Annotated in this window: 51 protein-coding genes, 1 tRNA gene and 3 pseudogenes (1 of these 55 running past the window's edge); 11 read left to right on the top strand and 44 right to left on the bottom strand. The window is 33.6% G+C overall.

What is annotated here, in order from left to right:
* From IGJ50_RS00275 to IGJ50_RS00265, 3 genes are all read left to right on the top strand, one after another.
* Positions 1-506: the 3' portion of an ABC transporter substrate-binding protein gene (locus IGJ50_RS00275; RefSeq protein WP_069640431.1), read on the top strand. It extends 472 nt beyond the left edge of the window; 506 of the gene's 978 nt are visible here — the last part of the coding sequence; its start codon lies beyond the left edge, outside the window; it ends in the stop codon at positions 504-506.
* Between the two features lie 364 nt (positions 507-870).
* A complete protein-coding gene (locus IGJ50_RS00270) occupies positions 871-1,821 on the top strand; it encodes an ABC transporter permease (RefSeq protein WP_207120484.1) in 951 nt (316 codons plus the stop codon).
* Entirely contained in the window at positions 1,821-2,624 is an 804-nt protein-coding gene (locus IGJ50_RS00265; protein WP_207120485.1) for an ABC transporter ATP-binding protein, read from the top strand. The genes IGJ50_RS00270 and IGJ50_RS00265 overlap by 1 nt, the downstream gene beginning before the upstream one ends.
* 60 nt (positions 2,625-2,684) lie before the next feature.
* Here the strand turns inward: IGJ50_RS00265 and IGJ50_RS00260 are convergent, their stop codons facing one another.
* Positions 2,685-2,897 (bottom strand): zinc ribbon domain-containing protein, encoded by a 213-nt coding sequence (locus tag IGJ50_RS00260; protein WP_069640433.1) that lies wholly within the window; start codon positions 2,895-2,897, stop codon positions 2,685-2,687.
* 185 nt (positions 2,898-3,082) lie between these two features.
* On the opposite strand from IGJ50_RS00260, the gene IGJ50_RS00255 reads away from it, so the two are divergent.
* Both IGJ50_RS00255 and IGJ50_RS00250 read left to right on the top strand, forming a co-directional pair.
* The gene (locus IGJ50_RS00255; RefSeq protein WP_069640434.1) at positions 3,083-4,069 is read left to right on the top strand and encodes a biotin--[acetyl-CoA-carboxylase] ligase; all 987 of its coding nucleotides are present in this window, start codon (positions 3,083-3,085) and stop codon (positions 4,067-4,069) included.
* Positions 4,070-4,201: 132 nt separating this feature from the next.
* Complete coding sequence (locus tag IGJ50_RS00250; RefSeq protein ID WP_429948268.1) at positions 4,202-5,164, top strand: LPXTG cell wall anchor domain-containing protein; 963 nt, start codon at positions 4,202-4,204, stop codon at positions 5,162-5,164.
* 85 nt (positions 5,165-5,249) lie between these two features.
* Here IGJ50_RS00250 and menA read toward each other — a convergent pair whose 3' ends face one another.
* The 3 genes from menA to pplA form a co-directional block, all read right to left on the bottom strand.
* On the bottom strand, positions 5,250-6,203 hold the full coding sequence (menA, locus tag IGJ50_RS00245) for a 1,4-dihydroxy-2-naphthoate polyprenyltransferase (RefSeq protein WP_069640436.1): 954 nt from the start codon (positions 6,201-6,203) through the stop codon (positions 5,250-5,252).
* A gap of 15 nt (positions 6,204-6,218) precedes the next feature.
* Positions 6,219-7,298, bottom strand: coding sequence for an FAD:protein FMN transferase (locus IGJ50_RS00240; protein ID WP_429948266.1), 1,080 nt, complete (start codon positions 7,296-7,298; stop codon positions 6,219-6,221).
* A 497-nt stretch (positions 7,299-7,795) separates the two neighbouring features.
* The gene (gene pplA / locus IGJ50_RS00235) at positions 7,796-8,725 is read right to left on the bottom strand and encodes an extracellular electron transfer flavoprotein PplA (protein ID WP_069639748.1); all 930 of its coding nucleotides are present in this window, start codon (positions 8,723-8,725) and stop codon (positions 7,796-7,798) included.
* A 266-nt stretch (positions 8,726-8,991) separates the two neighbouring features.
* Here pplA and IGJ50_RS00230 point away from each other — a divergent pair, with 266 nt between their 5' ends.
* The 4 genes from IGJ50_RS00230 to IGJ50_RS00215 all read left to right on the top strand — a co-directional run bounded on the left by IGJ50_RS00230 (position 8,992) and on the right by IGJ50_RS00215 (position 13,029).
* Positions 8,992-10,893, top strand: coding sequence for an FAD-dependent oxidoreductase (locus IGJ50_RS00230; protein ID WP_429948264.1), 1,902 nt, complete (start codon positions 8,992-8,994; stop codon positions 10,891-10,893).
* 110 nt (positions 10,894-11,003) lie between these two features.
* Positions 11,004-11,426: a NusG domain II-containing protein gene (locus IGJ50_RS00225; RefSeq protein ID WP_069639746.1), complete on the top strand. Its 423-nt coding sequence runs from the start codon at positions 11,004-11,006 to the stop codon at positions 11,424-11,426.
* 16 nt (positions 11,427-11,442) lie between these two features.
* Positions 11,443-12,003, top strand: coding sequence for a Gx transporter family protein (locus tag IGJ50_RS00220; RefSeq protein ID WP_034683622.1), 561 nt, complete (start codon positions 11,443-11,445; stop codon positions 12,001-12,003).
* A 39-nt stretch (positions 12,004-12,042) separates the two neighbouring features.
* Positions 12,043-13,029 (top strand): polyprenyl synthetase family protein, encoded by a 987-nt coding sequence (locus IGJ50_RS00215; protein WP_429948262.1) that lies wholly within the window; start codon positions 12,043-12,045, stop codon positions 13,027-13,029.
* 87 nt (positions 13,030-13,116) lie between these two features.
* On the opposite strand, the gene IGJ50_RS00210 is transcribed toward IGJ50_RS00215, so the two are convergent.
* The 12 genes from IGJ50_RS00210 to IGJ50_RS00155 form a co-directional block, all read right to left on the bottom strand.
* A complete protein-coding gene (locus tag IGJ50_RS00210; RefSeq protein WP_429948260.1) occupies positions 13,117-13,308 on the bottom strand; it encodes a hypothetical protein in 192 nt (63 codons plus the stop codon).
* 1 nt (position 13,309) lies between these two features.
* Complete coding sequence (locus IGJ50_RS00205) at positions 13,310-14,647, bottom strand: ThiF family adenylyltransferase (protein ID WP_429948259.1); 1,338 nt, start codon at positions 14,645-14,647, stop codon at positions 13,310-13,312.
* Positions 14,648-14,662: 15 nt separating this feature from the next.
* Positions 14,663-15,679 carry a site-2 protease family protein gene (locus IGJ50_RS00200; protein WP_429948258.1) on the bottom strand — a complete coding sequence of 339 codons (1,017 nt, stop codon included), beginning with the start codon at positions 15,677-15,679 and terminating at the stop codon, positions 14,663-14,665.
* Between the two features lie 1,033 nt (positions 15,680-16,712).
* Complete coding sequence (locus IGJ50_RS00195) at positions 16,713-17,474, bottom strand: ABC transporter permease (protein ID WP_429948257.1); 762 nt, start codon at positions 17,472-17,474, stop codon at positions 16,713-16,715.
* Entirely contained in the window at positions 17,464-18,294 is an 831-nt protein-coding gene (locus tag IGJ50_RS00190; RefSeq protein ID WP_429948255.1) for an ABC transporter ATP-binding protein, read from the bottom strand. The genes IGJ50_RS00195 and IGJ50_RS00190 overlap by 11 nt, the downstream gene beginning before the upstream one ends.
* 13 nt (positions 18,295-18,307) lie before the next feature.
* Positions 18,308-18,514: a hypothetical protein gene (locus IGJ50_RS00185; RefSeq protein WP_429948254.1), complete on the bottom strand. Its 207-nt coding sequence runs from the start codon at positions 18,512-18,514 to the stop codon at positions 18,308-18,310.
* A 523-nt stretch (positions 18,515-19,037) separates the two neighbouring features.
* Positions 19,038-19,943, bottom strand: coding sequence for a helix-turn-helix domain-containing protein (locus IGJ50_RS00180; protein ID WP_429948252.1), 906 nt, complete (start codon positions 19,941-19,943; stop codon positions 19,038-19,040).
* Between the two features lie 111 nt (positions 19,944-20,054).
* Complete coding sequence (gor, locus tag IGJ50_RS00175) at positions 20,055-21,407, bottom strand: glutathione-disulfide reductase (protein WP_429948251.1); 1,353 nt, start codon at positions 21,405-21,407, stop codon at positions 20,055-20,057.
* Between the two features lie 64 nt (positions 21,408-21,471).
* Entirely contained in the window at positions 21,472-22,713 is a 1,242-nt protein-coding gene (locus tag IGJ50_RS00170) for a peptidase U32 family protein (protein WP_069639742.1), read from the bottom strand.
* A gap of 13 nt (positions 22,714-22,726) precedes the next feature.
* A complete protein-coding gene (locus IGJ50_RS00165) occupies positions 22,727-23,647 on the bottom strand; it encodes a peptidase U32 family protein (protein WP_429948250.1) in 921 nt (306 codons plus the stop codon).
* Positions 23,648-23,894: 247 nt separating this feature from the next.
* On the bottom strand, positions 23,895-26,384 hold the full coding sequence (locus tag IGJ50_RS00160; protein ID WP_069639740.1) for an ATP-dependent Clp protease ATP-binding subunit: 2,490 nt from the start codon (positions 26,382-26,384) through the stop codon (positions 23,895-23,897).
* Between the two features lie 4 nt (positions 26,385-26,388).
* Complete coding sequence (locus tag IGJ50_RS00155) at positions 26,389-26,856, bottom strand: CtsR family transcriptional regulator (protein WP_069639739.1); 468 nt, start codon at positions 26,854-26,856, stop codon at positions 26,389-26,391.
* Between the two features lie 210 nt (positions 26,857-27,066).
* Between IGJ50_RS00155 and IGJ50_RS00150 the strand changes: the two genes are divergently transcribed.
* The gene (locus tag IGJ50_RS00150) at positions 27,067-27,312 is read left to right on the top strand and encodes a helix-turn-helix domain-containing protein (protein WP_379896171.1); all 246 of its coding nucleotides are present in this window, start codon (positions 27,067-27,069) and stop codon (positions 27,310-27,312) included.
* A 58-nt stretch (positions 27,313-27,370) separates the two neighbouring features.
* On the opposite strand, the pseudogene IGJ50_RS00145 reads toward IGJ50_RS00150, so the two are convergent.
* From IGJ50_RS00145 to IGJ50_RS00015, 27 genes and pseudogenes are all read right to left on the bottom strand, one after another.
* Positions 27,371-27,997: pseudogene (locus IGJ50_RS00145) on the bottom strand (DUF2130 domain-containing protein); the annotation flags it as partial.
* Between the two features lie 161 nt (positions 27,998-28,158).
* Positions 28,159-29,085: a hypothetical protein gene (locus IGJ50_RS00140; protein WP_069639738.1), complete on the bottom strand. Its 927-nt coding sequence runs from the start codon at positions 29,083-29,085 to the stop codon at positions 28,159-28,161.
* Between the two features lie 26 nt (positions 29,086-29,111).
* Positions 29,112-29,639 (bottom strand): hypothetical protein, encoded by a 528-nt coding sequence (locus IGJ50_RS00135; RefSeq protein ID WP_429948247.1) that lies wholly within the window; start codon positions 29,637-29,639, stop codon positions 29,112-29,114.
* Positions 29,640-30,038: 399 nt separating this feature from the next.
* Entirely contained in the window at positions 30,039-30,716 is a 678-nt protein-coding gene (locus IGJ50_RS00130; RefSeq protein ID WP_429948245.1) for an HD domain-containing protein, read from the bottom strand.
* Between the two features lies 1 nt (position 30,717).
* Complete coding sequence (locus IGJ50_RS00125) at positions 30,718-32,439, bottom strand: ABC transporter ATP-binding protein (RefSeq protein WP_069639735.1); 1,722 nt, start codon at positions 32,437-32,439, stop codon at positions 30,718-30,720.
* Positions 32,432-34,174: an ABC transporter ATP-binding protein gene (locus tag IGJ50_RS00120; RefSeq protein ID WP_207120493.1), complete on the bottom strand. Its 1,743-nt coding sequence runs from the start codon at positions 34,172-34,174 to the stop codon at positions 32,432-32,434. Before IGJ50_RS00120 ends, IGJ50_RS00125 begins: the two co-directional genes overlap by 8 nt.
* Entirely contained in the window at positions 34,167-34,556 is a 390-nt protein-coding gene (locus IGJ50_RS00115) for a hypothetical protein (protein ID WP_429948243.1), read from the bottom strand. Before IGJ50_RS00115 ends, IGJ50_RS00120 begins: the two co-directional genes overlap by 8 nt.
* Positions 34,557-34,614: 58 nt before the next feature.
* Positions 34,615-35,577: an aminoglycoside phosphotransferase family protein gene (locus IGJ50_RS00110; protein ID WP_429948241.1), complete on the bottom strand. Its 963-nt coding sequence runs from the start codon at positions 35,575-35,577 to the stop codon at positions 34,615-34,617.
* A complete protein-coding gene (locus IGJ50_RS00105; RefSeq protein ID WP_069639731.1) occupies positions 35,570-36,817 on the bottom strand; it encodes an aminotransferase class III-fold pyridoxal phosphate-dependent enzyme in 1,248 nt (415 codons plus the stop codon). The genes IGJ50_RS00110 and IGJ50_RS00105 overlap by 8 nt, the downstream gene beginning before the upstream one ends.
* Positions 36,818-36,848: 31 nt before the next feature.
* Entirely contained in the window at positions 36,849-38,333 is a 1,485-nt protein-coding gene (locus tag IGJ50_RS00100) for a hypothetical protein (RefSeq protein WP_429948238.1), read from the bottom strand.
* The gene (locus tag IGJ50_RS00095; protein WP_207120495.1) at positions 38,324-39,334 is read right to left on the bottom strand and encodes a nucleotidyltransferase family protein; all 1,011 of its coding nucleotides are present in this window, start codon (positions 39,332-39,334) and stop codon (positions 38,324-38,326) included. Before IGJ50_RS00095 ends, IGJ50_RS00100 begins: the two co-directional genes overlap by 10 nt.
* A gap of 14 nt (positions 39,335-39,348) precedes the next feature.
* A complete protein-coding gene (locus IGJ50_RS00090) occupies positions 39,349-40,506 on the bottom strand; it encodes a hypothetical protein (RefSeq protein WP_069639728.1) in 1,158 nt (385 codons plus the stop codon).
* A gap of 46 nt (positions 40,507-40,552) precedes the next feature.
* A complete protein-coding gene (locus IGJ50_RS00085; RefSeq protein WP_069639727.1) occupies positions 40,553-41,143 on the bottom strand; it encodes an ATP-binding protein in 591 nt (196 codons plus the stop codon).
* A 4-nt stretch (positions 41,144-41,147) separates the two neighbouring features.
* Positions 41,148-41,762, bottom strand: a complete 615-nt coding sequence (locus tag IGJ50_RS00080; RefSeq protein WP_207120496.1) for a hypothetical protein — start codon at positions 41,760-41,762, stop codon at positions 41,148-41,150.
* On the bottom strand, positions 41,759-42,727 hold the full coding sequence (locus tag IGJ50_RS00075) for a radical SAM/SPASM domain-containing protein (RefSeq protein ID WP_069639725.1): 969 nt from the start codon (positions 42,725-42,727) through the stop codon (positions 41,759-41,761). The genes IGJ50_RS00080 and IGJ50_RS00075 overlap by 4 nt, the downstream gene beginning before the upstream one ends.
* Positions 42,715-44,334: a carbamoyltransferase family protein gene (locus IGJ50_RS00070; protein ID WP_069639724.1), complete on the bottom strand. Its 1,620-nt coding sequence runs from the start codon at positions 44,332-44,334 to the stop codon at positions 42,715-42,717. The genes IGJ50_RS00075 and IGJ50_RS00070 overlap by 13 nt, the downstream gene beginning before the upstream one ends.
* A gap of 29 nt (positions 44,335-44,363) precedes the next feature.
* Positions 44,364-45,512: an iron-containing alcohol dehydrogenase family protein gene (locus tag IGJ50_RS00065; RefSeq protein WP_429948234.1), complete on the bottom strand. Its 1,149-nt coding sequence runs from the start codon at positions 45,510-45,512 to the stop codon at positions 44,364-44,366.
* Between the two features lie 6 nt (positions 45,513-45,518).
* Positions 45,519-46,637 (bottom strand): nucleotidyltransferase family protein, encoded by a 1,119-nt coding sequence (locus IGJ50_RS00060; RefSeq protein ID WP_157804674.1) that lies wholly within the window; start codon positions 46,635-46,637, stop codon positions 45,519-45,521.
* Positions 46,638-46,648: 11 nt separating this feature from the next.
* Positions 46,649-47,479, bottom strand: a complete 831-nt coding sequence (locus tag IGJ50_RS00055; RefSeq protein WP_429948233.1) for an HAD hydrolase family protein — start codon at positions 47,477-47,479, stop codon at positions 46,649-46,651.
* Positions 47,480-47,506: 27 nt separating this feature from the next.
* Positions 47,507-47,740, bottom strand: a complete 234-nt coding sequence (locus IGJ50_RS00050) for a phosphopantetheine-binding protein (RefSeq protein WP_069639720.1) — start codon at positions 47,738-47,740, stop codon at positions 47,507-47,509.
* Positions 47,741-48,418: 678 nt separating this feature from the next.
* On the bottom strand, positions 48,419-49,627 hold the full coding sequence (locus tag IGJ50_RS00045) for a hypothetical protein (protein ID WP_069639719.1): 1,209 nt from the start codon (positions 49,625-49,627) through the stop codon (positions 48,419-48,421).
* Positions 49,617-50,549 carry a hypothetical protein gene (locus tag IGJ50_RS00040; protein WP_069639718.1) on the bottom strand — a complete coding sequence of 311 codons (933 nt, stop codon included), beginning with the start codon at positions 50,547-50,549 and terminating at the stop codon, positions 49,617-49,619. Before IGJ50_RS00040 ends, IGJ50_RS00045 begins: the two co-directional genes overlap by 11 nt.
* 19 nt (positions 50,550-50,568) lie before the next feature.
* Complete coding sequence (locus tag IGJ50_RS00035) at positions 50,569-51,096, bottom strand: hypothetical protein (RefSeq protein WP_069639717.1); 528 nt, start codon at positions 51,094-51,096, stop codon at positions 50,569-50,571.
* A complete protein-coding gene (locus tag IGJ50_RS00030; RefSeq protein WP_429948231.1) occupies positions 51,093-52,535 on the bottom strand; it encodes a class I adenylate-forming enzyme family protein in 1,443 nt (480 codons plus the stop codon). Before IGJ50_RS00030 ends, IGJ50_RS00035 begins: the two co-directional genes overlap by 4 nt.
* Before the next feature lie 104 nt (positions 52,536-52,639).
* Positions 52,640-53,674 (bottom strand): hypothetical protein, encoded by a 1,035-nt coding sequence (locus tag IGJ50_RS00025; RefSeq protein WP_429948230.1) that lies wholly within the window; start codon positions 53,672-53,674, stop codon positions 52,640-52,642.
* Between the two features lie 256 nt (positions 53,675-53,930).
* Positions 53,931-54,912 (bottom strand): annotated as a pseudogene (locus tag IGJ50_RS00020) (transposase).
* Between the two features lie 138 nt (positions 54,913-55,050).
* A complete protein-coding gene (locus IGJ50_RS00015; RefSeq protein ID WP_429948228.1) occupies positions 55,051-56,169 on the bottom strand; it encodes an IS110 family transposase in 1,119 nt (372 codons plus the stop codon).
* Positions 56,170-56,596: 427 nt separating this feature from the next.
* On the opposite strand from IGJ50_RS00015, the pseudogene IGJ50_RS00010 reads away from it, so the two are divergent.
* A pseudogene (locus tag IGJ50_RS00010) lies at positions 56,597-56,932 on the top strand (transposase); the annotation flags it as partial.
* 580 nt (positions 56,933-57,512) lie between these two features.
* Here the strand turns inward: IGJ50_RS00010 and IGJ50_RS00005 are convergent.
* Positions 57,513-57,589, bottom strand: a tRNA-Pro gene (locus tag IGJ50_RS00005).
* Positions 57,590-57,671 lie beyond the last annotated feature (82 nt).

Genomic DNA, 57,671 nt, shown 5'->3' with positions numbered 1-57,671 from the left:
TTGCCTTATTGTTGTCAATCGTACCCAATGCAAAAACAGTCGGAATCATGTATAACGCAGGTGAAGCCAATTCTAAAATCCAAGCGGATATGGCTGAAAAAGCGTTGAAAGATGCCGGAGTCAAAACCAAAGTCCTAACTGCTAATTCAACAAATGATGTGCAACAAGTTACTACAAGTCTGGCGAAAGATGTAGATGCAATTTATATCCCAACAGATAATACTTTTGCTTCTGCGGCCGCTGTTATCGGTGAAGTAGCCAAAGAACACAAAACACCTGTTATCGCAGGTTCAATCGAACAAGTAGAAGAAGGTGGTTTAGCAACCGTTGGTATCGATTATAAATCACTAGGAAAACAAACTGGCGCAATGGCAGCAAAAATTCTAAAAGGTGAAGCAAAACCCGCTGATATGCCTGTTGAAAAAGCGAAAGATTTGGAACTCTTCGTAAACAAAGAAATGGCACAAGCACTAGATATCGATCCGGATACCATCAAAGCACCTTAGCGTTTAACAAGTCTGGGACATAACTCTACGAGTTATATCTCAGACTCAAGGAATCCGTATAAACGGCGGGAGCAGAAGCAATCACTACGCTTCGATCACATCAAATTCTAAGTGCTAAAGCACTAAGATTTGAGGGCTTCGGAAATAAGCTGGAATTCACAAAAATTTGAAGATCACCAATTAGGAATCATTCAACATCGAAATTGAAAATTCCGTGTTTCTTGTCATTTCCGTGAATTCCTTCTTATTGCTGTAAAACACAACGAAGTATGAGTTGATGTTGCTCAGTACCTACGTGGTTCTCGGGAGTAAACACTCCTGTCACAACCTTATACATAAAATTTATTGAAAGAAGCTGATTTAATTGATAGACATATTACTCTCTTCAACCTCACAAGGTCTTCTTTGGTCCTTATTAGCCATTGGAGTCTTTCTAACGTACCGAATTTTGGATATTGCAGATTTGACCACAGAAGGTAGTTTCCCTCTAGGGGGCGCTGTAGCTGCGGTCATTCTAGCCAAAGACCCAGCAACCTGGCCAGCACCATTCCAGTCATTATTCGACCTTCATTATATGATTGCACCAGTTATAGCATTGATTCTTGCTTTTATCGCTGGTATGCTAGCAGGACTTGTCTCAGGTCTTTTGCACACTAAACTAAAAATACCTGCATTATTAGCTGGCATCATCACAATGACAGGACTTTATAGTATCAATTCTCGCATCATGGGCGCACCAAATATCTCTTTGATCGGCACCGATTCGATTTTCTCTCATGCGCAATCATTAGGACTGACTAAAATTAACAGCGCGATTCTTGTTGGTTTGATCATCGTTCTTTTAGTCATTATCCTACTGGTCTTATTCTTTAAAACAGAAATTGGATTGGCTACACGGGCAACTGGTGATAACCTTGATATGAGTGAAGCTAACGGGATCAAAACTGACAATATGAAAATTATCGGCTATATGCTTTCTAATGGTTGTATTGCTTTAGCTGGCGCTTTACTTGTTCAAAATAACAACTTTGCTGATCTAAATTCTGGTATTGGAACAATCGTTATCGGCCTTGCTTCGATCATCATTGCAGAAGTTCTTTTCAAAAACAAATCACTTGGTTTACGCCTTATTACAATTGTCATCGGTGCTATTTTATACCGCTTTATTCTTGCCTGTGTCTTGGAACTCCGGGTCGATCCAGCTGATTTAAAACTATTTTCAGCAATCATTTTAGTTATCTGTCTGTCTTCACCACTAATTCAAAAAAAATTAGGCTTCTCTAAACTAGGAAAACGTAAAGGAGGTACAAATTGATGCAGCCTGTCTTAACGATCAAAAACTTACATCAATATTTCGAACGCGGTACAGTCAACGAAAATCATGTACTAAAAGGCATTGATTTGACAATCAACCAAGGGGAATTTATTACGATCATCGGTGGCAATGGCGCTGGAAAATCAACCTTACTTAATAGTATCGCCGGAACTTTGCCTATTGAAGAAGGTCACTTAACTTTAAATAACAAAGATATCACCAAGCAACGAGTGGTCGCTCGTTCCAAACAAATCAGTCGCGTGTTTCAAGACCCTAAAATGGGTACAGCTGTCCGCCTAACCGTTGAAGAAAATATGGCCCTTGCGATGAAACGCGGAAAAAAACGTGGCTTAGGAAATGGGGTTCGTAAAAATGACCGTGATTTCTTTAAGGAACAGTTAGCTAGCTTGAATTTAGGCTTAGAAAATCGACTAACTACTGAAATTGGATTGTTATCTGGAGGTCAACGTCAAGCAATTACTTTATTAATGGCTACCTTAATTCGTCCAGAACTGATTTTACTAGATGAACATACCGCAGCACTGGATCCTAAAACATCGATCACTGTAATGGAGCTAACGGAAAAACTGATTAGAGAACAAGAGTTGACCGCCTTCATGGTTACACACGACATGGAAGATGCTATTCGCTACGGCAATCGATTAATCATGCTCCATCAAGGTCAAGTCGTTGTCGATGTTCCTGCTGAACAGAAAAAAGAATTAACTGTTAACGAATTGATGGATATGTTCCACAAAAATAGTGGCAGTGAATTAAAAGACGATCAGTTATTGTTGATTTAAACAAAAAGAGGTTGAGTATGATACCCCTCAACCTCTTTTTTTCATGTGTTTTAATGGTTATCAACCACCCATTAAAAAGTCTAAAATATTCCAACCATCAGATGTTTGTCCGCGATATAATTCTGTAAAACCACATCTCGAACAGCTGACTGTGATAAATTTTTTATTTTGTACATCAAAAATTTTTGAAAAGTTACCGCCTGTTGCTTGAAACTGATCAGACACATAATGCGCATTACCACACTTATCACAAACATATTGTTGCTTTTCCATAGTTCCCCACTCCATCTCTATCATTTTAACTCTCGTTTTTCGTTCCTGCCACATAAGTATAGCAAGTTCTTCAAGAGAAATCATACATCTTAAGAAGGATTTTCTCGTCCTCTTTCAGCCCTATTGTAGTTGACCCTTACTCTATCCATCAGCTACAATAAAATTACTATAAAGGAGCGAATTCTATGTCTACAAAAAGCCAGGTATTAACTTTATTAATGAAACAAGCCCCAGCGTTTATTTCAGGTGAAGAAATGGCCCAACAACTTTCTTTATCACGAACAGCAATTTGGAAATCAATCAATGAATTAAAAAAAGAAGGGCACGTTATTTCCAGCAGTCGTAACAAAGGATACCGCTATGATAAATCAGATGTTTTATCCGCAGAGGGGATCCGCTTAGCTTTAGATCCTGCAATTCCAGAACTATCAATTACGGTTCTAAACTCCTCAGAGTCTACAATGAAAGATGCTAAGTTAGCAGCAATTAATGGCGAACCAAATAACACATTGATCGTAGCGGATATCCAAGAAGCACCTAAAGGACGATTTGGCCGTCCGTTCTTTTCAAAAGCTGGCAGCGGTATCTACATGAGCATGCTATTAAGACCAAATCAAAATTTCGAGGAAATGGCACAGTATACTGTGATCATGGCTGTCGCAATTGCTCGTGCAATGGATAATTTGATCAACACCCACACAGAGATTAAATGGGTCAACGATATCTATATCAACGGAAAAAAAGTTTGTGGTATTTTATCAGAAGCCATGAGCGATGTTGAATCTGGACAAATCTCAAACGTTATTATTGGCATGGGGATTAATTTTTCTTTGAAGCAAAATGAATTTCCAACAGAATTAAGAGAAAAAGCAAGCTCCCTATTTCCTGAAACTGAACCGACTGTTACAAGAAACGAATTGATTGCAGAGATTTGGAATCAATTTTATACCATATTAAATCAATTACCTGAACAAGATTTCTTAGAAGAGTACCGTCAAAAATCATTTGTTCTTGGCAAAACTGTATCATTTACGCAAGCGGGAACTAATTATGAAGGGGTCGCCACAGCAATCAGCGATCAGGGGGAATTGGTCGTCCAACTTCATGATAAAACAGAAAAGGTGCTTTCTTCTGGAGAAATCAGTTTAAGCAGTATAAACCCATCATCTTAGTAAAAACATCTGGCGAATATATTAAGAATTCCTTAAGAAGCTAAAATGCTTTCTTACAACCATTTTCCTTACATTTCATTTATGTTACATTTATATTGCGAACAATACGAATGTTACAAAAGGAGAATACTTATGAAAAAAGCAGTTTTTTGGTTGGTTGCACTATCTTTTGCTCTACCTCTTACCAGTTTTGCAGACGATGAGCTTTCAACTTCTGGGGAAGTTGAAAGCTCATCGTCTGCCACAGTCACACAAAATTCTAAAAAAGAGCGCCTAAAAATTTCTACCTCAGACTCGAGCTCCACAGAAACTTCCAGCAGTCCAGTTTTGAACGCTTATAGTGATCTTATTCAAACGACTTTAGTTGTATTTCAAGGAGAAACAATTACTCCAGAAATGCTTGTCCAAGACGGCGCCTATCATGGTGACACATTCAGAGATCTTACGCTTTTGGAAGAAGCTTCAACAGAGAAAATAGGAACCTATTTAGTCAAGGTTAGCTTTATGCTCTATCCTTTAGAGGAAAGCCAAGAGGAAAAGCAAGAAGTTACTCTAAACATGGAGTACACTGTGATAAAACCTACATCAACTTATGATATCCAATTTATTTTCTATGACTCAGATAACAAGCAAGTAAAAGGTAGGGTCTTGTCTACAGATGGAAGTTCCATCAGCAACGTGACCATTTATGGTGAAAACACTGCTAACAATGAAGTAACACCTAAAAGTGTAAAAGAGTTTTATCCTTTTGCTAAATCAAACAATTTTGCTTTAACAGATAATGATGGGTACTTCACCCTTCCTTACCAAGATCATTTCAATTTTATGGCGTTTTCTCCACAAGCAGGTAACTACTCGCCCGTTTACACATTGACTGACCAAGCTTTTGCCAGTGCATCAGGAACAACTGATAGCTCTATACTAGCTAAAAACACTGAATCCTCTTCTGCTACTGCTAAAAAAGAAGAAAAGAAGAAAGCCTCATTCCCAAACACAGGAGAAAAGAGAACGGTTTATCTTTCAATTGGTGGCATTGCCATTATTTTATTTGCTATACTCTTCCTATTTATCAAAAGCAAAAAAAATAATCAGTAGTTTGTAAACAAGGGGTGTTAAAAATAAAACGTAAAAAAGAAGAAAGCAGCGTCGTTGTTGATTTCATACTGCTTCCTTCTTTTATTTATATTTTTTTCAAAATAATCGTCAACAACAAACCTAATAAATAACTACCATTGAAAACCATTAGATTTTTTATCGAATAACCAAAACTTTTGGGATGAGGTAGTTCTTCTTTGAACAATTGAAGATTTTTCCACACCACCGGCAATGATAGAAATACAGCCAAAATTGGCCAATGATACACGCCAAATGGTAAGCCAATCAAAATCACTGCATAACATGCCAGCATCAATAACTGGAATAAAATCACACCCTGTTTCCGTCCGATATAATAAACCAACGTATAACGATGATTCTCAATATCTGTATCTAAATCCCTCAAATTATTTGCTAGCATAATGTTGGCAATCGTAAAAACCATCGGTAACGAAGCCCAAATAATAGTTAAAACTGCCCAGATACTCCCATTCAAAGCAAATGTACCCTGACGCCAATCAAGCACTAAATAAAATGGTCGCGACTCCTGAACATTCAAATAAATCGTCATCGCAAAGATCCCTAGGCCCATAGTAAAACCACTAAATACTTCTCCTAAAGGCATGCGGGAAAGTGGTATTGGTCCAAATGTATAAAAAATACCAATAAAACAGCAGATACCACCCATTACTAAAAATAACCAACCGGTTTGAATCGTTAGAAAAATACCGATCACTGCAGAAAAAGCAAGCATGCCAAAGATCATGTTTCGAACAAGCTTCGGAGCAATTCCAGAACTGCCAATAATATTCTCTTCATATTTATACACTTCAGACTTAGCCTTTTTAAAATCCATATAATTATTGATAGCTGTCGTTGCCATATCAAAGACGACCATCCCAATAAAAAATAGTATCGTATATCCTAACTGAAATTGATTAAAATAAGCAATAGAAAATAATATACCAACAGCAAAAGGAAAGAGACTCGCCAATTTTGTCTGGATCTCCACTACTTGTAAAAATACCTTTAACGACATATCTATCCATTCTCCTTATTTCAGATCTTTACGATCTCCCATTGTATAACCTGAATCTTTGCCTAATTCAAACACAGATTCAATATCTTTACTCACATATACTTGGTCCTCTTTTGTAACGAAAATCACATCTACATCTTTCAATCCTTCAGCATATTCCAACCCTTTTTTAACACCCATTGAAAATACTGCTGTTGATAATCCATCACCATCAATTGATTTATTTGTAATGACTGTTACACCGGCAATATCATTATCAAAAGGATAACCTGTTTTAGGATCAAATAAATGATGATACTTCTTACCATCTACTTCCAAAAAGCGTTCATAAATTCCAGAAGTGACTAGCGTTTTATTACTTTCTTGAACGGTTCCGATCACTGTATTGCGCGCTTTATTAGGATCTTGAATTCCAACATTCCAATCCATATCCTTACCGCGTGGGCTATGTCCAAGTACATAAACATTGCCGCCTAAATCAACGATGGCTGTTGTTACGCCATTATCTTTTAAAACTTTCACCACTTCATCTGTAATAAATCCTTTAGCGATTGCACCTAAATCCAGTTGCATACCTTTTTCTTCAAGATAAACTGTTTTGTCTTCATCGTTTAATTTTACTTTATGATAATCAACTAATTTTAATGCTTGGTCAATCTCTTCCTGCGAAGGTTTGCGGGCATCGTCAAAGCCGATACGCCATAATTGCGTGATTGGACCAATAGCCATATCAAAACCACCTGAAGAATCTTCACTATATTCATATGCTCGTTTCAACAATGGATAAATATCATCAGAAACTTTAACTGGTTTGATTCCAGCTTGTTCATTGATTTCATCTATTTCTGATCCTTTTTCGTTAACAGTGATTTTATCCCCTAATTCTTTGACACGGGCAAAAGCTTTTTCTAATACCTCTTCTTTGCCATCATCATAGATTCTAACTTGCACATAGGTTCCAAGCAATGACTGCTGATCTGAATAGGGTTCTTTATTGATTTTCGCGTCTTCAGTTTTTCTTTTTGAATTGCAGCCTGCTAAGATGGCTAAAAATAATACTGCCATTAAAATGATCAGTGATTTTTTGTTTTTCATCATATCCCTCTTTCTACATAGAAAAATTGTCTTATTTATAGTAGCGCTTTTTGGTGATAATGGGAAGGATTTTCTATCTTTTCGTTGGGTAAATGGAGGCAACGCTCCTTGCAGTCGCCTTGTACCAATCATCATCTGCTCGGGCATAGCCAGTCATGGTGATTCATTGCGTCACTGATTACCTCTTGATGTTTTGGATCATAGCATTTGGTGATTCCTAGTAAGGTTACTTCGCTCCCTTTGGTCGCCAAGTACTGTTCATCATCTGCTCTGGCATAGCCAGTCATGGTGATTCATTGCGTCACTGATTACCTCTTGATGTTTTGGATCATAGCATTTGGTGATTCCTAGTAAGGTTACTTCGCTCCCTTTGGTCGCCAAGTACTGTTCATCATCTGCTCTGGCATAGCCAGTCGCAGTGATTCACAGCAAAAAGCAGAATCCAATCTAGTGCTGGATTCTGCCCATAATTATCTTCTAATTTGTACTATGACAAATTATTTTTTCATTACGATATTATCTACAACAATTTCGTTAGTGTCGCCTTTTTCAGCAGCGTTTACTAATTGTTCTGCGTAGATTACGAATGAGTGGGAGCTGTGAGTTGCACCTGTTACGACTTCAACATTTGCAGCTGATCCGTCTTCTTCGTTCATTGCTTTAACTAATTCTTCATTCAACGTTTTGATGTATTCAGCAGGGCCTACGTCTGATTTGTCTTTCATGTTTTTGTTATAGTCAGCATCATCTTTTTTAGATTTGCCTTCATCATTCACGTTATCGTAGTTAGACTCTGTTACTTTACCATCTTTAACAACGATTGAAAATTCTGTGTGGTAGCCGTTTGAGTTATTTTTTTCTTTCAATGCATACGTACCATCTTTAAGGTCAGCACCATTATCGATTTCGATTGTTTTAGTGTCGCCAGCTTGAGCTGCTTGGATCAATTGTTGTGCATAGTTTTGGAATGATTCACTAGAATGAGTCGCACCAGTTACAACTTCTACACCGTCAGCGCTTTGAGCTTTCACGAAAGAATCGTTTAATTCTTTGATATATTCAGCAGGGCCTACGCCTGATTTATCTTTCATATTTTTTTCGTAGTCTTTATCATCCGCTTTTGATTTACCATCAGCGTTGATATTATCGTATTTAGATTCAGTGATTTTACCATCTTTAACAGTCATTTCAAATGTAGCACGGTAACCGTTAGATTCATTTTTTTCTTCTAATTTATACGTACCATCTTGTAAATCTGCGCCAGCTTCTTTTTCTCCTGCTGTAGAAGATTCAACTGTTTTTGAAGTTGCAGTATCTGTTTCAGAAGATTTTGCTGTATCTTTTTTGTCGTCTGATCCACATGCTGCTAATAAAAGAGATGAAAGTGCGATAGCTGTGAAGCCCTTTACAATTTTGTTCATTTTCATTTTTGTTCACCTTTTCCTTTTCTTAAACATTCACAATTTTTGTTTGTGATATAATTTACATTCTATAGAAAATTACAATTATGTCAATTAAAGTTATAAAAGAAAAACAAAATTTTACTCGTTTTTCACGTCTTTTTAATAAAAAAAATTTATTTCCTATATTTAAGAATTGTTATTAGACAAAACCCAAAAATCGCTATATAATGAATTCGATTGTGTAATTATTATCATTTTTTATTTTATTTATCTTAAGGAGCGGATTATCAATGACAAAGCAAAAAATTGTCGTTGTGGGAGCTGGGTATGCTGGAGTTTCAGCAACTAAATTTTTAGCCAAAAAATTAAAAAAAGATTCTGACGTTGAGATTACCTTAATTGATCGTCATTCTTACCACACCATGATGACTGAGTTACACGAAGTAGCCGGAGGGCGTGTTGAACCTTCTGCAATTCAATATGATTTACAACGCCTATTTTCACGTAAAAAGAATGTTACCCTTGTCACAGACACTGTAACTGGTATCGATAAAGACAAAAAAGTGGTTCAAACGAAGTTAGGTTCTTATGAATTTGACCAATTGATCATCGGTATGGGGGGCGAACCAAATGATTTTGGAACTCCTGGAGTGAAAGAACATGGATTTACTTTATGGTCTTTTGAAAACTCTCTGAAAATTCGTGAACATATTTTGGAAACAGTTGAAAAAGCAGCAATCGAACCAGATCCAGAAGTTCGTAAAGCAATGCTGACATTTGTTGTCTGCGGTTCAGGATTTACTGGGATTGAAATGGTCGGCGAACTGATCGACTGGAAAGATCGTCTTGCAAAGGACTTCAAACTTGATCCAAATGAATTTACATTAATGGTCGTTGAAGCAATGCCGACAATCTTAAACATGTTATCTCGCAATGATGCAGCGAAAGCTGAACGTTATTTAGAAAAGAAAAATGTTAAATTACTTCTTAACGCGCCAATCGTTGAAGTCGCTGCAGATCACATCAAATTAAAAGATGGTTCTACAGTTCCAACACATACATTGATCTGGACTGCTGGTGTTAAAGCAACTTCTGATGCTGCTGACTTCGGTTTAGAATCAGCTCGTGGCAATCGTTTGATCGCAAATGAATTCATGCAAGCCAAAGGTTATGAAGACAAAAATATTTATGTTGTTGGTGACTTGGTTTATTACGAAGAGTTCCCTGAAACACCAACACCACAAATTGTTCAAGCTGCCGAACAGACAGGTCATACTGCCGCTGCGAATATTGTGGCTGACATCAAAGGTAGTGAAAAACACAAATTCAAAGGGAATTATCAAGGATTCATGGTTTCTGTCGGCTCTAAATGGGGTGTGGCAAACTTATTTGATAAAATTCACCTTAGCGGTTTCTTAGCAATCATTATGAAACACATCGTTAACTTGAAATATTTCTTTGATATCCGTTCTGGCTATTACATGTTCCAATATATCATGCACGAGTTCTTCCATATTAAAGACGACCGCAATGTAACACGTGGACATTCATCTCGTTATGGTAATGTTTTATGGAGCGTTCCTTTGCGTGTGTTCTATGGTATGGTTTGGTTAGTCGAATCTATGAAGAAAATTGTCGGAACTGGTGATTACTTAAAACCGAGTACTTGGTTTGGTGATGGTTCATGGTTTACCGATAAAGTAGCCTTCCCATTCCCATGGTTACAAGAACAAGTAACAACAGGTGCATCTGCTGCAGGAGCTGAAACAACTGAGACTACAGCAAAAGCTGCTCAATTTGGTTTAAGCTATGCCTATGGTGAAGAACCAATGCAAGTCTTCGAACATATGCCTAAATGGTTTGAAAGTGTGATGAAATTCATGATGCCTAACCAAGAAGTTGCGTTATTCATGCAAAAATTCATGACGATCGTTGAAGTCTTGATTGCTTTAGCCTTGATTGCTGGATTGTTCACTTGGATAAGTAGTGCAGCTACAATCGGTTTAACAATTGCCTTCTGTCTATCAGGTATGTTCTATTGGGTAAACATCTGGTTTATCTTTGTAGCCTTCGCTTTAATGAATGGCTCTGGACGCGCACTTGGTTTAGACCGCTGGGTTATCCCTTGGGTACAACGTACACTAGGTAAATGGTGGTATGGAACACCTAAATCCAGATATAGCAGTAAATAATTACTTTTTTATAGTAAAAGTCTAAGAGAGTTCTAGGTTTACTCCTAGAACTTTCTTTTCTCATTATGATAGAATACAGAACAATAAAAACTATAAGGGAGAGGAAAGAGTTGGATTTAAAAGAATTTATTCAGAAAAGTTATTTACGTCCTTGGGATATTGCCATTATTTTACTTTTAACAATTAGCTCTTTCTTGCCTCTTGTTGTTTTTGGTATACAAAATACTGGAACAGATGATGCAACAAAACAAGCAGTCTTAAAAGTGGATGGAGAAGTCATCAAAGTCTTTGAATTGAAAGAAGATGGTCCCACCTATACATATAAATATGAAGCAGCTGATGGTGATTATAATGTAATAGAAGTGAGCGGTGACAGAATTCGTATGGTTGAAACAAATTGCGGAGATCAAATTTGCGTACAGCGAGGGTGGATATCTAAAGCTGGCGAAACACCGATCGCGTGTTTACCCCACAACTTATTCATTACAGTTGAGGCTTCTGACGGGAGTGAGGATGGCAGTTTGATTTATTAAACATCGCCAGTATACTATGAGCAAATTACAAAAAAATATCTATATTTCCATGTTAGTCGCTCAAGGCGTGATAATTGGATTGATAGAAAATATGATTCCCTATCCTTTTGCTTTCGCTCCAGGTGCAAAATTAGGGCTAGCAAACTTGATTACGATCATTGCTATTTTCACGATGCGCAAAAGAGATAGTTTCTTTTTAGTTTGTATGCGCCTGATTTTAACAACCTTACTTGGTGGTACAATTTCTACCTTCTTTTACAGTGCTAGTGGTGCATTACTTAGTTATTTAGGTATGCTCATCATCATGCAGTTAGGCCCAAAACGTGTCAGTATTATCGGAATCAGTGCAGCCGGCGGTTTTTTACATAATGTTGGACAACTATTGACCACTTGTTTCTTTGCTCAATCGTGGGCTCCGATGCTTTATCTACCGTTTCTTTCATTTATCGGCTTACTATCCGGAATCGCGATAGGAATAGCAGCAAATTACCTATTACGCCATGTTCAAACCTTACGGCAATTTCAATTAAATTACGAATCGACAACGAAACATAAATGGAGCCAATATTTCCAATAACATTTTGGCTTGACTGAGTACAATCGAAGGAGTCATCTTATGAACATTCATCCTATGTGGAAAACATATCCTGAACTAGCTAAAGAATTAAATACTACACTGAAGCTGATGGAAAATAGCGTTAATTTAAAAAATAAAGAGGTCGAAAATGCTGTTATGTCCATGATCCACTCTGGCGGCAAACTATTACGACCAGCATACCAACTTTTATTTTCACAATTTGGCGAGAATAGAGAGAGCAAAAAAGCTATTGCTTTAGCTGCAGCTATCGAGTTACTGCACACTGCAACGCTGATTCACGATGATATTGTAGATGATTCAGATATCAGACGCAGCTTGCCAACTATACGTTCTCAATTCGGTAATAGTACAGCCGTTTATGCTGGTGATTATTTATTTGTCAGCTGTTTTAAACTACTTGCTGACTATTCATCTTCTTTAAAGAGTATTCAACTGAATTCTAGAAGTATGGAAAAAATATTGAGCGGTGAATTGGGCCAAATGGATAATCGTTACAATATTGATATGACGATCAAGCAATATCTAGAGAATATTTCTGGTAAAACAGCTGAACTTTTTTCACTAAGCTGTTTTGTCGGTGCATATGAAAGTGGGACCTCAGAACGTTTTGCTAAAAATTGCGGGACCATCGGGGAAAATATCGGGATTGCCTTTCAAATTATCGATGATGTTTTGGATTATACCCAAAGCCCTGAACAAATTGGCAAGCCAGTACTGGAAGATGTCCGCCAAGGAATCTATTCATTGCCACTTTTATATGCTTTACAAAAAGATTCAAAAGCTTTATTGCCACTACTTGAGAAAAAGGAGCAGCTGACTGAAGACGAAACAAAGCAAATTTACTCATTAGTTCACAGCCGAGATGGTGTTGCTAAGGCACAAGAATTAGCAACAAAATATACTGAAAAAGCGTTAAGCAGTATTGAAAAGCTACCAGATACAGAGTCTGACGCTAAAAATACGTTGCTAACGATAACTAAGTTTATTTTGAACCGAACGAATTAAGAATGAGATAACTCAAAAGTTGAGACTGTATTAGGGTTCGTATCTCTAATGTAGTCTCAACTTTTTATATACATTCACACTAACATTTTATCTTCTGCATTTCCCTTTAATACCATTTTTTCTTAAATAGTAAACTGATACTGAGGATACACTGATCCCTGCTACTGAAACGTAAAACAGCTTTCCTGATTCCTCTTTAGTAGACAATGTTATTCCTAACCCTAAAAACGAGAGTAGCATAATGCCGACTAAACTGTAAATCGCAATCTTTTTTTTCATCTTAAATCCTTCCTTTCCAATTATTCATTTTGTTATTCCCGTATAAAAAAATTCCACTTACAAAACAAAACAAGACAACGTTCAAGCAAATAGCTGATACTATCGAAAATAATGTAAATCCTAAATTACTAGCAATAGATAATGGCTTTTCAAGATTAGTTCCTATCAGTGAAACCAACAAATTAAGACCTATTGCACCACCAGACACTGCTCCACAAGCAAACGCATATTTGAAAACATTTACTGGTTTCTTTCTATAAAGAATCATGACTAAAAATGAGATAAAGAATAGCACCAAATAATTGGTTCCTGGTATGGCAAAAGACACTACTGTTAAAATTAATGAAAGTAGTAATACCATACTGTTTCTTCCACGCTTTCTTATTTTTGCTTCTCTTATCTGGTTGGTCAAAGCTTGTTCCAAAACAATTTTATTATTATATATTAGTAACTCATTTAAACCTAGTAATATTTTCAATGATTCTTGCAATATCTTGGCTGAAACTGTCCCGATTGCAAAGTTTGCTGAGACACCTTTCCCAGTAATCAAGGTAGTTTTCATCTCTGAATAAAAGGGTTTCCCTTCAAGATAAATATTTTTGTACGATCCAGAATACCCTGGAATAAAGCTTGGACCGTACATTAAATTAATGCCAATTGTAGCTCCAGATGTGTAGGCCAAGCGATGCTCTTCTGCTGAGTCAAAAACCCATTCTGAAATTTCAGCCGGTGTATCCACACCTTTTACAAGTAAATCGAACTGTTTTGCTTCAATTAGTCTATCTACATCACATTTAGAATCAATCTTTTGATTGATGATCTCTACCTCACAAGAAGGATCAATATCTAATAAATGCTGTTTTAATGCGTTTATTTTCAATTTGCCTATATCTGATTGCTTATATAGCAATTGTCGGTTCAGATTACTAGCTTCAACTTCATCATAATCGACGATCGTTAGTTGCTTAACTCCTGCTGTAACTAATCCCCATGCCAGATACGAGCCTATTGCACCAGCACCTAAAATCAACACGTGTTTCATCTTGATCTCCTCGTACTGTTCTTCTAAATTAAGAGAAGTAAAAAATGCTTTTGTTCTTGAATCTTGTTTGGCGACATCAACTTCATCTGAAATGATACATTTATTTTTGATTAGTTCTGCCCATTCCTCCTCAGAAAATAATTCACTTGCCCACTCCATTCTATAAACATCATTATTGCTCAAATAGTGTTCTTGTTCCTTTGTTAAAAAGAAGTTATAGCCAATTGGAGTATTAATATATGTTTGCCCCTCCCTTTCCAATATAAAGACAAACGGATTCAAATAGTAATTGCTCATTTTATCCTCCTAATGTTATAAAATAATTGAAATGACTCTAGTTATCAATGTCAAAATAAACGTTGGTATATAAATCAATGATACTCCTGCAAAAGTGACCAAAATAATGCTATCTACCAAGCCAAATTTTTTTCTCACTTTTGTCTTAGAAAACAAAGTTTGAATATATTGAAAGGCTTTTTCCCTTATTTGAGGTTCTTCAATCAACACAGTTAAAATATAATATCCATCTAATTTTAAATAGAACATTAAATTAGCAATAATTAAAGAGACGTTAACTAAAATCAACACTAATCCTACTTGATTGTTGAGATTTAAACAGTATAGTAGCAGCCCCACTGCCAGCAGTGTAGTATTCATAAAAATACCACTTAATAAAATATTCAATCGCGGCCATTTTGCTTTCAACGTGTTTAAAGCACTAATATCCACATAACCACACGGAGCAAAACAATAAAACATAATACCTAATTCAGGAACAGGTAAATTATAATATAAGGCCGTGAGCATATGTCCTAATTCATGGATAAAGAGTGATAAAAAGAAAATAAAAATACTTCCCCCTACAAAAGAAATAGAAAAGTCAATTTGGTTTAAATCCTCCAGCAAAGGTTTTCCTGTTAAAAATAATGCTGCCAATCCTAGACCCATCAATAGAACCTGAAGAGCTGTAAATAATTGATAGATTCTTTGAACTCCCTTTGAAGCAGGTTCAATAAATTTGCTAGGATTTATCAATGGAATTTTGTATTTAAAAAAATTATTTGTATTCTTACACTCGCTACTTTTTAAAAAGCCATTGTCTTTCAGAACTTGTAAAAAACGCTTAATTTGTTCTCCTTGCATAAGAGCTTGATTTTCTGCTACCACACTAGCAAAAGAATTAGGCTTCTCTAACGCTTCTAACAATTTCCCTTCTTTTTCACCAAAGGTATAACTTGTTTTATTCGTGCTATTGAAAACAAAATAGTTAGCGGACTGATGCATCTTTTTCACAAAAATTGCTTTGTTTAATTGGATCGTCCCTTCCATTTCTCCTACCTCCGTTATAGATTTTTTTATTTACTAGTAAAAAATACCCTGCTAATAAATTATGTATATAACTCATAAATTTTTTTAAACAAAGGATGAGTAACCATTTTTGCCCATCCTTTGTTCAGCTATTTAATGCTGCTTCAAAAATCTAGTTAGTCGATTAGCAAATAGCTAATCCTAAGCCAACACCTGCAATAAAAACAAGTGCATAATCCAATGAATCTCTTGCAGCAACTGTTGTGTCAACCATTTCTTCAATATTAAATTCTGTCATCATATTTTCTCCTCCTTTAAAAATTAGCATGCTGCTACTCCAACCAAAATTCCTGCGCCTAAAATCCCCCAACCTAACCAATCTACTGGTGTAGTCACATCTTCCATTTTTTCAATACTAAATTCTGTCATAATAATTTCCTCCTAATTTTTTATTGTTAAATGTGTATAAATAACTGTTAGCTCTTATCTATCATAATTTCAGAGATTCCTTTAATTAACGGCTTCCCAAAATGTAGCCTGCTACAAATGCTCCTGCGATCACTAATCCCATTCTTCTCCCTCCTCTCTTTTTCCTTCATTTTCATTATTTATTGAAATAATACGGCAATGTTGTAATAATAACTGACGGTAAAGTCCCGATAATAAGTTGTATCATCATTCATCCTCCCCTCTATTTAATTAATGTAACTGTTATCTAAATTAACGGCTTCCTAAAATATAGCCTGCTACAAATGCTCCTACGATTACTAGTCCCATTCTTCTTCCTCCTCTCTTTTTCCTTTATTTTCTCTCACACTTTTTTAAAAAAAGAATGGTAATGGCATAATAAGTACTGCTGGTAAAATTGAAATAATTAAATTTGTCATGCTGGATCTCCTTTCCTATCAATTAGTTTATTTTTATTAAACGATGCAAAACACCGTTTTAAAATGACGAACCAAATGCTACTTCAAATCGATTACCTTCTTCTTTCACATCACCTCCTCAAATAGTACAAAAACTAGATTCTAAATTCAGATGCATAAAATTAATTTTATGATTTATTGGTCTTTAAAACCCAGCGGTTCTCAGAATTTTTGGAAATTTTTGAGAAAGATAGCCCACTTTTATTGGTTTTAAACACAATCATGTTTGCAACAAATAAGACTAGAATCCAGACTACTAAAATGACGAAGCTCTTTTCTCCAAAAGGGGAACTTTTTAGGTTAGCAAAGAAACCTGTATAGCTTCCCATGAAACTATATTCATTAATTGTTGCTAATGTTTCATTAGCCGTTGTAAACATAGGTAACAACGTCGTTATGAACATAATTGGTAATGAATTAATCTGTGCTTTGGACTGCGTTTCTGAAAAAATTCCCACTAGTAAATTAATTAAGACAACTGCAATTGCAGTTAGTATACTGATTACAATATAGCTAAAATATTGCTGATCTAAATCTGCTCCTGCTAGTATTGGCAAAATAACAATTGATGTAATACCAAAAACGATTGGATAAAAAAGTGTCGCAAAAATGTATTCTGTACCAGTTACCCCAGATAAAATTAATGTTTTTAGGTTATTCTTTTCTTTTTCCTCTGAAATAGTATTAGAAATCATATTTCCTATTGAGAATGAAAAACTCATAGCCAAGCACATAAATACAATAGAAATACTTCCTTGATCGTCCATATTCATAAATTTTTTATAGCATAGACACAATACATATGGCATCAAAATTTGAATCAACAAATTCTTATTCGTCTGTAACATATTTGTCCTTAACCACACTAAACTTCTGATTTTATTGAACATTTAACTTCACTCCTGTCAATTTAATAAATACATCTTCTAACGTTGGCTCACATGAATGAACTGAAAAAATTTCTTTTCCTTTATTAAGGATCTTCTCCATTGAAAAAGGAACATATTCATTTTCTCCATTCACATAAGTTACTTTCAATTTCTTATCAGTGTTATATTTTTTGATGATTTCTGTAGGTGTCCCTTGTTCAATTAATTTTCCATTATTCAAAAGAACTAGATTATCACATAATAATGTCGCCTCATTCATATCATGCGTTGTCAAAAATATTGTAGTCCCAGCCTGTTTCAATTTCAGTAAAAGCTCATGTATTGTTTTAGAAGTAGAGGGATCTAATCCACTTGTTGGTTCATCTAAAAATAAAATTTTCGGCTGATTAATTAAGGCCCTCGCTAACAACATTCGTTGTCTCATTCCCGTTGACAGCTTTTCTACAGGCTTATCTTTACTTTCAAAGAGTCCAACTTGCTTTATCAATGTCTCAATTCTATTTTTATCTTGTTTGAATATTTTTCCATAAAGTAACAGATTTTTATATAATGATAATTTTTCATAATATCCGCTTTTATCACTTACAATACCGATATTTTCTAAACTATCTCCTTTAAGAGCGTTTACCTTGTTTCCTAAAATACTGGCTTGACCAGAGTCTGCCTGTAGCTGTCCAGTCAAAATATTAATTGTTGTTGTTTTCCCAGCTCCAGAAGGTCCTAAGAATCCAAAGATTTCATCTTTTTTTATATTGAAGCTGACATTTTCCAATGCAATAGTTTGGTTAAAGCGTTTTGATAGATTTCTGACATTAATCATTTTTTCTCCTCCTCTAATGAATTTCTAAAACTTTGATACTTTTTGGTGCATCGTTCTGTAACACATATTCTTTTATTTCTCTTGCATATAAGTGTATTATTTTAAATAATTCATCTTCAAACAATAATTGAAATAGCTTCTCTTTTTCAGAGTTATTGACGATGACAAGCTTTCTTTGAGTAATTTTTTCTTGTTTTATATAATATTCAATTTTCCCCATATTCAACTCACTTCTCTTTCATAATGTTTATCGATGAGTTTAGTATATTTTAGTTATGTATTTTCCAACATGACATTTATGTCCGTTTTTAATTTCTAGTCCGAAAACCATAACACTCTTAAAAAAATAGAGAAGTCCATCTTTTTTCCTCCTTCATTTCTTATCTTTAACTGATGTATTCAGTATAATGTGATCCTGATTTTTTCAACATGACATTCATGTCCATTTTATTTATTTACTATTTAATCCGAAAACCACAATACTTTTAAAAAAATAGAGAAGTCCATCTTTTTTCCTCCTTCATTTCTTATCTCTAACTGATGTATTCAGTATAATGTGATTCTCATTTTTCTAACATGACATCTATGTCCTGAACTGTAGGTTTAGATAAAACCGAAAAAAAATAAGCTGCTGTAATATGCTTCACACACATTACAGCAACTTAAAAATTATAATTAATTATATTTTGAGAATGAATCAGCCTCCATAATCCAATTTGAGAACGATAGATGTAACTGTTACTTTAACTATTGGTAGCCAAATCATTTTCCCACTCTTCTTTTATCTTAGCAGAAAGTAACTGATCACCAAAAAACTCAGCTCCTTGTGCCCCTAAAAGATACTTTTCTTTTGCTTTCTCTACATTTTTCTCAGAGAAAAGCAGATACTTTCCTTCAATCATGTCAATGATTGGTTTTTTATGAAAATCTTTACTTTTTTGCATAATCAAATTAGATATCTTCACAATCTTGTCCAATTCGCTGTAGCTTTGATATTTGATAATAACACTTACAGCGGTTAGCAAGATAGTATTGACTAGAAATAATTCCATATCTACTGAATAGTCAACTTGTGATATCACATCGTTTAAAAGCTTGTCAAAAAGATTTTCATCGTACTCTTTGTAGTAAATACAGTTGAAATATAAGTTAACAACCAACAAATCATTTAAAGAATATTCCTCTTTATGTTGTAGTTGAAAAAAATACTCACTAAGAATCCCTGTTCCAAAGTCAGTGTTTTCTGTTAAATTAACATCCATTGCTGCTTGTTGTACATCAATTGATAACTGTTCATCTTCAGGTAGAGCATCATAGAATTCCTCATAAATTTTGTCGAAGTAAGATTCTTTCAATGTAATTCTATCTTCTTCTTTAAAGGTGCTTGTCTTCAACAATGATGATTTTAATTGTAAATACTTTTTAGGTAGCTCCATATGTTTCTCGTCAATTAAATGGTGTATAGGTACTGCTAAGTTCTGCGAGATAAACGTCAACTTAGGTAATGTCGGTAAAGATTCCCCTGTTTCTATCCTCGACAACTGCCGAACCGTCAACTGAATTTCATCGCCACAAAATGCTTCCCTACTCAAGCCTTTCTGCTCACGTATTAGCCGAATTTTTTTTCCAAGTTCATTTTTTATATCCAACATAAAATTCACCAACCTTAAAAAAATAGCTCCTTAAATTATTTATACCATCATTATACCATTAATATGGCAACACCATTTAATTAAAATTTAACTTTTTGACTTTAATTTTTACCTCATTGTCACGAATTCTTCTGAACCTGTCGGATGAATCGCTACTGTATTGTCAAAGTCTTTCTTCGTAGCACCCATTTTGATTGCAACAGCAAAACCTTGAAGCATTTCATCGACACCTAAGCCAATACCATGTAGTCCAACGATTTTTTCTTCTTCACCTGCACAAACTAATTTCATATTACATTTTTGGCGATACTCCCCTAGTGCAAAATACATTGGTGTAAATGTTGAGCTGTATATTTTGATATTTTCAGTACCATATTTTTCTTTTGCTTGTGCTTCTGTTAGTCCAACAGTCGCAATTGTTGGATGAGTAAAGACAACTGTAGGGATTGTTTCATAATCCAAATATTCATTTTCTTTTCCATTAAATAAACGTTCGGATAATCTTCTTCCTGCAGCAATAGCAACTGGTGTCAAATCTATTTTTCCAATCACATCTCCTACTGCATAAACGCCAGCCTGTGTTGAATTTTGGAACTTATCAACCTTCACATAGCCTTTATCCGACAATTTAATGTGGGTATTTTCTAATCCTAAATTATCTGTATTTGGTTGGCGACCAGTTCCGAAAACAATACTGTCTGCCGTAATTTTAGTCCCATTTTCAAAGGTAATCACTAATTCTCCAGAATTAAGTTTTTCAATTGAATGAGGTATTGAATTCGGATAAATGTGCATTCCATCTTCAAGGTAATGTTCAACTACTTTTTCAGATAGCATATCATCAAAATCTCGCAATGGCCGTTCTTTTCTAAATGCCCAGTGAGTTTCCGCACCTAATCCATGAATGGTTCCAGCAAGTTCAGCTGCGATATAGCCCGCACCAATAAATACAACTCGTTTTGGTAGTTCTTCTAAAGCAAAGAAACCGTTAGAATCTATCGCGTATTCCTCACCAGGAATGCCTAATTTTTTAGGTCGTCCGCCTGTAGCGATCAAAATATGAGGTGCTGTATACTTTTCACCACCGGCTTCAATTGTATGATCATCAATAAATGTAGCGTACTCAGCTAAAACCTCTACTTTGTTGCTATCTAATCCACGGTAATAAGCCGCATGTAAGTTATCAATATACGCTTCACGATTTTCAACAAGCTTCTTAAAGCTGAAGCCTTTTACTTCTACATCCATTCCGTACCCTTGTGTATCGCGTTTTACCATTTCCATCATTGAGCTTGCTTGCCACATGACTTTTTTAGGTACACAGCCCACATTGACACATGTTCCACCGATATCACTAGCTTCAATTAGTAATACTTTAGCGCCATACATACCGGCACGATTAGCAGAAGCAATTCCTCCACTCCCACCACCGATGACGATATAATCATATTCTTTTGACATAGTTACTTATCCTCCTTGCAATGAAAGGGATAAGCTGTAATAGCGAATCCCTCAATCATAGTATTTATTTCTTCTTACGAATCATATCACCAACAGCCACTGGTTTTTCAACCGGCATCGTTAAAATCATCATTGGATTTGGTGCTCGATCGATCGACTCGTCCTCTTCATTATACATAACTTCTACTGTTTGATGGAAGTGATTGAACCCAGGACCATAAAATTCAATTTCATCGCCTACACTGAAATGGTTCCTTTGACGAATCGTTGCAACTTTTGTTTCTGGATCATATGCCATGACTTCTCCAATAAATTTATATTGAGGAATCTTACGACGCGCTCCAAATAGTTGTTCTTCATCTGTCGGTACATGATAATAAAAACCAGTTGAAAGTTCTCTTTGTGCAACTTTCCACAGCTCATCGATCCATTCTTGTTTACATTCATAATTTTCAGGATCTTCCATATAGGTATCGACCGCTTTTTTGTAAACATTGGCTACTGTTGAAACATAATGAATGGACTTCATTCGGCCTTCAATTTTGAAGCTATCTACACCATTTTGAATCAGTTCGGGAATGTGTTGGATCATAGCCATATCGACCGCACTCATAGAAAATTCTTCCTCTACTTCACCTTTATCCGTTAAGCTTGTACGTTCTCCACCAAAAGGCATGTCGTAAAGCTCATATTTCCAACGGCAAGATTGAGAACAACCACCACGGTTCGCATCACGCATTGACATATGATTAGACAACGTACATCTACCTGAATAAGAAATGCACATTGCCCCATGGATAAACGCTTCGATCTCAACATCCGTATTTTTACGGATTTCTGCCACTTCGTCCATCGATACTTCACGTGCCAAAACAACACGCTCTAATCCTTCATTTTTCCAAAATTCCAGTGTTTCATAGTTGGTAGCTGAAGCTTGTGTAGACAAATGGATCGGTAAGCCCGGTGCTTCCGCTGCACAAATTTCAATCAAAGCCGGATCAGATACGATTACTGCAGAAATACCAACATCACGGATTTCTCGGAAAAAGTCCCCTGCTCCTTCTTGATTTCCCTCATGAGTGACCATATTTGCCGCCACGTAAACTTTTGCTCCATGCTCATTAGCAAACGCTACGCCTTCAATCATATCTTCTTTTGTAAAATTGCCGGCACGACTGCGCAAGCCGTATGCGTTACCGCCGATATAAACTGCATCTGCGCCATAATGAATAGCTGTTTTTAGTTTTTCTAGCGTCCCTGCTGGTGCTAAGACCTCAGGACGCTTCAGTGTTCGTTCGTTTGTCATGTGTTTTTTCTCCTTATTTTATCTCGTCTGGATCTAAATCAAAGAAACCAATATCTAACCCACGGTTTTCTGGATGCAGGGCTTTGATTTTTTCAATTGCTTTTTGTGCCTGATTGCTTGACCAAAGACCTACTTTGATTTGTTCTTTTGCATCTGCGAATAATTTCGCTACTTCTACAAAGTTTTCTCCTGGTGCATAGATTCCGTCAAGTTTCCACTTTGTGTAATTATGTTCATGAAGCTTTTCGAGTTCTCCAATTAAATTCACATCGTTATCCGCAAAAATATGTGTACCATGGCTGTCCTCATAAATTGAATAGTGTGTTTCTTCTTTTTTGGGTTCAGATATAAACAAGCCACGCTCTTTACTGGTTGACTCATCATTCTTTGTGAAATTATAGTAGTTTTGCAACAGCGGACGTTTTGATTGATGGATGCATGTAGCACCATATACAAGCACTTCAGCTGGAACTAGCAAATTGTCCTTCATTGCTTTCATTTCTTCAAAAGGAACTTCTCGTGCTAAGACTGCACCTATCGAGCCACGCTTCGCCCAAAAATTAATTTGTCTGGAACTGGTCACTAGAGTTTCACCATCATAAATATATGGAATCTCGATTCCATCACGCTGGATCACAAATACAACGCCAGGATCTCCCACAGTTAATTGATCCGCTTTGACTTCTTGCAAAAAATTCAAATACTCAGGTACCAATTTCATTTTCTCCGGATGCATGATTCCATTCAGTGCAACCGTCACTTTTTTGCCTGCTCTATGAGCCATCTCAATAATGTTTTGCTGCTCTTCACGCGAAAATGATGTCGGCAAGCGTAACCCGAATGTTTCTTCTCCAATATATAAAGTGTCTACCCCAACTGCCAATAACGCCTCTGCTTGTTCTACTGATTCAGCAGTTGCAATAAGTTCAATCATTTTGTATCCTCCCTTAAAAGCTGAATGGACCCGACTAGTATCAATTGAAAAATAAATCTAGTTTCTATATGATTTCATCTCTATTTACCAGCCTTCTAACAACTGTTTCATAGTAGCATAGGTTCACAAACTTTCCAATAGCCTCTAGTAATTTTAACGCTCATTTTTCACAAAAACAATACTCTACAGCCACTTCAATTGAAAAAAGCTGTACAAAACAGATTCGTTTTGCACAGCGAATTATTGATTATATTGTTTGTAAAATTTGTTCAGGTTTAGGTGATTTGACATTCAACGTTATTTTACCTTTACTTGCGCCAATGGTCACCTTATCACCTAGATGGATTTGTCCAGATAGTAAAGCTTCACTCAAACGATCTTCGACCTCTTTTTGCAATGCACGTCGAATCGGTCGCGCTCCATATTCAGGATCAAAACCAACTTTACCGATTACCTCAATTGCAGCTGCCGTAATCTTTACATTCACATCTTGCTCTCGCAAACGTTGAACAATCGATTTACTCATGATCTTCACAATTTCATGAATTTCTGCTTGATCCAATGAACGGAAGACGACTGTTTCATCAACACGATTCAAAAACTCTGGACGGAAAGCTTTTTTCAACTCTTCCATGATCCGTTTTTGCATTGCGCCATAGTCCTTAGTTAAATCCTGGACATTAAAGCCAACATTTTTTTCATCGCGAATTGCTGTTGCGCCAATATTTGAGGTCATGATCAAAATAGTATTCCTAAAATCGACCTTACGCCCTTTAGAATCTGTTAAATGCCCATCATCTAATACTTGTAATAAAATATTGAAAACATCGGGATGTGCCTTTTCAACTTCATCTAGTAAAATGACAGAATATGGTTTTTGACGAATTTTTTCAGTCAACTGACCACCTTCTTCATATCCTACATAACCTGGAGGTGAACCAATTAAACGGCTAGTGCTGTATTTCTCCATAAATTCAGACATATCGACACGAACAAGGGCATCTTCACTGCCAAACATTGTTTCAGCCAACGCTTTTGCAAGCTCAGTTTTACCAACCCCTGTTGGACCTAAGAACATGAATGAGCCAATAGGTCTATCTGGATCTTTTAACCCACTACGAGCTCTGCGAATTGCACGTGACACAGCTTGAACTGCTTCATCTTGACCAACTACTCGGTGATGTAAGATACTTTCTAATTCAAGTAAGCGTTCACTTTCTTTTTTCTCTAATTGTTGTAACGGTACACCCGTCCATTGTGAAACAACGTTCGCTACATCTTCTTCAGTCACACGATTAGCGTAGCCAGAAGCTTCTTTTTGTTCTAATAAGAGAATATTTTCTAGCTTCCGTGTCATTTTTTTCTCTTTTTGGCGTAATCTTGCTGCACTTTCAAATGACTGCGCTTGAATTGCAGCTTCTTTTTCTTGAACTAAATGAGCAATATCAATACGTAAACTATTCACCTCAGAAGGTTCATCAGCCAAATCCAAACGAACTTTGGCGGAGGATTCGTCCATCAAATCAATTGCTTTATCAGGTAATTGACGTGAATTGATATAACGAACAGATAACTGAACAGCCGCATGCAATGCATCATCTGTGATTTCCACCCCATGATGTTCCTCATAGCGCGAACGTAGACCTTTTAAAATTTCTTCAGCTTCTTCTGGTGTCGGCTCGTCCACTTGTACACGAGCAAAACGACGTTCTAAAGCAGAATCTTTTTCGATATATTTTTGATATTCATCTAATGTTGTGGCACCAATTGTCTGTAGCTCTCCTCTTGCAAGAGCTGGCTTTAAGATATTGGATGCATCAATCGCACCTTCCGCACCACCCGCACCAATCAGCGTGTGCAATTCATCAATAAATAAAATCACTTCGCCATCTTGATAAATTTCGTCAATCACCTTTTTCAGTCGATCTTCAAATTCTCCACGATACTTAGTACCTGCTACTAAAGCCCCCATATCTAACATCATTAAACGCTTTTCCTGCATATCCTCTGGAACTTCACCATTGACGATTTTTTGAGCTAATCCTTCCGCAATCGCTGTCTTACCAACACCAGGTTCACCGACTAAAACAGGATTATTCTTTGTCCGGCGACTCAAAATTTGAATCAGACGTCTGACTTCTTGTGAACGCCCAACGACAGGATCCAAGTCTTTTTCACGGGCTAATTTTGTCAAATCACGAGCTAATGAGTCTAGTGTTGGAGTTCCTTTAGGTGCTGCTTTTTGAGCTTGATTGTTACGGCGGCGTCCAACATTACCACTCATTTGCGGGTCAGTTATCCCAATTTTCTTCATTAGTAATTGACGCATTTTAGATAAACTTAAACCTAGATTCAATAATATACGTGACGCTAATATATCTTCATCCCTAAGTAGACCTAGTAAAATATGTTCCGTTCCAATATTCGGTGCACCCAATCGTTTCGCTTCATCACCTGCATAAGCAAAAATTTGTTTTGCACGAGGAGAATATGGTAAATAAGCTCCTTTAGGATATGCTTTGACTGTTCCATATCCTGTTAAATGTTCGATTTCTTCACGAATATCATTCTTATCTGCATTTAATTGGCGCAGTGATTTCCCTGCAATACCGTTGGGTTCTAGAACTAGTGCCAATAATAAATGTTCTGAGCCTACAGATTGATGCCTAAAATATTTTGCCTCTTCTTGTGCAATCGCTAAAACCGCTCGTGCACTTTCTGTAAATAATTCATCCATATTATCATTCCTCCTCGTAACTCAAACGTTCTAAAAACGACTGCATCAATTGAGCACGTAAATATTCTTCACTTTTTCCTGCTTTGCCTAAAACTTGTTTACCCAGGACAGAGAGCATCAGATTTCCTTCTCTTTTGGTGATTACTTCTTCTTCATATAACTTTTGTATAAAAATCAGTGCATCCTTTTCTGAAAGCTCATTTCCTGTAAACTTGGCAATTTGTTTTAGTAATTGATCACTATCAGAAATTTGGACCTTAGCAATCCGAATATATCCTCCACCACCGCGTTTACTTTCTACTGAATAGCCTCTTTGAATCGTAAAGCGTGTATTAATGACATAATTAATCTGGGACGGAACACAATTGAATAAATGAGCCATTTCAGCTCTGCGAATCTCAATCTTGCTGCTTTCTTCAAGTATCTTCTTTAAATATGCTTCTATTAAATCCGAAGTATTTTGATTACTCATCACACTCATCCTTTTCCCTTGACTAATACTGACCTTAATTATACATAATTTCAACTGTTTAATAAAGGAGAATGCCTAATTTGATAAGAAAAGATAAACATTCAAGTAATTCACTGCTAAATCAACTTAAATAGAAAAAAAGAACAGAGTGAAAACTCTGTTCTTTCAATCGCCCTATCGGTCCTTGATATAAACCTTACTGATAGAATAATGGAATATAAGGCTGGTAATTCTTGTAAGAACAATTTGAAGAAATATGACGAGATAATTTGTGATATTAAATCTAGTAAACCTCGTCAGAAGCTATTATCTGATAAGGAGATTTCTGAAATAGTAGCTAAATACAAAGATAGTTGCACCATATATGAACTAGCTGATATATATGGTTGTCATAGACAGACAGTCAGCAGACATCTCAAGAAGAATGGGGTTGAGATGAGGAGTAAGATATTTTAACCTCTCGCGGTTCGATTGTAATAAATGCTTTTTATTATTCAATTTATGTAGTTTCATCTCAAATCACTCCTCTATGAATATTATCAAACTTTTTCTTCACCGTTAAATCCTCAGCATTATTATTTGCCACTCTCAAATTATTCTCAGAAGAGAGGAGCACATCTTGCTCTTATTCAAAATTAGTAATATCTATATTTTGCTCCCGCATAAAAACTACTTCTTGCTTATACTCCAAGAAATTAAGTACAGCATTTCTAAGAAGCGAGATAATCGGAATAAAGAATTGAGGACGAATCATATACATTTTTTCATATTCCTAGGAAACATCTACTATCAAAGCTCATTATCTGCTTCAAGCATAGAAACGAGAATAGCCTATTCACCTTTTTCTCATTTTTATCTTTGTCTAATTCTTTGAAAAAGCGTTCATTTTTCTTTTTAGTTTCAGTCTCATCACCTTCATTTTTCATCTCAAACATAATAAAAATAATCTCAGTTCCATTTTTGTCGTGTTCTCAATAAATTTAGCCATCCTCACTACCAAACTTAACATCATTGACCTTGCCAATCTTAACATTTTGGAATGCCGTCAAAGGCTATTTAACTCTATCTCACACTTTTTTTCTAAGCTTTCACAAACCATCTTAGTAGATTGTTTAGCCTTAAAAGCTTTGTAGAAGCCAATACGAATGTAAATCTAGACCAGCCTCTTGTATAACTTAAACCTAGTATCGCATTTCTTAGGAGAAGACCCTTCCCTCCATCTAGTTTAAGAAATTGATAATAGCACTCAAATAAAATTCCGCTATAACAAAAGTAGCAACAGGTAACTTTCATATATCTGAATTAATCCCTTACCTTACTATCTAATATATCAAATTCTTTTTGTAACATATCAATAATCGCACTCTCCAAGTGAACGATCTCCTTAAATTGCTTCTCAATATCTTTCAAATTTGCTTTTTCTGCTATCACTGCCTTCATAAGTGTTAAAAATATATTCGACCATTTACTATAAGAATTTAAATATTCATTTTCCAAATTTTGTCTTTTTCTTAATCTAAAAAAGTCTGCCGCCTGTTTTCTACTTCTACAGATCTTGTCTATCTCTTCTAACAGGAAGTCAATCGCAATAAAGTTTCTTTCTCTTATTGCACTTACGATATCCGTAGTCATCTCTTTCAACCCAGATAAGCCACAATAAGATAGATAGTTCTCATAGTTCTCATATTGTGCTGCCTCTGTCATTATTTTTAAATTATCCGCTATAGCATCAACAGTACTGATTGTTTTTGAGGTATGTTTTGCTTTTTTCAGATCAATCAGTTTGCAGTTCAAGTGTTTTTGAGATTGATTCCACCATGAAATAAGTAGTTCAGGCTCAACTTCATCTTGATAGTTAAAATAATTATCTTGAACGAAGATCATATTTTTTTTCACTTTAATAATTAACGCATGAACATGATGGTTTTTCTGAAACATATGACAATAATTCAAATAGAAATAGTCTAATTTTATTAAGTATTCTCCTTGATCTCTTATTATCTCTTCTATAGGTGGATTAATGGTTTCAATAAATTGAATGCCAAAATACTTATTAAGATAATAGTCGTAATAATATGGTTGAACGTTGACTATGTTCTTTTCATTATTCTGGCTTTTGTAGTAGTTTAATCCTGCTCTCCAGAAAAAATTTTTGTAATCAATATTTAATTCTATAAGTTTTTCTGCAATGAGTACTTCAAAACAGTTCAGTTGAGGCTCCTGTAACATTCATCTAATTCCTCTCTCTCATTATTTTAGAATAATGTTATTGCAAAAATATGTACCCCTAAGTGCCTTGGAAACTTTATGAAACTAATTTTAGTTTGCTGATACAAGTTGATTTCAATTTCAAAAAGTGATATTCCTTGTTTGACAACACCAGAAAGAGAGCTTTGCGATACAACATATTCAGAAGTATAAAATAATTTTGCTTCCTTTTCAGATAAAGAAGTCCGGTGCATAAATGGGAAGGTTACTTTATACTCTGTCGTTTTATTATCTTCCCCTATAACAACCGATTCGTGATAATCTCCATAAAGACCTAATGCTATTAATCTCACTACTGAAACAGAGTCACTGCAGTGAATATCAACAATATTTCCTTTACATTCAAAATTATCTAAATCATCAGCGTAATGAATATCATAATTGCTTTTTTCAAAAGTATTTGCTGATGGTAGAGGAAACCCAGAACCTAATGGGGTTAGAGTTACTTCTTTGCCATCTTCACTGCATTGAAAAGCTTTATTATTAAACTGATTTTTAATATTTACTTTGATCATTCTGTCATTCCCCCTTATTAGAGAATTTATTGAAATACATTCCCATTTTCTTGTAGCATATTTAAAAGATTTAGATGCTTTTTCGTGGATGTCAGCAGTCAGTTTATTTTTCCTTCAGTCTTCTCCTTGTTTTGATTATTTTATGCTAACCTTTAGTATAGTTAATCACATGAATATTCCTTTGTCTCTATAAAGAATACCTTTCAAAATACGGTCTCTATTTTGGTAATAAAGTTCATTTTAATAATAAAATTTTGATATTTCATTACTACACTACTAATTAAAAGATATAATAAACTAAAAAAACTGAATGATTGATCAAAGTCTCCTCTGATAAATTATTCAGCCTTCATTACTATTTTTATATTTTATCTGGACAATTAAATATGCTCATGCTATTTATTCTCTTAAAGTCAGGATTTTAGTTTCCTCTTTCATTATTTTTACACAATATGCTCTAAACCCAATATAGGTTTTTAAGATTTCCCTCAAGTTTAAAAGACGCTCCTGATCTCCTTGAATATCGAGTTGCATTTCATAGTATCCACCTTCAGAATATTTATTTACTAGATAGAAATAGGCGCGCATAATCTGACTTTCTTCATCATAATGACTGAATACATCTTTCCCATAGCTTAAGGTTCGCCTTATTATCTTCGATGCATCTGTAATATTATCTGCTTGTGATAATATAGTGCCATATAAATTCCGTGGTTTCCCACGATTGGAAGCACGATGGTCTTCAATGGCTTCCATCATTATTGTGATTTCTTTTTCAGAATATTTACGAGAAATAACTGGATCTTGTGCCAATAACTGAGCAGAATAGTAGTGATGATTTCTCCGTCCTTTATTCAACCCAATATCATGAAAATATGCTACTATTTTCACTACCTGTAAATCTACAAATTTAAATAGCTTTGCTATACTCAAAGATCGTTCTAAAACTTCCATGATGTGTTCTGGATCATGTCCCTGATCAAATTCTGAGTAAATCGGTAAAATATGATTCTCCAGATATTCATCCAGGTTGGAACTTTTTAAGTTATTATTTTTTGCGATCATTTCTTGTTCCATACTATTCAACACCTAACAGCGCCTCCTCCCTGTCAAGCTCTATAACTTTGCCATCTACTACTTTTAAGAATCGATTACACTTCTCTATAGTAGACCTACGGTGAGAAATAATGATAAGGGTGCTTATGTGCGTCCAAATAGTATCCAATTCAGACAGAATGCCTCTTTCATTATTTAAATCCAAAGAATTAGTCGCCTCATCAAGAACAAGAACTTCTATTTCTCTAACCACTTGTCGGGCAATCATCAATCTCTGTTTCTGACCACCTGAAAGTTTCATCCCCTTATCACCAATGTTACGCTCATAACCTGCTGAAGATTCCTGCACAAAAGTCAGTAAATTACTTTTTTCTATGTCCATTTGATGCTGCAGCCTACTCTTTTTATCCAAACCAAAAAAGAGATTTTCCTCGATCGTACTTGAAAAAAGATTGGCATCTTGAAAAACAAAGCCAATTCTCTTCAATATGGTACTTTCTCCAATTTCTTTGATAGCATTTCCTGATAAAAGAATTCTGCCTTGATCAGGGAAAACAATTCCTGCAAGTAACTTCATCAATGTTGACTTTCCAGAACCGCTATTTCCAATGATCGCTACTTTATCCCCTCTATTAATAACAAATGAACAGTTATTCAACACAGGTTTATGATTGTATGAAAAAGAAATGTTCTCAAATTCTATAGAATCTATATTCTCAAGTATCCGTTCATTTTGAGGAACTTTTAGTATGGTTTGAATAGTATTCAACTCTGCAGAGATATTAGCGTAGTATGGCTTGTCATTATTCAGGCTGTTGTTTATAGCAGTCAATTGATTAATAGATTGGAGAAAAAAATTGAAGTAGGATATAAAAACCAATAGGGATCCTACCGTCATTTCATTTTGTATAATTAACAATCCGCCAAAAAAATATAAACTAAATTTTGCAATAAATTCATTTTTTACTCTTGGAAGAATTCTATTGCTAATCACCCAAAGATTTGTCCATTTCCGATGATACGATGCGTAATTTTGTACTAATTTACTAAATTTTTCCATCTGAAAGTTCTGCATTCCAAAGGCCTTAATATCTTTCCAACCATAAACAGAATTTTTAATCCAATTTGAAATCGTCCGATCATTTTCCCTGTTCTCCAAATTCATCTTACCTTGCGCTTTTGAAATCATTCCGTCCACTACAATTGAAATCACTGAGACTATTAATGCTAAAAAACCTAGTTTTAGATTAATCAAAAATAATAACAGGATTGCTGCGACCGCTGTAAAAAGCTGAACAATGTATCCTTCAATTTGTTCGGATAAAAAAGTGTATAACGGTCTTGTATCCGCTTCGATATTTATGAATTTATCCTCGATATCCAGCCCATTCAATGCAGATAGACTTTTGGAAATCTCTTTTTTCCATAATAGCTCTTTCACTCCTCTAACTAGAGCAAATGCATTTTTGTAACTCACCTTAAAATAGATCATATTTATCGCACTTTTAACAACATAAGCAACTACATACAGTAACAGTAACTGTGGCAATACTGCAATTTTCTTTTCCAAAATTACTTCATTAATGAAACTTTTATACAGAAGTGGAAATAAGAACTGGGAACCAGACAGCAACAAACACAGAAGTCCACTGAATAATAACAGCTTTCTTTTTATCAGTCCCTTATAATTAAATGTCTTAAATAAACTGACCTTAGTTTTAATTAACCCATTCTCCTTAATCATATCCCCCTCCTGTATTAAATAGTTTCTTTAGCTCAGCTGACCGTATTAATACTTCATTCGGCGCACCTGTTTCAATGATTTCCCCAGCCTTTAGCACAATCACCCTGTCACAATAATTGGTATTACTCAATTTGTGGGTTATCATAATAGCTGTTTTGTTCTGAGTCAAATTCTCCCACGAAGCTAAAACTTTTGCCTCAGATATTTTATCTAATCCCCTCGTTGCCTCATCAAAAATGAGAATGGCTGGATCCTCAAGACAAATTCTGGCAATTCCTAACATTTGTAGTTGTCCCCCAGAAAAAATATTCTCTGTATCACTTATCCAAGTATCCAATTTTTCTGGCTGCATTCGAAGGAAATCATTTAAGCCTGCTCGATTACAGGCATCAAGAATTTTTTCATCGCTAACATCCATTTTGCCCATAGTGATGTTCTCTCTTAATGTTCCTGGAAATACTAATATCTGTTGCTGAACAATCCCAATATTTCTTCTCAAACTTTTTACAGAAAATTTTGTTATATCCTGATTATCGATAAATATGCCACCCGACTGTATCTCCATAAATCTTAATAGTAATAATGCTAGCGTAGATTTTCCACTACCACTTTCACCAACGATTGCGATCCTTTCTCCTGGAGACATTGAGAGTGACAGATCCTTTAAAATATCCGCTTTCTTTTTATAACTGAAATTGACTTTACAAAAATCAATTTGCCCAGCAGTTATTTGGATATCATCATAACCATCATACTCTTTTTCACTTTCTGAATGAAGAAACATCTTCAGTTCATGTATATTGTTTATTCTCTCTTGTGCAACCAAGTTAGAATGAACAATAGCAGATAAACATTTTCCTATATCAAAAAAATAGATGAGAATGACTGAAATCATTCCTATTGTTAATTGGTTTCTATAAGAAAACATCGCTAAAAGGCTGTATATGATCAACTGTATAATAAGGTTGATCCCTTCATAAAGAATTTTCAAATTATTTATCGAAGTATCTACCTTTAACTTGTTATCTAGAAGTTTGTTATTTTCAAAGCTAAATATTTTTATAGCATTTTTTTCTCCACTCAAAAATTTTATTTCAGTAAAATTAGCCAGCAAGTCAAAAATTCTACCATCATATTTTTCTTTAAGTACTCTATTGTTATTAAACAAGCTATTTATTTTCTTGTTTAACAATGTAGAAAAAAATACCGATATTGGTATAAGCAGTGAGATAAGGAATCCGAGTTGAACATTCATTATATAAATATAGGCTAGGCAAAAAATGACATTAAAAAGATTATTTAGATTAAAAATAATGTCTTTTATCAAAAATGCCAAACAATCATTACTATACTGATTAACAATAGTAACAATTTCACCTGCTTTTTTATTAATAAAATATATTGATTTACTTTCTAACAGATGCTCGTAAGCCTTCTTTTTGACATTCATAATGAAACCAGTAGTTAGAATATCGTGTTGTTTATACATATGTACATAGAGAAAAATATAAAAAAATAAAAACACGATAATGAGACTGCTTATTGACAAAAATAAACTGATATTTTTGTAGTAGACAATTTGATCCAGCATTAAACCAAAAATAATCGGAGTAATAATATATAAAAAATAATCAAAGAAGCAGCTAATAAAAAAAAGCAACAGGTTTCCCTTATATCCCTTCAAAAAAATATCAATAAATTTATAGGTACTGATAAAATTTTCTTTTCTATTCAAAAGTCTTCCCTCCTCTGCAAAATAATAATTCTAAAAGTGAAAGTTGTTTCGTTGTATATTCAAGAATATATTTTTCTTTTAGACGTAAGTGTAACTCTGCGTGTTCCTCAGTGGGAAAATCAATATAAATATACGTTCCCTCTTGATCAACCACATTCCCTACCTGAACATCTTGATTTCGTTCTTTATAAACATATACCTGATTCGTAATTATGTTCCCATTTCCTATAAAACGATAACTTTTTGATTCGCTCTTTTTTACTAATGTAATAGTTTCTGTCGCTCTAATATCAACAGGTATTTTTATTGCAATAACTGTTGATATTGTGCAGAAAAAAGTAACAATCAAAAAATATTGGATAATATTATATGTTTTTTTCATCTATCCTATCCTCATTTGTATTTTTATAACGGTTGCTGAAACAGCATTCGAAAAAACATCATTTGTGAAATTTACCATACCCTCCATCATCCAACAAATCATCAGATGAGGGATAGATATTAAAATCAGTTTGAATAAGAAATGTTAAAATACTGTATCCTGATTCGTAGGTTTTCTTATTTTCTATAGTTTCTTTTTGACTATTTAAATAACTAATCATTTCGAGTATATGAAAAACAAGATAGAAAATTTGATTTTTTTCAAATGTCTCATCAATCCTATCTATTCCATATCCGTGTAAAAAATGTTTTATTGTTGAAGTATCAAAGTGAAAGGTTCGCCAAAACAACTTAGCAAAATCATACTCATAGTGTCCAACAATCGCTCGTTCAAAATCAATTAGGTAAACTTGATCTTTTACATGATTGTAGATAATATTATCTGAAAGAAGATCGTTATGGAGAAGCTGAGAGGTCATTTCTTCTTTGGTCTGATTAAAAATACTTTTTTCTTTCAAATAATTTATTGCAAGACCCAGTTGTCGGTCTTGCAAATTTAACTCAAACTGCTTAATCCTATCATTAACATATACCTTCCAGTTTACAGGTAAAAATGTACCTGTCTGTTGATTGACTAGCTGTCTAGAATATCTGTGGAAACAACATAATGCTTCACCAATTTTTCGGGCCAGTTTGACTTGTGTATCCGAGGACTGTTCTTCATTAAATTGGACTGTTTCTCCAGGTACATATTCCATTATCACCGAATAAATGTTAGTTGTTGATGTTTCATTATCTATACGCCTATTTAAAATAAACGAATCACCATAAATCAACTTTAAACAATTTGTATCTGTTACAAATGAGTGCCTAGATTTATAAAATTTTAAGACTCTGCACTGTTTGCCATTTTTTAGAAGATATAGGTTATTCGTTTCAAATTTTGATTGAATTCGTTCAATTTTTTTTGGCATACTATCATAGGCTGCAGATAGATATTCTTTAATCAATTCGTTATTCATACTCAGATACAAACCTATTTTTAATCAAATAATTTTTATAAGCAGATTCCGTTAAAAGTCCTTTATCAAATGTCAAAACGTCAATAACATTGACCAGCTTATTCAAAACGTCATCAATTTGATGTTTTTTGTGTGAATAATTAAGGTTAACATTATTAAAACAATAAAACAAGATTCCTCTATTTATCGATTCTCCATAAAATTCATTCCCTAAATCTTCAGTCTCAAATATGATATGAAAAGCCGAAGCATCTTTGTAAAAACATTTTGCTGGGAATTTCTTTTTTAAAAATAATTTGTCCAATTCTTCAGCAAAGTATCGTCCTAAATTTTCTATATATGAAGCGACATTATATTTTTCAAGCAATTCAATTGTACTTATCGATGCCCTTATAGAAGATGCTTCTGTATCAAATGTCCCAGATAAATGAGTTTCTTCTTCGGCAAACATCAGCTTATCAAAACCTGCTACTGCAGAAATCGCATATCCATTACCCATAGCTTTACTAAAAGTAGCTGCATCTGGAATTATTCCTATTTTACTCTGAAATCCTTCTAAACTCGTTCTGAAACCTGTTTTTATTTCATCAAATAGGAATAGGGTGTTATATTTTCTCGATAGGTGAAAACATTCTTCATAAAATTCTTTACCAAAGAAACAGAGTTCCGGTGTAATAAATATAGCCGCTACTGAGCCAGAATATTTGACTAAAAGTTTTTCTAAAAGATTGACGTTATATTGGAAATCCAATGTATAGTTGCTATTTTCTGTTAAAACTCCATTTCGTACCCCAGTAAAAGTATCATGCCACCCATGGTAACCTGATGTTAGAATAATCTCTTTTTTAGTATATGCTCTGGCTAATCTTATCAACGCAGAGGCCGCACAAGATCCGGTTCTAAAAAGTCTGACCCTTTCTGCGCATGGAATTTTTTCATTGATTATTCTTGCCAGTTCATTTTGTATAGGATTACTCAATGGCATAAAATTAGACATATTTATCTGATTAACAACCTGACTGTTCACTTCATCATTTGCATAACCTAATATTATCGCACCCTTTCCAGAAATAAAATCTACATATTCATTTCCATCAATATCCCAAACAATAGAACCTTTTGCTCGTGAAAAATAAATGGGAAATTTTTCTATTGGTCCTAATTTATTCATTTTCTTTACGCCACCGACAATCAATGATTGCGCAGCATAATACTCTTTTATTGATTTAGTAAATTCCATTTAGTGCTCTCACTTCCTTCATAAAAAATTATTACCTATCTGTTTTGTATTTCTTGTAATTTTTTATTTTTATTTTCTTCAAAATAAATGTTAGTGCAGGCAAATTTCTTGTAAAAGAATAAAATACAACTCCTATTGCCGTGAACAGCCAATTATATTTTTTTTTATTAATTAGGTTTCTTTCCATTAGCTGATATTGGAGCAATAGGCAAAAACAAGCATTTGCTGTTATCAATGTACTCAATAGCAAAAAATAAGGCAGTTTAGTAAATGAAAGCAACAAACAGATAATCAAGATCGATGGCCCAAACAGCCATGAGAAGGTATCTCTGATAAGAAAACAGATAGTAAAGTAGTATGAACGTAAACGATAATAATTTTCTTTGTGATTTTTTTTGTAATAATTCTTATAATTGAATACATCAAACATACCTGAAAACCATGTCATTTTTTGATTAAATAATGAATAGATGGTACTCGGATTCAATGTATTTTCAATAGCTAAAATAGGTATTATCGGAATTTTCAGGCAACTTAATAAATAACCTGTATATAAATCCTCCAAATTAGTTTTTTCATTTAATTTTCCCATTTGCCCATAAAAGTCCATTCGGAAAGTCATTCCATGCCCAATCATGTATCTACTTCTTAACTTAAACATAAAAGATTGTTTTTTCCAATTATCAGAAGTTCTTTTTAACATAGGATATTCACAACCTAGACTCCACCTAGACTGATAAAGTGCACTTCCTTTTAAATAATGGCCAATTATCCCAGAATATTGTGAATAATTTAAAGTATAAACCCTTATAAGCTGTAACACATCAGGATATTCATTGGCTTTTATCTCTTTGACAAGTGAGGCTTCTAAATCAGTCGATGGTTTACAATCAGCATTATAGACCATAAAATAGTCATTTGGAGATTTCTCGCTACTTTCATTATTGATAGTCTTCCAACAATAATTAACTTGAGAGGCCATACAGCTGGTATCGTTTTTTTCTTCTAGTAAAATAACATTTTTCCAATTGTTTATTTTTATCGATTCTACTACTGTTTCGTACGTTGTTTTTTTATCTGAATAGATTGCTTGAATAGATGCCAAAACATCTTTGAATTCTTCTGACTGATACTTTTCACAAATCCATATGAGTTCTTCCCTATCAAATAAATGATTATATTTTTCACAGATTGAAAAGCTCTTTTCCCTCTTGCATATACTCCAAGCCAATTCTTCTAAATAATGATAATTCTCTGTTTTTTCACTATTTTCTTTTGAAGTAGTTACAACATAGATTCTAACATTCACAATCTTAAAACAAGATAATAATTCTGATATGGTTTTTTCAATAATACTTTGTTCTCTTAAACATGGAATACAAATATTCAACGTGAAGAGACCAGTATCGAGTTCCTCGACCAATGCGGGGGTTTTCAACTTGTTCAATGTCCATAAAATATTATAGTTAATTCTTACATACCTAAAAAATATAACTAAAAATAACACTAAAAACATTTTTTTATAGGGCCTCCTCTTGAACTATAATAATAACTTGCAGTATCCCACATAATTTGTTCTCCTAATTTTCGTATTAAGATTGCAGGTGGCTTTAATCGCAGCACATCTTCACATCTAATAAAGCACTTTGTAACTATTTTCGTAAGTAGTGATGGTTTACTGGTAATCTCTGTCATCCCCCAGTAAGAAAATAATTGCTGAAGAATTATTTTTATTGGGTAAATTCTATTTTTAAGTTTAAAGTGCTCAATCTTATTCGCCAAGCTGGTACAATCATACTTCCCGATTTTTAATAAGAAAATCAAATCCAAATATTTGGATAAACAAGTTCTGGTATACCAGTCTTTACTAATATTAACAAGTGCCAAAATAATTTGATTTTCATCACTTACTATTTCTATCTCTTCATTTAGCAGATAATTCGTTTGGGCTTCTTTAAAAAAGATATCGGGATAATCCAAGTTCCCATAATCAATATTCCAATGTATCTCAATCGGAATATCCTGTTTAAACGCAGTATAGTGGTAGTGATTGTTTAAACTTTTTTCCATTTCTTCTCTGTTAATAAAAAATCCATTTTTTTCTAGACTGTCTGCCACAGTGTAGATATCTTTTTTCCTGATCAACAGATCAATATCTCCAACTATTCTCATATGATAATGATTATATAGACGTTTTGATAGTAAAATTCCCTTTAGAGGAAGCCAGCTGATTTCAGATCGTTTAAATATACTAGCCAACTCAACTAACAACTTTAAATGTTTCTCACTCTTTCCAAGTAATTTTTTTTCATATTGCTTCAAACATACCCTAGTTTTTTTTCCCTCACCAAAATCCATTTCAGCCAATACATTAGGATAACTCAAAAAGAACGGGGTCAATTTATGCTGGTATAAAAAAGTATATATATCCTTAGTCCCACTATCTAAAGCAAACTGTGTTCCTTCATTAGCCAACCCAGTAAGGATCTCAGTAAATTTCTGACTATTATTTTGCATCTACTTTCCTTCCGTTATTCAAAATCGTTTAATAGCTGTTGACTATCATTAAAAATATTTTTCCCAAACTCAATTTGATAAACCTTTGTTTGTTCAATCATATGGTCAACCAATTTTTCCGAGTACTCTAAAATGAATTGATCGGTCTCTCTTCTTTTTTTTAGCCATGGTTCAATCCAATTTTCATCCAAAGGGCTCATACATTGTTCCTGCAATAATGTCGCCGCCTTCTTACTGTCCATTTCTGAAACATGTATGTCAGATATACTCAGATTTATTTTAGGAAAAATAATTGTTTTTAGATTAGCCTGTTCTTTCAGATTTACGGCGAATAGCTCTTTTAATTCTTTCGAAGTAATTTCGAGTTTCACAGCCGAGCCAAAATCTTCACGTTCATCTAGATTCACTTGATTTCTAATTTCTTCAACTTGCGGCCTGCTCCATTTTTGACCATTATCATTCACTTTTTTTGCTAGTTGTGGAATAGCAGCTATCGTTCCACGGCCGATTCTCATAGAAATTGGAAAATATTTCATTAAAAAACCTTGTTTTGTTTCCTTTACCAACAGTCTATCATTAGAAATATAATCCGCTCCATTTAAAATCAGTGAAAGTAGCATCGTTGTTTTTCCTGAAGCCTTATCTCCACAAACCATAATTCCACTTTCTTTAAAAACAACTGCTCCAGCGTGAAACATTATGAAGCCATCATCTTCAGAAGTTCTAAAAATAACCTCTCTCACCACCCTAAATGCCAAATTAAGGTCAACCTCATTTTTTAGAATAATAAAGTAACATAGATCTACTTTTAATATTAGGTAGCGTGGATTCCCGGTTTCTTCTATATAGATTGTACTTTCATTTCCAACTAGGTATTCTTTATGAAAAATGCCGTCTTTAAATGTTTTTATTAGATTATGTTCCATGTTCTTTAATTTAATGAACATGTTTTCAAACAGAACTGGAGAAGTAATCATAACTATTTCAAACTGTCTTGTATGATTCATTTTGTCGACTCCAGTATGTGAATAGTCTTCAATTAGTTTATCAATTTTATCCAAATCTCTACTGTTCGGTGAATAGAAATGAAATTGAGAATCATAAAATGTGTATCCTTTACTCTTATTCAATTCTTTTTTTCTATTAAAAAGCTCATATATTATATCATTCATTCTTCCTCTACTCCTTCTAGATTTACAGTCATTATCTATAGTAAAATCAAGACTGCCAAAAATCTATCATTTTATCTACATAGTCTTGCCATTCCATAGCGGTAGTGTTCAGTATGAAACCTTCTAAGTCATTTTTTGCATGTGCCTGTTTTAGTTTTATCTGCTTTTCTTTAAACATCTGAGTCAATTCCTGGGTATTAAGGTGAAACGAATCTAGATAAGCACTCCACGCTGGAGTGCGGTACTTCTTTGTTAACAATACGGATCTCTTCTCTATAGAATCTTCCTCAAGCTGCAAGAATACTTGTTTTGTATCATAATTGTTTAACCTATCCAGTACTCGCTCTTCTAGTTCTTTCGTTGTCTCATTTTCTATAAAACTGTTACTCATAGAATTTTCCAAAAGCAGACCTATCTCTTTTTTTCCTTCCATCCGTTCAAGTGTCGCAAGAAATTCCTCTATGGTTTCATAGAACTCCTTCAAACTTTTTTCTAAGTCTTTACATGCGTTTTGAGAGTGGTAAGCTGACAAAAAAAATACGGATGAAAAATTTAGTTTTTCACAGTTCATCATCATTTTTTTAAATAAAGTAGACTTTCCTGAACCAGTTATACCTGATAGCATCATTATTTTCATCTAGTCATTTCCTCATTTCACACATTGAAAGAATTATCTTTGTATAGTATTCCCAATCTTTTTCACTGGTGTCGATCCTCAAAACTTCACCCGCAACTCCTTGGAGTTTTTCAATCATCAGCAACTGTCTTTCTGTAAAAATTTTTAGCGCCTTTTCATTTCCACCTAAAGCTTCAATATAGTTTTTCCACCCGCTCTTCCTATACATTAAGGTTTCCTCAATACAACGCTTCTTTAGTAATGTTTCTGGTAGTTCAAAAAATACTGTTTTAAATCCAAGTTTCTTTAATCGTTGATCAATTCTTATAAATTCATCTTCCGAAATTAACTCTCGTGAATAAGCATTTAGATGAAACCCTTCAAAACAGACGCTGATTTTCTGTTGCTGTCCATTTGATGTTTTATCTAGTTGTGCTTCAAAAAAAAGCTGATCTTGGAGCTCTATGAAACTTAGAAGTTGATCAAATACATACTCAGATTTATTAGCCATTTTTTCAAATGTTCTAAGTGTATAATACTCTGATAACACCAGCGTGTTTAGTTTCATTTGTTTCAATCTTAATTCTTTAAAAACACTTGATTTTCCTGATCCTGTTACTCCTTCTAAAATAATTCTCATCTTACATTCACCTGTTCCAATAAAGCTAATTCACATTTTTGACAAAAAAAGGCTTTCGCAGGATCTGTTTCTCCATATATTTGCTCTCTTATGCTATTAACTTTTTTTGAATCCCATATTTCTTTTATAGTTTGAGTTTTCAAATCGCCAATAATTACTTGCTTTCTCCAATCCTGACAACATAACGATACTGTACCGTCGTAATTAATCGCCAATCGATTTTTCAAATAATCCGATTTACAGCCAACAACTTTGTATTTATCTTCTAAAAACGTCTTTTCATTTTTACTACCATTATTTTCAGCGCGATCTAAATACGGATAAACTTTAAATTTTACTCCCAACTCTTTAAAGTATTTTCTTGCAACAGTAATTTCTTCTTGGCTTATTAAACCGACTTTATCTATCATGGTGAATTGGATGGTCATTAATGATTTTTTCTGCTTTACTTTTTTCAGAAGATAAAAGAAATTATTCCATGTATTGATGTAGTCCAACCCCATAATCGACTGATATGTCTCATAAAAAAAACCAAAAATACTACATCTTAGTTCACTGATAAGCTCTTCTTCCACAATAGCATCGATTGTTTCGTAGTTAAGAACCGAAAGATTACTTGAAACTTCTACATTACAACCTATTTTTTTAATTTTTCTTAGTGTCTTTAAAAAATCTCTATCCAAAAAAGGTTCATTATTCAAATAAGGCTCAATGTTGATAATTTTATGTCGATAATGTTGACATTCTTCTAAAATCCGATCAATCAGTTGAACTTCCATTTTCCCGAGAGGTATTTCTTTTCTAACCTGTGGATGTGGACATACCTTACAAAAGGCGTTACATTTTCCGGAAAATTGAATCTCTATATATTCTGGAAAATCAGAAATTTCTGTGAATTCTTTATTTTTTTCAAGTTTTCCATCATTTCTTAACATAACTTTTTCCTGCTTCTTTAAATTTTCCATACTAAATAATTCCCCATAAATAAATAATCAATATCTGACTCCAAAAAACAATCAATTGCATCGTGTGGACTTTCACAAATAGGACGACCTTTAATGTTAAATGATGTATTTAAAACAACTGGAATACTGGACAGTTTATAAAATTCCTGTATAACTGAATAAAATTGTGGATTGAACGTTTTCGTTACAGATTGTACTCTTGCTGTTCCGTCAACATGAACCACAGCGGGTATTCGAGAAATCACTTCTTTGTTTGTTTCCGGAATTAGCAACATATACTCATTGCTTTTTATCATTTCAAAATATTCTTTTTCATGTTCTGCCATCACTGCAGGAGCAAATGGCCGGTAACTTTCTCTAAACTTTACTCTATTATTTAAAATGTCCTTCATCTTCGGATTACAAGGATTTGCCAATATACTTCTATTGCCTAAACTTCTGGGTCCAAATTCAGAACCTCCTTGATACCAAGCAATAATCCTATTCTCCTTTATGAGTTTTGCTGCAAGCTTTTCACCGTTCGCTAATTTACTGTAAAAAATTTTATCTTGCTGCTTTTCCAAGCTCTGTTCTATTTCTTCGTTATTGTACGAGAAACCATAAAAATTATTTTTCATCTCTTTTTTTGAACAGTTATTTTTTTCATAAAACTTTGATAAAGCAGCTCCTATTGAGGTACCCGCATCATTTGCTGCTGGGCAAATAAAGATGTTTTCAAATTTTGTATCCATTAAAATTTTCTGATTTGCTAATCCGTTTAATCCAACACCTCCAGCGATACATATGTTTTTACTTTTAGTAATTTCATATAAATAATCTGCACATTTTACTACTAAATCTTCTAATATCTTCTGAGCAGTAGCGGCCAAATTCATTTTAGTTTCCTGCTCACTTTTAGTTTCAGCCAAAACTTTTTCTACGTATTGTCTGATATTCTCAATTTCAATCTCTACCTGCCCTTGTTCAAAACGAATAAAACGCTCAAAATCCTCTTTATATACAGGTTTTCCATAAGAAGATAGGCCCATCAATTTTCCTGATTCACTGTGAATCTTATTATCTCCACCCATGCTTTGACATCCAAGCATTTTTGCTATCATAGAATAAAAATAACCTATTGAATTATTCGGTTTTTTTACAATTCCATTTTTTATCTCACCATCACCACTTACTCTATCCATAAGTGCAATTCTATTTTCTGTCCCTCTATAATATGAAATAGTTTCCGTAGAAAGCCCTTTGGAGTCCTTTATGATACTGCCACTATGATCAATCACCAAAATAGCTGTATCTTCAAATCCAGACTCATAAAATGCACTTGCTGCATGTGTATAGTGATGATTATAAAGTTGACTCATCTTCCCTTTTACACAATCAAAATAGTCCTTATTCAATAAGTCATTACTGACAAAATAGTCAATTTCGGCTTCTTTAGTATTCGTTTTTTCAAGAACATATTTATAAGCCAGATTCTCTCTTAACTCACAGCCGTACCCATACTTTTTTTTTGCCAACCGTTCTTCCTCAATCGCAATTTTCACTTCTCCATTTTCAACTAAACAAACTGAAAAATCATGAGTTGATCCTCCAAAACCAATTATTTTCATAGTTCCCTCCTATTTTCATTTTATCGTTCTTAGGGTTTTTCTTTCTGTAAACACTTTCTCAGAACAATCATTAACTCTCTGTTTTCTAAAGCTACACCTCTGTAATCACTTGAGTTTATTTTGTTATACAAACTATCTAATTCTAGTTTATTAATAGGATCAGTATACTCAGTAAAATGTGGAACCTGCAGATTTTCAAACATTTCTATCAAAGTCTGTTCAATACAACTGTTACCAATTGCAGTCTCAATATTCTTCATTTTTTCATCGATTTTCTTATCCTTAGAACGAAGTTGCTTTATTGTTTCAACTAAAGTAAATACACTCGCAAAACCATGTGGTATTTTATATGTTGGTCCCAATACATCACTTATATGATGTGAAAAAGTTAAACCTACACCAGTTGCGAAAGACATCGTTGCTAGCAAACTTGCTAAAAACATATTTTCTGCAGCCTCTTCATTCTGATTATTTTGATATAGTTTTTCAAGATTCATACTAATAAGCTTTAGTGCAGAGATTGAGAATAAACGACAAATTTCATTCTTATCATTAACAAGATAAGATTCTAGTGCATGAGACAAGGCATCTACTCCAGAGGCAGCAATCTGTTCTTTTTTCAATGTTTTTGCTACTAGTGGATCAATCAACGCGATGTCTGCAAAGCACTCTCCACTACTAAATCCCCGCTTAATTTTATGCTGTTGATCATATAGTACAGTCCCTCTGGTAATTTCGGCACCAGTACCTGCAGTTGTCGGAATCAAAATCATAGGAATTTTTTTCTCAGCCAAAGTTGTGTTTGGGACGAGATAGTCTTCAATATTATTGGCTTTAGAGCTCAATAATATATTGACAGCTTTTGCCGAGTCCAAACAACTGCCACCGCCTATTCCGATGATTCCATCATAAGAACAATCCATACATATTTCTGCAATTGCATTAATAGACTGATCTGTAGGTTCGCATACTACATAAGGACAAACATCTACGCTGATACTATCCTTACACAAATCTTCCCGCATCTTCTCAAACCATTTTTTTTTACTAATTTCTTCATCTGTCAGAATTAGGATAGCAGACATATTCAGTCTGTTTGTATATTCTAAAATCTCCTTCAAAATTCCTTTTTTAAAGTGAACCTCCACAGGTAAATGGTACTTAAAGTCATACTTCATAATGCCTCATTCCTTTCTGAATTGTTGATATTTTTCCATACGATTAAAGTCAAAAACACGTTCTCCAATATGCAAGGAATCAATTATTTTTGTTTTCCCATCAAAAGAATACAATTCATGTGTCTTGGCAGATGGATATTCTTTTATTAGATCTAAAATTGAAGGTTCATTTAAACCAAAGAAGTCATTACAAATTGAAAAAGTATAGAGTACTTCATCAGATACTTGAAAATCCTCCACTCTGGTAATAAAAGAATCTAGTTTTTTTTCTTTCAATACTTTATGAATCAAAATATGAACATCACAAAGCTTATAAAGCGCTAAATCTTTGTAGGTTTTAACTTTTTCCAATGATACAGCTTCTTTGTAGAAATGGATACAGACGAAAAGAAGCAAATCGATTAAACTCAACGAATAAAAAGATTGTTTATCTTTTTTTCCAGCATATAAAAATCGGCTACCATGCATCTTATTTACATACTCATCTGTTCTATTGGTTGAAAATAAATCTAACGAAAATTGAAAGTCCAGAATATGATAATTCAGATACTCATTATCCACTTGCTTAATCAATGGATAAATTTCATGAGAAGACAGAGGCCTCATCAGCACTGCTTTTCTGGTGGCTTCTTTAATTCCATTATGAATATAGTCCTTTTTTCCAAAAACATATCCTTCATCTTTTGCAATTCTGACAATAGCATCTAGATCTTTTTGTTTAACAAGAATATCATTATCATTAAAACTTCTGTATACATCTTCTGGATACCCGTATTCAGATAGGGCAAGACCTTTGACTAAAACATATTCAATCGCTTCTTCAGTCATTTTTTGGGTAATCCTAAGCGTTTGTTTCTCTTGTGCACTGTTAATGCTTTGCAATAATTTATTTTCCTGATCTAAAATCGTTATAAATCGATCATAGGAACACAAAAAATTTTCTTTTTTAAAACAGTATTTCTTTACAGTTGCCCAAGAAATACCGAAAATCCGATGTATTGCCAACTGACCTAAAACAACGGACCAATCTAATCCATTCTCCATTAAATGAATTAGTTCAAGCTCTTCTTTTTCATCTAAATAATATTTAGCTAACAAAGTAACTAACCTATATTCTTTTTTCATTTCACTGATTTTCATATTTTTCTCCAATTGATTAATTTTTCAATAAATAAATCTAAAAAACAAACTAATTCTCCTGTTAAAGAAATATTTGAAGCTTCTACTGCTTCTGCTTCTGATTCTCTAACACTAACTCCAATACTAGCTGCTTCTAACAGTTCAACATCATCTTTATCGTTTCCAAAGAACATCGTATTCTGAAATGTAGATTCCTTAAATTCTGAAAAAAGAAACTGTGCTGCCCCTTCTTTTTTTGTTATTTCAGGAAAAATCCTTACGGTGTTAAGCTTTCTGTACTGTCTTATGACTACACCTTCTACCTCTAAATATTCCAAGTTAAATGACGTGTTAGGAAATATATAAATACTTAATACAGCTTCTTCTTTTAGCTTTTGTTTAAGCAAATCACTTGATATCTCGGCTAGTCTACTTGAAGCTACTTGAAAAACCATTTGATATTTTATTCTACTTTTTTTATTTATAGTATAGATGTGTTCTGGACAGACAATTGCATAATCATATCCTCTTCTAGTAACAAACGTAATTATTTTTTCTATGCTTTCCGAATTGAGTCTGTGAATAAATTGATTTTTTCCACTTTCTGAATAGGTAATATTTCCAAACTGACCCAAAGATTTCTCATAAAAATATTGGTCTATTTGATCCTTTTTTACAAATTCTTCTAGACTATCATATTCTCGTCCACTAATAATAATGGAGATAATTCCTAATTTTTTTAACTGCTCTACTCTTCTTAAAACTGGCTTTACATTGGCATTTGTTTTTGTAATTATCGTTCCATCAATATCAAAAAAGCAGTATTTGATTTTTTCTATTTCCTTCAACCCTTCTCCTCTTTTCAAAATTGTTGGTCAAGGCAGTAGTATGCTCTCAATCGTCTCTTTAAGCTTCTCAAAATTTTCAAATGTTCCAGGAACTAAATAGCTGTCAGGGATTTGAATATCAAATTCAGTTTCAATTGAAATCAGAAGCTCAATTGACGACATAGAATCTAATCCGAGGTTTCTTAAATTTTCACTCTTTTGAATTTCCTTAATGTCTTCATATAAATAATTATTTATAATACGTTCCAATTTTTTTTCCACTTTATAACTCCAATCTACATTTTTGACTTCAAAACCTTTAAAAATTATCTTTTGTCTGGTGGCATTCCTCCCAAATATCCCTGTTATTTTCGATATTTTACTATGCTAACTATTTATTTTTTTACCAAAGCCTTTCCACAAAAAAAGAATTTGATTATTAACGATTATAGTAAAAATAGGAACTGAAGTTAATAATTTAGATAAAGGTCAAAAGAAGATTTTTATCATACATATAAATCCATATTTCAAACATTCATTTTGTTTTACCGCTTTTTATAAAATATTCAAAAAAACTATAGCCGCGAACTATCATAATTTAATGACAGTTCGCGGCTATAGTTCAGAAAAATATTTCCATTTTCTATTTCATCACAAAACATATTTGTATCCAACTTCTCACATACAAAGTTTCATTTCTTTTTTTGAATCAAACTTCACTTCTTTTTTCGAATTAATTCTCATAATTTTATCCTCCTTTTTCAAAAATTGATACTGATTAATATCTTCTTTTATTATAAAGTACTAGAAAAAGGTAAACTAGATTATCTCTGTTTTCCAAAATTTTTTTAGCGTGATTAAGTTTTTCAAGCTGTTAACTAAACTCTTTTGTCTTTTAAAAATAACGTAAAACAATGTATACTTTAGATCATTAACGTCCAAATATTATAAGATATCTAATTAAAATTCAATTTCACTTTTTTCAATGATAGTCTGAGAAATAGAAACAATTTGATTATTGTAAAAGCAAATCTCTTTAGGTACTTCTCTGCTTAAAAAATTGATTAAGCTAGAGGATAAACCGTATGCTCCAACATTGTTTATATAAAATAGGTCTCCCGAGTAAATCTCTCTTGATGTTTCAACGCGAGAATTAACGATATCCAAAGGAGAACATGACGGCCCAACTAATCTGTAACAATTTTCTCCCCGGCTACTATTCATAAAATTGATATCATTTTTAGGTGGTAGTGTTCTCCTACTTCCAGAAAACCCGTTCAAACAATGTATTCCAACGTCTGAAATCAAATACGGTATGCCTTTGCTCACTTTTTTATATAAAATACTCCCTAAAAGAACTCCAGATTCAGAAGTCAAATATCTGCCAGATTCAAAGAAACATTTCTTACTTTCTCGATTATCAATCTTCATAAAACATTTTTCAAGATTTTCTTTTAGGGAAGTAAGCTCAAATGCATTATCATTACTTGCATACGGGGCTGGAAATCCACCACCTAAATCTAGCATCTGTAAAGAAATACCCATGTGCTCAATTTTATTTCCTATTTCCACTATCGCTTCTACATTTGAAACTATTTCATTCAAGTCTGTAATATTACTACCAAAAAAACTGTGTATACCCTTCACTGTAATGTGTCCCGATTTAAACCTGTCTATATTTTCTAGAAAAACCTCGAGATCTATGCCAAATTGACTCGAACTGCCCCCCATTTTTAATGATGAGTGACTATTTTTTGAAGAAATGTTTAACCTAATAAAAATGCCAATTTCTTTATTTAATGACATACAAAGATGGTTGAGCATTTCAAATTCTGGAATAGATTCACATGAAATCAGACTAAGTCCATGACAAATCATATAATGTACTTCATTATACGTTTTTGCCGGAGAAGTAAAAAGAATTTTGCTAGGTTCTACATTATTTTTTATTAATAGCATAAATTCTTCTTTGTTTGCAACTTCGAAGTGACTACCTAACTTACTTAAATGCCTAATTACCCCTGGATTGTTATTACATTTCACTGAATATAAAATAGTACTATCTTTTGGTAAAGCTTTTTTCAGTCGTGTATATGCTTTCGAAATTATATTCAAATCATAGATATATACGGGGCTGCCGTAGTTTTCGATTACTTTTTCAAGATTCATTTTTTATCTCTTTGACCCTTTCTTTTAAAAAATCCACTGCATCATGTTCCATTACTGTTATTTCTTTCAATAATCGCTCCATTGTGTCATAAATTTCTTCTTGAATACAAGTTGATACGATTATTTTTAAAATAGACATAAATACATTTGACCATTTAGTATAAATTTTAAGATAGAGAGATCGAATTTTTACTTCACCTCTAAGCTCAAAAAAATCGGCTGCCTGTTTCCTACTTCTTCGAATAGTATCAATTCCTTCTGAGAAGCTATCTAGTCTGTAAAAATCTTTGTTCACTATTGCTTTTAAAATATCTGTTACAATTTTTTCTAAGGCGTCGAATCCATAACTAAACTGGTAATCCCCATAGGACTGATATATATTCTGATCAGTCATCAATTTTATATTATGTTGCAATGCTTCTAACGTACTAATCTCTTTGCAAGTTGCCGCATCTATTACTTCTATTCGAACAAACTTACATTTAACAAATTCTTGGGAATAATTCCACCATGATAGTAAGGTTTCCTTCTCTATGATTTTCTCACAGCCAAAGTAATTATCCTGAATCGAAACTAGATCTTCGTTTATATCTATTATGAATGCATGAATATGATGCTCTTTTTGATACATATTACAGTAATTCAGAAAAAAATAATCTAGTTTAATTATATAACTCCCACTCTGCTCTATTTCCACTTCAATAGCAGGATTAATTTTTTCCTCAAGAAGTATACCAAAATAGTTCAAGAAATAGTAATCATAATAATGATCTTGGGTAGCGATTGTAAATAAATTAGAGTGGCATTGCTTTCCATATTCCAAACCAGCTCTCCAAAAAAAATGTTTAAATTCATAATTCATAGCTTTTAATTTTTCTGCTAAAAGCATCTCAAAACAATTAAACTGTGGCTCTTGTAACATTTAATCTACCCCTCTATTTTTAAAATAATGTGATTGCAAAAATCCGAATACATAAATTATCTGGTAATTTTATATAGTCTACTTTATATTCTGAATCTAAAGGTACCTTCATCTCAAAAACAGAAGCCTGTTGATTGATTTTTCTTGCTTCTGGGTGTTGGGAAATAACATATTTTGTTGTGTAAAAAATAGAAGTATTCTCAAAATTGACAGATGTTCTGCTAAAATTCGGGAAATTAACTTCTACTTCATACTCGCCTCTTTCTGATCCAACAACGACTTTTTCTATATAATCACCATACAACCCCAAAGCGATGATTCCCAGATAATCAAATTTTTCTTTTGCTTCAATTTTAATATTATTATTTTTCGCTTCAAAATTATCTAATTCTTCATCATAGCAAATTTTATAATCTGATCGATTGCTAAATATATTTTTAGGGTAAGGAAAAGCGGTACCCAATAAAGTCAGCATAGCCTCATTATCAAGATCATCTTTCTGATAAGCTTTGTTATTGAAATGTTTTGATATATTTATACTTTTCATTCAGTAGGGCTCTCCAATTCAGCACAATATTTTTTAAGCTTTAGAACATCTATTTTTCTGTTAGAGGTCAATGGCATTTTTTTTATTTTTAACACTTTAGGAATTTTGTACTTATCGAGTTTAAACTTTAATCCATCTCTTACGATTTTTTCTGAACATTCTCCCTGATAGACCAAAAAGAAATGGTCATCAAGTGTAAATACTTTTGCAAAAACCACTTCAGGGGTTTTCATTGCGATTGATTCTATTTCAAATGGATCAATCCGATAGCCATTATATTTGATAAATTCTGAACTGCGCCCTTCAAAAAATAAGTAACCTTGCTGATCAATATAAAATTGATCTCCAGTTCTAAAATATCGCGCTTTATCAATCTCAAAATAGTGGATAGCTTCTTCTGTTGATTTATCTGATAAATATCCAAATGTAACACTTGGTCCTTCTACAACTAATTCGCCATAACCATATTCACTTAATTTATTTGATTCATGATCTATCACATAAGCTTTTGTTCCCGGCAATGGTTTTCCTACAGAAGTTGGTTTAAATTTGAATTCTTCCGGAGTTAAAATAGAAACTCTCTTACATTCCGTAATGCCGTACATAAAATAGATATTTAAATTTAGATTTTGTTCCCAAATTAGTTCCTGTATTGAAGGAGATAAATATTCTCCTGTGTTTGTTATCGTTTTTAACGACAACATATTCAACAAATTGTTTCTTTTGGCCAACCAGATTAAATTTGTTGTCGTTTTAGGTAATGAGGGCAGAAAAGTTATTTTTCTCTCTGAAATAAAAGACAGCAGCGCAAACTCTGAATACTCTTCAGAAAAGAATTCTAATCTACAATTTTTAATTACTGTAAAAAAAATATGATACAATCCGTAATCAAATGTAATCGGAAGAAATAGACCAATTCTATCCTCCGAACTTAGTTTCAATATCTTTAAAATAGATTCGATACAAAAATAAATATTAGACATCATTATTTTAATCCCTTTGGGTACACCTGTAGAACCTGAAGTAAAAATGGTCAGTACTTGTCTATCTTCAATGAAATAGTCAATATCAGTTTTATTTCCAGTATACTTTGAGGAATAAATTGACTTGATAGAAATCTCATTATTAACTAATACATTCTCACTCTCCATAATAATTATTTCTGGATGAAAAATAATTCTACGTTGTTTTTTTGATTTACTTTCTCTTTTTAAATCAACTAAACAGATATTTATTCCTAAAGTAATTGTAGCTATCAATATAGGAATAATTTCAATCTCATCAAAAAATTCAATTAATATACTTTGATCAAATATTTTATGGGCATTGAAGTAATTTATACAACATTGAGTTTTTTCATATAAGATTTTATTAGTTAGTTCATTTTTCCCTGACTTAAAAATAATTTTATAAGGACTATTTTTTGCATTTTTAATCACATTTTTATATAGAATATCGCATTCTCCTTCCTAAGTTGCTATAATAATTTTTTGTTCATTTTACCTATTCAAACAGTATTTATTTAAGGAATTCTTGTTTTATATTAACGAACTTTTTTGTTGCACATAGTATATTTAGTCAACTTTTCTGATTTTATTAAGTATTCAGCAGCTTTTTTATATTTTCTATGATTAAAATAAAAATGGGCCAAGCTTCTAATAGCAGCTTTTTGATATAAAAGCACATGATTGTTACAAAAAAAACTACAACACAAAAGCATTGTCTCTTCATAATGTAAAAAATTAATATTTTCTTCTAAATTAATACAACAATACATATAAATATGCTCTAGTGTTTTATTGTAAATTATTCCTTTGACTTTTTTTAATTCTTCTTTTGCAAGTTCCTTTTCGCGAATTTCTAACAAGCAAAAACTCTTAATGATCTTTAGAAAATTGTCTTTAGGTAATTTCTCATTATTCTTATCAATCAATTCTAGACTATCTTGAAAGCTTTCTTTTGTTATATGCTCCATGATAAGCAGCATTAATTGCTTTTGATTACAGTCTGAATCACTCACTTCATCTTGAAAAACAGTATTTTCGACCTCTGTATTTAAACTTGCCATAATTTGTATAACTTCTTCAACTTGCCAATTCACTTTCTTCTCGATACTATCCGTACATCTTCCTATTTTTATCAACTGCTCATTACAAGCAGAGGCTCCTTCATAAATTTTTTTTAAGCAAAAAACTAGTTCTATAACATTTGAATCTTCTGAAGAAATTAATTCAGACATTTTATTGATTAAAGAATAGAAAATATCAAAATTAATACAGTCTAATTTGAACATTGCAGACTCAAATTGACAATTTGAAAATAAATCAGCGATCTCATAAATATTATCAATAAAAAAATGTTTAAATAACTCATTTGTTAATCTCATATTTTTAAAATGATTTGATACCTGCATTCTATCTAACATCAAAAAATATGTTTGCTGGTCAAAATGATACTTACCTGATATCATATTTGAAAAATGACTTTCACTTATAATTCCTTCACATAATTTCTTTTGTGGAATACATTTTTTCTTACATAAGAATAATGCAATAAACATTCTCATCCTTTCACCCATTTAATCTCCACCTTTTTTAACTTAATTCTAATAAAAAGCCAGCATTTTTTTAATACTTTATGCTAAGCAACAAAATTTTTTCTTTTATTCACAGTTTATTAAGAAATTATAGAAATACTTTTTTCTTCTATTTTATGCTTAAAATACAAAAAAAAAGCCAGAATTAGTCTATTCTAACTGTTCCAAATACAGTATCTTACTAAGTATATTCCAACACCCATTCCTACCATGCAAACTAGAGTTTGGGACGTAAGTCCTAAGAACCAAAAAATAGAAGACCGAAAATCATAAAAAAGATTTTCAGTCTTCTATTTTTTAGATTATGGGGAGAATCATGTTTATTATTGGGTCTATTCAATCGATATTTCCTTAAATTTACAGCCATTAACGCAAAGCCAATTTCATTATGTGTCTTCTGTTTTCCTCGAACAGAGAACCGAGTGAAGCCTAAACAAGCTTTCAAATGTCCGAAAGCTGGTTCAACGTCAATTTTTCGTTGACGGTAGAGTTTACCTGTTTTTGCTTCTGAAAGTAGCTGTTGAATCCTCGCTTTAAAGTATTCCCAGTTCATGTTCTTATGAATCCCACAATTCTTGTTACTCTTCGCTTTTGTACATTGGCTTCGAAGAGGACTATTCGAGCAGTCTTCACGTTCATATTGTTTTAAATACCGTGTAAACCCATACTTATCTGTACGAATAGAATAATTTCGAAAATTCATTATAAAGGAAGGTTGATTTCTCAGTGAGCTTTTTGTCAAAGTTATCAACGGATTTTCTCCAAACAAAGGTATATTTATTTGCGTTGGCTTCAATCTTTGTGCCATCTATAAAAATGTCATCTTCATCGATTAATTGTTCCTTGACTAATTGACTACGGAATTGGACGAAGCACTCCCGAAGGAGTGCGTTCACTAAGGGATTCACACGGAAACGATTGATCGTTCGATAGCTCGGCTGATAACTTTGAGTGAGCCACATCATCCGGATACTATCCTTCGTTAAAGCTTCAATCTTTCGACCAGAGAACACAGATTGTGTATAGGCACATAAAATCATCTTCATCATCATTTTCGGATGATAAGAAGAAGGGCCCATTTGATGGTGAAAAGGAAGAAAATGTGCCTCGGGAATACTTTCAACTAATTGATCAATAGCGAATGCGATATCATTATTTTCTAACTGAAAGCTAAAATCTAGAGGAAGAATGACTTGATTTGTGGTATAATTTTTAAAAATAATCCAGATGCCAATCAATTTGACTGGTATCTGGATTTTTCGTTAGGACTTATTATACGAAAACTAAACTCGTAAAAAAAACAAAAAAAGGCTACCTCCTACCTAATGCGTAGTTAGCCATAATTGGTCTAGAACACTTTAGCAGTTATATATTAGAGTGTTCTTTCTATTTTTTAAATAACTTTCTCCAAGTTCATCATAGCGGGACTGATCGGAAAACATCCGATAAATGATACGTAACAATAAATGAACGGTCGCTACAACCGATTTTTTGTGTCCAGCATTTCTTCTTACTCGAAAGAAAAATGCTTGAATTCGAGTAGGTTTCCCTTGGGAAACCGCCAGTGCCCCTTGTGCTAAGACTTTTTTTAGATAAGAATTTCCTTTTCCTACCCGTTTACTTCGCGTCTTTCCAGCACTTTGATTATTTCCTGGACTCGCTCCTGCCCATGAAGCCAAATGCCCAGATGAGAGGAAAACAGACATATCTATTCCTACTTCTGCAAGTACAACTGCCGCCGTTCTTCGATTGATTCCAGGGATTTCCTCTAAACGTTCTACGTATTCTTCATAAGGAACGAGATAGTCGTTTATTGTTTCTTCGACTTCTACTAATTGTTTTTCTAGGGATTCAAGCAATTGAGGCACTTTTCTGCGTAATGTTGTATAAACACACTCTAAAATGAGTGTTTCTGTGATTGGCCTGTTTTTTACTAAAGCATAGAGCAACGCTCTACCTGATTTTCCGTAGATATCTTTAATCACCGAGGTTAATTTGATTCCAGCATTCTGTATTACCATGTGTCCGCGATTTTTTTCCCGATTCAAATCTTCCACTAAATGTTTGCGATAACGTGTTAAATCTCTCAATTCTTGAATAGGTTCTGGTGGAACAAAACTTGTAGGAACGACTCCTAATCGTGTGAGACGAGCAATCCATTCCGCATCTTTCATATCCGTTTTTTTTCCTGGAATATTTTTGATGTGACGAGGATTCGCTAACTGCAGCTCAAAATGATTCTGTAAAATCCGCCACACGCATTTCCAATAAACACCGGTACTTTCCATACTTATATGTGTGACTTCGTAAGAAGTCAACCAATCAGATAGGTCAAAAAGACCACGAGTTGTCGTATCAAAACTACCAAAGAATTTTTCTGGGCGTTTTTTCCCTTCAGCAGAACGAATAATGCACGCAACAATTACTTTTTGATGGATGTCTAATCCAGCACAACAAGAACGAAGTACATCTTCCATTTTCAACATTCCTCCTTGAAAAAAATTACAGAAGAGGTTATTCTACTTATAGAAACAATTTATTTTTATACGCAGGTTCTATGACCTAATGATTGGTGCAAATAAGTAGAATGATCTAGTTTGTCCCTCAAGGTTACTTGGAGCAGAACCTCAATAAGTGATCGACCTACAAGCCACTCCTGTCATCTCTAAGTATGACAGGAAAAAGCCTGCAGGTCGATCACTTTCGTTTTCATTCTGTTCGGTGAGGGCGATCGCCCTCATGGGTGTTTGTCCCAAGCTCTGGTCTAACTGTTAAAGTCTATTATGAGCGTGTTTTACAAGCCATAGTACACACCTCCATCTATATATTGATTTCAATACTAATCAGTACCACTATATATTTTATTATGTTTAACTTTTATTAACCACATGAGTTATACTTTTCAAAAGTGGTTACTTCGATTATGAAGTATTTATGTTTAATGATATTTATTTTTGTTCTCAAGGTATAAGTCATTTGTCATTTTCAACAATCACTCGTGAGAGCTATCGAACGTATAAATCTAATCCAAAACTCTGCATTCATTGTCCATTACTTGAACCCTGTACTCTGAGTGAAAAACATCAAAAAGTTGTGACTCGATATGTTTGGGCTGATCTGATGGACAAACTTGAACATCAACGCCATACGACGTTGAATAAAGAAATGTATAGAAAGAGAAAACAGACAATTGAACGAATATTTGCAGATGCAAAAGAAAAGCATGGAATGCGTTGGACGAACTATATATTTTCGTCCTATTTAGATAAGAATAAAGACTTTTGCGAGCCATGTCTATATAATAAAAAGAAGAGGTCAAAAGACTATTTGACAAGGGAGGTAAGACATTGGTGAGACACAAAAAAATGAATAAGGAGTGGTCAAAAAAGAAAACAAAGGAAATTACTAGAAGCCCATTATGAAGATGCAATTCCAATCGAACTTTTCAAAAAGGAACAAGCCACTTTGAAAAATTCACTTATCGGTATTGATAACCAATTGAAGCTCCATGTTAATTATGGTCAACATGCAAAAGAGAACTATAGTCGAATTCTTGAGATGATCGAAGGTTGCCATAAAGTGTATGCTACTGCACCCAATTATATCAAACACTTGTTTAACCAAGCATTATTTGCTAAAGTTCTTGTATACTCAAGTTGCAACCTATCTTATGAAGCTGCTGATAGCTTCGACCCCGTAATAAGCATTAAAGCGCACAATAAAAAAGAATCCGCTAATTCTAGCGGATTCTTCGACACATTTATCTCAGTACCTAACACCTTAAAAAATTTTTTTGGTGCAGGCTTAAATAATGACAAAATGGTCGGGAAGACAGGATTCGAACCTGCGACCCCTTGGTCCCAAACCAAGTGCTCTACCAAGCTGAGCTACTTCCCGTAGCTATAATAATAAAAAAAGACTAAATGCTTAAAAGGAACTAGTACCACTACCCTCTAAACCGTAGTCAGACATTTCAACT

The organism is Enterococcus sp. AZ101, assembly GCF_050499005.1.
Taxonomy (GTDB): domain Bacteria; phylum Bacillota; class Bacilli; order Lactobacillales; family Enterococcaceae; genus Enterococcus_L; species Enterococcus_L ureilyticus.
The sequence above is the reverse complement of the archived record's forward strand: the minus strand, read 5'-3'. Positions and strand labels throughout refer to the sequence as shown.

Excerpts from the sequence above, each read along its gene's own strand:
- IGJ50_RS00265 (WP_207120485.1), top strand. The coding sequence starts at position 1,821 with ATGCAGCCTGTCTTAACGATCAAAAACTTACATCAATATTTCGAACGC.
- IGJ50_RS00260 (WP_069640433.1), bottom strand. The coding sequence starts at position 2,897 with ATGGAAAAGCAACAATATGTTTGTGATAAGTGTGGTAATGCGCATTAT.
- IGJ50_RS00255 (WP_069640434.1), top strand. The coding sequence starts at position 3,083 with ATGTCTACAAAAAGCCAGGTATTAACTTTATTAATGAAACAAGCCCCA.
- IGJ50_RS00250 (WP_429948268.1), top strand. The coding sequence starts at position 4,202 with ATGAAAAAAGCAGTTTTTTGGTTGGTTGCACTATCTTTTGCTCTACCT.
- menA (WP_069640436.1), bottom strand. The coding sequence starts at position 6,203 with ATGTCGTTAAAGGTATTTTTACAAGTAGTGGAGATCCAGACAAAATTG.
- IGJ50_RS00240 (WP_429948266.1), bottom strand. The coding sequence starts at position 7,298 with ATGAAAAACAAAAAATCACTGATCATTTTAATGGCAGTATTATTTTTA.
- pplA (WP_069639748.1), bottom strand. The coding sequence starts at position 8,725 with ATGAAAATGAACAAAATTGTAAAGGGCTTCACAGCTATCGCACTTTCA.
- IGJ50_RS00230 (WP_429948264.1), top strand. The coding sequence starts at position 8,992 with ATGACAAAGCAAAAAATTGTCGTTGTGGGAGCTGGGTATGCTGGAGTT.
- IGJ50_RS00220 (WP_034683622.1), top strand. The coding sequence starts at position 11,443 with ATGAGCAAATTACAAAAAAATATCTATATTTCCATGTTAGTCGCTCAA.
- IGJ50_RS00215 (WP_429948262.1), top strand. The coding sequence starts at position 12,043 with ATGAACATTCATCCTATGTGGAAAACATATCCTGAACTAGCTAAAGAA.
- IGJ50_RS00210 (WP_429948260.1), bottom strand. The coding sequence starts at position 13,308 with ATGAAAAAAAAGATTGCGATTTACAGTTTAGTCGGCATTATGCTACTC.
- IGJ50_RS00205 (WP_429948259.1), bottom strand. The coding sequence starts at position 14,647 with ATGAGCAATTACTATTTGAATCCGTTTGTCTTTATATTGGAAAGGGAG.
- IGJ50_RS00200 (WP_429948258.1), bottom strand. The coding sequence starts at position 15,679 with ATGGAAGGGACGATCCAATTAAACAAAGCAATTTTTGTGAAAAAGATG.
- IGJ50_RS00195 (WP_429948257.1), bottom strand. The coding sequence starts at position 17,474 with ATGTTCAATAAAATCAGAAGTTTAGTGTGGTTAAGGACAAATATGTTA.
- IGJ50_RS00190 (WP_429948255.1), bottom strand. The coding sequence starts at position 18,294 with ATGATTAATGTCAGAAATCTATCAAAACGCTTTAACCAAACTATTGCA.
- IGJ50_RS00185 (WP_429948254.1), bottom strand. The coding sequence starts at position 18,514 with ATGGGGAAAATTGAATATTATATAAAACAAGAAAAAATTACTCAAAGA.
- gor (WP_429948251.1), bottom strand. The coding sequence starts at position 21,407 with ATGTCAAAAGAATATGATTATATCGTCATCGGTGGTGGGAGTGGAGGA.
- IGJ50_RS00170 (WP_069639742.1), bottom strand. The coding sequence starts at position 22,713 with ATGACAAACGAACGAACACTGAAGCGTCCTGAGGTCTTAGCACCAGCA.
- IGJ50_RS00165 (WP_429948250.1), bottom strand. The coding sequence starts at position 23,647 with ATGATTGAACTTATTGCAACTGCTGAATCAGTAGAACAAGCAGAGGCG.
- IGJ50_RS00160 (WP_069639740.1), bottom strand. The coding sequence starts at position 26,384 with ATGGATGAATTATTTACAGAAAGTGCACGAGCGGTTTTAGCGATTGCA.
- IGJ50_RS00155 (WP_069639739.1), bottom strand. The coding sequence starts at position 26,856 with ATGAGTAATCAAAATACTTCGGATTTAATAGAAGCATATTTAAAGAAG.
- IGJ50_RS00150 (WP_379896171.1), top strand. The coding sequence starts at position 27,067 with ATGGAATATAAGGCTGGTAATTCTTGTAAGAACAATTTGAAGAAATAT.
- IGJ50_RS00140 (WP_069639738.1), bottom strand. The coding sequence starts at position 29,085 with ATGTTACAGGAGCCTCAACTGAACTGTTTTGAAGTACTCATTGCAGAA.
- IGJ50_RS00135 (WP_429948247.1), bottom strand. The coding sequence starts at position 29,639 with ATGATCAAAGTAAATATTAAAAATCAGTTTAATAATAAAGCTTTTCAA.
- IGJ50_RS00130 (WP_429948245.1), bottom strand. The coding sequence starts at position 30,716 with ATGGAACAAGAAATGATCGCAAAAAATAATAACTTAAAAAGTTCCAAC.
- IGJ50_RS00125 (WP_069639735.1), bottom strand. The coding sequence starts at position 32,439 with ATGATTAAGGAGAATGGGTTAATTAAAACTAAGGTCAGTTTATTTAAG.
- IGJ50_RS00115 (WP_429948243.1), bottom strand. The coding sequence starts at position 34,556 with ATGAAAAAAACATATAATATTATCCAATATTTTTTGATTGTTACTTTT.
- IGJ50_RS00110 (WP_429948241.1), bottom strand. The coding sequence starts at position 35,577 with ATGAATAACGAATTGATTAAAGAATATCTATCTGCAGCCTATGATAGT.
- IGJ50_RS00105 (WP_069639731.1), bottom strand. The coding sequence starts at position 36,817 with ATGGAATTTACTAAATCAATAAAAGAGTATTATGCTGCGCAATCATTG.
- IGJ50_RS00100 (WP_429948238.1), bottom strand. The coding sequence starts at position 38,333 with ATGTTTTTAGTGTTATTTTTAGTTATATTTTTTAGGTATGTAAGAATT.
- IGJ50_RS00095 (WP_207120495.1), bottom strand. The coding sequence starts at position 39,334 with ATGCAAAATAATAGTCAGAAATTTACTGAGATCCTTACTGGGTTGGCT.
- IGJ50_RS00090 (WP_069639728.1), bottom strand. The coding sequence starts at position 40,506 with ATGAATGATATAATATATGAGCTTTTTAATAGAAAAAAAGAATTGAAT.
- IGJ50_RS00085 (WP_069639727.1), bottom strand. The coding sequence starts at position 41,143 with ATGAAAATAATGATGCTATCAGGTATAACTGGTTCAGGAAAGTCTACT.
- IGJ50_RS00080 (WP_207120496.1), bottom strand. The coding sequence starts at position 41,762 with ATGAGAATTATTTTAGAAGGAGTAACAGGATCAGGAAAATCAAGTGTT.
- IGJ50_RS00075 (WP_069639725.1), bottom strand. The coding sequence starts at position 42,727 with ATGGAAAATTTAAAGAAGCAGGAAAAAGTTATGTTAAGAAATGATGGA.
- IGJ50_RS00070 (WP_069639724.1), bottom strand. The coding sequence starts at position 44,334 with ATGAAAATAATTGGTTTTGGAGGATCAACTCATGATTTTTCAGTTTGT.
- IGJ50_RS00065 (WP_429948234.1), bottom strand. The coding sequence starts at position 45,512 with ATGAAGTATGACTTTAAGTACCATTTACCTGTGGAGGTTCACTTTAAA.
- IGJ50_RS00060 (WP_157804674.1), bottom strand. The coding sequence starts at position 46,637 with ATGAAAAAAGAATATAGGTTAGTTACTTTGTTAGCTAAATATTATTTA.
- IGJ50_RS00045 (WP_069639719.1), bottom strand. The coding sequence starts at position 49,627 with ATGAATCTTGAAAAAGTAATCGAAAACTACGGCAGCCCCGTATATATC.
- IGJ50_RS00040 (WP_069639718.1), bottom strand. The coding sequence starts at position 50,549 with ATGTTACAAGAGCCACAGTTTAATTGTTTTGAGATGCTTTTAGCAGAA.
- IGJ50_RS00035 (WP_069639717.1), bottom strand. The coding sequence starts at position 51,096 with ATGAAAAGTATAAATATATCAAAACATTTCAATAACAAAGCTTATCAG.
- IGJ50_RS00025 (WP_429948230.1), bottom strand. The coding sequence starts at position 53,674 with ATGGGTGAAAGGATGAGAATGTTTATTGCATTATTCTTATGTAAGAAA.
- IGJ50_RS00015 (WP_429948228.1), bottom strand. The coding sequence starts at position 56,169 with ATGGAAGATGTACTTCGTTCTTGTTGTGCTGGATTAGACATCCATCAA.